Origin of the sequence: Nonomuraea sp. CA-218870, assembly GCF_050936535.1 — a bacterium.
GTDB lineage: Bacteria > Actinomycetota > Actinomycetes > Streptosporangiales > Streptosporangiaceae > Nonomuraea > Nonomuraea corallina.
In genome coordinates, this window is the sequence record NZ_JBNJMN010000003.1 from 287,516 (window position 1) to 335,877 (window position 48,362).

At 70.0% G+C, this 48,362-nt stretch carries 78 protein-coding genes, 1 tRNA gene and 1 pseudogene; 62 read left to right on the plus strand and 18 right to left on the minus strand.

Features of this window, described 5'->3' with window-relative positions; translation table 11 throughout:
- Positions 1-2 precede the first annotated feature (2 nt).
- Entirely contained in the window at positions 3-1,016 is a 1,014-nt protein-coding gene (locus ACQEUU_RS36280) for a S8 family peptidase (protein ID WP_433075126.1), read from the minus strand.
- Between the two features lie 178 nt (positions 1,017-1,194).
- Between ACQEUU_RS36280 and ACQEUU_RS36285 the strand changes: the two genes are divergently transcribed.
- Entirely contained in the window at positions 1,195-1,689 is a 495-nt protein-coding gene (locus ACQEUU_RS36285; RefSeq protein WP_270153207.1) for a DUF3145 domain-containing protein, read from the plus strand.
- Positions 1,690-1,752: 63 nt separating this feature from the next.
- Here the strand turns inward: ACQEUU_RS36285 and ACQEUU_RS36290 are convergent, their stop codons facing one another.
- From ACQEUU_RS36290 to ACQEUU_RS36330, 9 genes are all read right to left on the minus strand, one after another.
- Positions 1,753-3,177 carry an acyl-CoA carboxylase subunit beta gene (locus ACQEUU_RS36290; RefSeq protein WP_433075130.1) on the minus strand — a complete coding sequence of 475 codons (1,425 nt, stop codon included), beginning with the start codon at positions 3,175-3,177 and terminating at the stop codon, positions 1,753-1,755.
- Complete coding sequence (gene fabF / locus ACQEUU_RS36295) at positions 3,178-4,410, minus strand: beta-ketoacyl-ACP synthase II (protein ID WP_433075133.1); 1,233 nt, start codon at positions 4,408-4,410, stop codon at positions 3,178-3,180. It abuts the gene before it with no gap.
- Between the two features lie 40 nt (positions 4,411-4,450).
- The gene (locus ACQEUU_RS36300) at positions 4,451-4,690 is read right to left on the minus strand and encodes an acyl carrier protein (protein ID WP_148030187.1); all 240 of its coding nucleotides are present in this window, start codon (positions 4,688-4,690) and stop codon (positions 4,451-4,453) included.
- Positions 4,691-4,764: 74 nt separating this feature from the next.
- The gene (locus tag ACQEUU_RS36305; RefSeq protein ID WP_433075137.1) at positions 4,765-5,721 is read right to left on the minus strand and encodes a beta-ketoacyl-ACP synthase III; all 957 of its coding nucleotides are present in this window, start codon (positions 5,719-5,721) and stop codon (positions 4,765-4,767) included.
- A complete protein-coding gene (locus ACQEUU_RS36310) occupies positions 5,718-6,614 on the minus strand; it encodes an ACP S-malonyltransferase (protein ID WP_433075140.1) in 897 nt (298 codons plus the stop codon). The genes ACQEUU_RS36305 and ACQEUU_RS36310 overlap by 4 nt, the downstream gene beginning before the upstream one ends.
- A gap of 103 nt (positions 6,615-6,717) precedes the next feature.
- Positions 6,718-7,842: a PucR family transcriptional regulator gene (locus tag ACQEUU_RS36315; protein WP_270153245.1), complete on the minus strand. Its 1,125-nt coding sequence runs from the start codon at positions 7,840-7,842 to the stop codon at positions 6,718-6,720.
- A 70-nt stretch (positions 7,843-7,912) separates the two neighbouring features.
- On the minus strand, positions 7,913-8,344 hold the full coding sequence (locus ACQEUU_RS36320) for a DUF350 domain-containing protein (RefSeq protein ID WP_393400093.1): 432 nt from the start codon (positions 8,342-8,344) through the stop codon (positions 7,913-7,915).
- A complete protein-coding gene (locus ACQEUU_RS36325; RefSeq protein ID WP_433075144.1) occupies positions 8,341-9,489 on the minus strand; it encodes a glutathionylspermidine synthase family protein in 1,149 nt (382 codons plus the stop codon). The genes ACQEUU_RS36320 and ACQEUU_RS36325 overlap by 4 nt, the downstream gene beginning before the upstream one ends.
- Before the next feature lie 3 nt (positions 9,490-9,492).
- Positions 9,493-9,909, minus strand: coding sequence for a hypothetical protein (locus ACQEUU_RS36330; protein ID WP_433075146.1), 417 nt, complete (start codon positions 9,907-9,909; stop codon positions 9,493-9,495).
- Between the two features lie 101 nt (positions 9,910-10,010).
- On the opposite strand from ACQEUU_RS36330, the gene ACQEUU_RS36335 reads away from it, so the two are divergent.
- The 3 genes and pseudogenes from ACQEUU_RS36335 to ACQEUU_RS36345 form a co-directional block, all read left to right on the plus strand.
- Complete coding sequence (locus ACQEUU_RS36335) at positions 10,011-11,030, plus strand: PHP domain-containing protein (protein ID WP_433075149.1); 1,020 nt, start codon at positions 10,011-10,013, stop codon at positions 11,028-11,030.
- Between the two features lie 56 nt (positions 11,031-11,086).
- The gene (locus ACQEUU_RS36340; protein ID WP_433075152.1) at positions 11,087-11,815 is read left to right on the plus strand and encodes a helix-turn-helix transcriptional regulator; all 729 of its coding nucleotides are present in this window, start codon (positions 11,087-11,089) and stop codon (positions 11,813-11,815) included.
- A gap of 77 nt (positions 11,816-11,892) precedes the next feature.
- Positions 11,893-12,117 (plus strand): annotated as a pseudogene (locus ACQEUU_RS36345) (VOC family protein); the annotation flags it as partial.
- A gap of 250 nt (positions 12,118-12,367) precedes the next feature.
- On the opposite strand, the gene ACQEUU_RS36350 reads toward ACQEUU_RS36345, so the two are convergent.
- The 3 genes from ACQEUU_RS36350 to aceE all read right to left on the minus strand — a co-directional run bounded on the left by ACQEUU_RS36350 (position 12,368) and on the right by aceE (position 17,555).
- Complete coding sequence (locus tag ACQEUU_RS36350) at positions 12,368-13,108, minus strand: maleylpyruvate isomerase family mycothiol-dependent enzyme (RefSeq protein ID WP_433075155.1); 741 nt, start codon at positions 13,106-13,108, stop codon at positions 12,368-12,370.
- 10 nt (positions 13,109-13,118) lie between these two features.
- Entirely contained in the window at positions 13,119-14,633 is a 1,515-nt protein-coding gene (locus tag ACQEUU_RS36355; RefSeq protein ID WP_433075158.1) for an alpha/beta hydrolase, read from the minus strand.
- A gap of 174 nt (positions 14,634-14,807) precedes the next feature.
- Positions 14,808-17,555 carry a pyruvate dehydrogenase (acetyl-transferring), homodimeric type gene (aceE, locus tag ACQEUU_RS36360; protein ID WP_433075161.1) on the minus strand — a complete coding sequence of 916 codons (2,748 nt, stop codon included), beginning with the start codon at positions 17,553-17,555 and terminating at the stop codon, positions 14,808-14,810.
- Positions 17,556-17,983: 428 nt separating this feature from the next.
- On the opposite strand from aceE, the gene ACQEUU_RS36365 reads away from it, so the two are divergent.
- From ACQEUU_RS36365 to ACQEUU_RS36395, 7 genes are all read left to right on the plus strand, one after another.
- Positions 17,984-18,166 (plus strand): DUF1918 domain-containing protein, encoded by a 183-nt coding sequence (locus ACQEUU_RS36365; RefSeq protein ID WP_433075164.1) that lies wholly within the window; start codon positions 17,984-17,986, stop codon positions 18,164-18,166.
- A gap of 9 nt (positions 18,167-18,175) precedes the next feature.
- On the plus strand, positions 18,176-18,583 hold the full coding sequence (locus tag ACQEUU_RS36370) for a YjbQ family protein (protein WP_433075166.1): 408 nt from the start codon (positions 18,176-18,178) through the stop codon (positions 18,581-18,583).
- Between the two features lie 117 nt (positions 18,584-18,700).
- A complete protein-coding gene (locus ACQEUU_RS36375; RefSeq protein ID WP_270153194.1) occupies positions 18,701-19,129 on the plus strand; it encodes a DUF3052 domain-containing protein in 429 nt (142 codons plus the stop codon).
- A 38-nt stretch (positions 19,130-19,167) separates the two neighbouring features.
- Complete coding sequence (locus ACQEUU_RS36380; RefSeq protein ID WP_433075169.1) at positions 19,168-19,632, plus strand: peroxiredoxin; 465 nt, start codon at positions 19,168-19,170, stop codon at positions 19,630-19,632.
- Positions 19,633-19,645: 13 nt separating this feature from the next.
- Positions 19,646-19,954, plus strand: coding sequence for a hypothetical protein (locus ACQEUU_RS36385; protein ID WP_433075172.1), 309 nt, complete (start codon positions 19,646-19,648; stop codon positions 19,952-19,954).
- Between the two features lie 52 nt (positions 19,955-20,006).
- The gene (locus ACQEUU_RS36390; protein ID WP_433075175.1) at positions 20,007-20,957 is read left to right on the plus strand and encodes an ROK family protein; all 951 of its coding nucleotides are present in this window, start codon (positions 20,007-20,009) and stop codon (positions 20,955-20,957) included.
- 17 nt (positions 20,958-20,974) lie between these two features.
- Positions 20,975-21,046, plus strand: a tRNA-Val gene (locus tag ACQEUU_RS36395).
- Positions 21,047-21,062: 16 nt separating this feature from the next.
- Here the strand turns inward: ACQEUU_RS36395 and ACQEUU_RS36400 are convergent.
- Complete coding sequence (locus ACQEUU_RS36400) at positions 21,063-22,538, minus strand: tyrosine-type recombinase/integrase (RefSeq protein WP_433075177.1); 1,476 nt, start codon at positions 22,536-22,538, stop codon at positions 21,063-21,065.
- 539 nt (positions 22,539-23,077) lie between these two features.
- Between ACQEUU_RS36400 and ACQEUU_RS36405 the strand changes: the two genes are divergently transcribed.
- Positions 23,078-23,485 carry a hypothetical protein gene (locus tag ACQEUU_RS36405; protein ID WP_433075180.1) on the plus strand — a complete coding sequence of 136 codons (408 nt, stop codon included), beginning with the start codon at positions 23,078-23,080 and terminating at the stop codon, positions 23,483-23,485.
- Positions 23,486-23,512: 27 nt separating this feature from the next.
- Here the strand turns inward: ACQEUU_RS36405 and ACQEUU_RS36410 are convergent, their stop codons facing one another.
- A complete protein-coding gene (locus tag ACQEUU_RS36410; RefSeq protein WP_433075183.1) occupies positions 23,513-24,022 on the minus strand; it encodes a helix-turn-helix domain-containing protein in 510 nt (169 codons plus the stop codon).
- 178 nt (positions 24,023-24,200) lie between these two features.
- Between ACQEUU_RS36410 and ACQEUU_RS36415 the strand changes: the two genes are divergently transcribed.
- The 15 genes from ACQEUU_RS36415 to ACQEUU_RS36485 all read left to right on the plus strand — a co-directional run bounded on the left by ACQEUU_RS36415 (position 24,201) and on the right by ACQEUU_RS36485 (position 31,196).
- Positions 24,201-24,488 carry a helix-turn-helix domain-containing protein gene (locus tag ACQEUU_RS36415; protein WP_433075186.1) on the plus strand — a complete coding sequence of 96 codons (288 nt, stop codon included), beginning with the start codon at positions 24,201-24,203 and terminating at the stop codon, positions 24,486-24,488.
- On the plus strand, positions 24,485-24,820 hold the full coding sequence (locus ACQEUU_RS36420) for a hypothetical protein (RefSeq protein WP_433075189.1): 336 nt from the start codon (positions 24,485-24,487) through the stop codon (positions 24,818-24,820). The genes ACQEUU_RS36415 and ACQEUU_RS36420 overlap by 4 nt, the downstream gene beginning before the upstream one ends.
- 143 nt (positions 24,821-24,963) lie before the next feature.
- Positions 24,964-25,365: a GIY-YIG nuclease family protein gene (locus tag ACQEUU_RS36425; RefSeq protein WP_433075191.1), complete on the plus strand. Its 402-nt coding sequence runs from the start codon at positions 24,964-24,966 to the stop codon at positions 25,363-25,365.
- Positions 25,362-25,493 (plus strand): hypothetical protein, encoded by a 132-nt coding sequence (locus ACQEUU_RS36430; RefSeq protein WP_433075194.1) that lies wholly within the window; start codon positions 25,362-25,364, stop codon positions 25,491-25,493. The genes ACQEUU_RS36425 and ACQEUU_RS36430 overlap by 4 nt, the downstream gene beginning before the upstream one ends.
- An 89-nt stretch (positions 25,494-25,582) precedes the next feature.
- Entirely contained in the window at positions 25,583-25,852 is a 270-nt protein-coding gene (locus ACQEUU_RS36435; protein ID WP_433075197.1) for a hypothetical protein, read from the plus strand.
- Complete coding sequence (locus ACQEUU_RS36440) at positions 25,849-26,139, plus strand: hypothetical protein (protein WP_433075199.1); 291 nt, start codon at positions 25,849-25,851, stop codon at positions 26,137-26,139. The genes ACQEUU_RS36435 and ACQEUU_RS36440 overlap by 4 nt, the downstream gene beginning before the upstream one ends.
- On the plus strand, positions 26,136-26,393 hold the full coding sequence (locus ACQEUU_RS36445) for a hypothetical protein (RefSeq protein WP_433075201.1): 258 nt from the start codon (positions 26,136-26,138) through the stop codon (positions 26,391-26,393). The genes ACQEUU_RS36440 and ACQEUU_RS36445 overlap by 4 nt, the downstream gene beginning before the upstream one ends.
- Entirely contained in the window at positions 26,390-26,866 is a 477-nt protein-coding gene (locus ACQEUU_RS36450; RefSeq protein WP_433075203.1) for a hypothetical protein, read from the plus strand. The genes ACQEUU_RS36445 and ACQEUU_RS36450 overlap by 4 nt, the downstream gene beginning before the upstream one ends.
- On the plus strand, positions 26,863-27,141 hold the full coding sequence (locus ACQEUU_RS36455; protein ID WP_433075205.1) for a hypothetical protein: 279 nt from the start codon (positions 26,863-26,865) through the stop codon (positions 27,139-27,141). The genes ACQEUU_RS36450 and ACQEUU_RS36455 overlap by 4 nt, the downstream gene beginning before the upstream one ends.
- On the plus strand, positions 27,138-27,536 hold the full coding sequence (locus tag ACQEUU_RS36460) for a hypothetical protein (RefSeq protein ID WP_433075207.1): 399 nt from the start codon (positions 27,138-27,140) through the stop codon (positions 27,534-27,536). Before ACQEUU_RS36455 ends, ACQEUU_RS36460 begins: the two co-directional genes overlap by 4 nt.
- A complete protein-coding gene (locus tag ACQEUU_RS36465; protein WP_433075209.1) occupies positions 27,536-28,324 on the plus strand; it encodes a Rad52/Rad22 family DNA repair protein in 789 nt (262 codons plus the stop codon). Before ACQEUU_RS36460 ends, ACQEUU_RS36465 begins: the two co-directional genes overlap by 1 nt.
- Complete coding sequence (locus ACQEUU_RS36470) at positions 28,321-28,914, plus strand: hypothetical protein (protein ID WP_433075211.1); 594 nt, start codon at positions 28,321-28,323, stop codon at positions 28,912-28,914. The genes ACQEUU_RS36465 and ACQEUU_RS36470 overlap by 4 nt, the downstream gene beginning before the upstream one ends.
- Entirely contained in the window at positions 28,911-29,333 is a 423-nt protein-coding gene (locus ACQEUU_RS36475; RefSeq protein ID WP_433075213.1) for a hypothetical protein, read from the plus strand. Before ACQEUU_RS36470 ends, ACQEUU_RS36475 begins: the two co-directional genes overlap by 4 nt.
- An 11-nt stretch (positions 29,334-29,344) precedes the next feature.
- Positions 29,345-30,028 carry an HNH endonuclease gene (locus tag ACQEUU_RS36480; protein ID WP_433075216.1) on the plus strand — a complete coding sequence of 228 codons (684 nt, stop codon included), beginning with the start codon at positions 29,345-29,347 and terminating at the stop codon, positions 30,026-30,028.
- A 361-nt stretch (positions 30,029-30,389) separates the two neighbouring features.
- The gene (locus tag ACQEUU_RS36485) at positions 30,390-31,196 is read left to right on the plus strand and encodes a hypothetical protein (RefSeq protein ID WP_433075218.1); all 807 of its coding nucleotides are present in this window, start codon (positions 30,390-30,392) and stop codon (positions 31,194-31,196) included.
- A 211-nt stretch (positions 31,197-31,407) separates the two neighbouring features.
- On the opposite strand, the gene ACQEUU_RS36490 is transcribed toward ACQEUU_RS36485, so the two are convergent.
- Positions 31,408-31,701, minus strand: coding sequence for a helix-turn-helix domain-containing protein (locus ACQEUU_RS36490; protein WP_433075221.1), 294 nt, complete (start codon positions 31,699-31,701; stop codon positions 31,408-31,410).
- A 165-nt stretch (positions 31,702-31,866) separates the two neighbouring features.
- Here ACQEUU_RS36490 and ACQEUU_RS36495 point away from each other — a divergent pair, with 165 nt between their 5' ends.
- The 21 genes from ACQEUU_RS36495 (at position 31,867) to ACQEUU_RS36595 (ending at position 40,126) form a co-directional block, all read left to right on the plus strand.
- The gene (locus tag ACQEUU_RS36495) at positions 31,867-32,106 is read left to right on the plus strand and encodes a helix-turn-helix domain-containing protein (protein WP_433075223.1); all 240 of its coding nucleotides are present in this window, start codon (positions 31,867-31,869) and stop codon (positions 32,104-32,106) included.
- Positions 32,103-32,921 carry a phage antirepressor KilAC domain-containing protein gene (locus ACQEUU_RS36500; protein ID WP_433075226.1) on the plus strand — a complete coding sequence of 273 codons (819 nt, stop codon included), beginning with the start codon at positions 32,103-32,105 and terminating at the stop codon, positions 32,919-32,921. The genes ACQEUU_RS36495 and ACQEUU_RS36500 overlap by 4 nt, the downstream gene beginning before the upstream one ends.
- On the plus strand, positions 32,918-33,214 hold the full coding sequence (locus tag ACQEUU_RS36505) for a hypothetical protein (RefSeq protein WP_433075229.1): 297 nt from the start codon (positions 32,918-32,920) through the stop codon (positions 33,212-33,214). The genes ACQEUU_RS36500 and ACQEUU_RS36505 overlap by 4 nt, the downstream gene beginning before the upstream one ends.
- On the plus strand, positions 33,211-33,516 hold the full coding sequence (locus ACQEUU_RS36510; protein ID WP_433075232.1) for a hypothetical protein: 306 nt from the start codon (positions 33,211-33,213) through the stop codon (positions 33,514-33,516). Before ACQEUU_RS36505 ends, ACQEUU_RS36510 begins: the two co-directional genes overlap by 4 nt.
- 72 nt (positions 33,517-33,588) lie before the next feature.
- Entirely contained in the window at positions 33,589-33,963 is a 375-nt protein-coding gene (locus tag ACQEUU_RS36515) for a hypothetical protein (protein ID WP_433075234.1), read from the plus strand.
- Positions 33,960-34,181: a hypothetical protein gene (locus ACQEUU_RS36520; protein ID WP_433075237.1), complete on the plus strand. Its 222-nt coding sequence runs from the start codon at positions 33,960-33,962 to the stop codon at positions 34,179-34,181. Before ACQEUU_RS36515 ends, ACQEUU_RS36520 begins: the two co-directional genes overlap by 4 nt.
- Positions 34,178-34,750, plus strand: a complete 573-nt coding sequence (locus ACQEUU_RS36525; protein ID WP_433075240.1) for a hypothetical protein — start codon at positions 34,178-34,180, stop codon at positions 34,748-34,750. The genes ACQEUU_RS36520 and ACQEUU_RS36525 overlap by 4 nt, the downstream gene beginning before the upstream one ends.
- Positions 34,747-35,172 carry a hypothetical protein gene (locus tag ACQEUU_RS36530; protein WP_433075243.1) on the plus strand — a complete coding sequence of 142 codons (426 nt, stop codon included), beginning with the start codon at positions 34,747-34,749 and terminating at the stop codon, positions 35,170-35,172. Before ACQEUU_RS36525 ends, ACQEUU_RS36530 begins: the two co-directional genes overlap by 4 nt.
- Positions 35,169-35,552, plus strand: a complete 384-nt coding sequence (locus ACQEUU_RS36535; RefSeq protein ID WP_433075246.1) for a hypothetical protein — start codon at positions 35,169-35,171, stop codon at positions 35,550-35,552. Before ACQEUU_RS36530 ends, ACQEUU_RS36535 begins: the two co-directional genes overlap by 4 nt.
- Positions 35,545-35,757: a hypothetical protein gene (locus ACQEUU_RS36540; RefSeq protein ID WP_433075249.1), complete on the plus strand. Its 213-nt coding sequence runs from the start codon at positions 35,545-35,547 to the stop codon at positions 35,755-35,757. The genes ACQEUU_RS36535 and ACQEUU_RS36540 overlap by 8 nt, the downstream gene beginning before the upstream one ends.
- A complete protein-coding gene (locus tag ACQEUU_RS36545; protein ID WP_433075252.1) occupies positions 35,750-36,184 on the plus strand; it encodes a hypothetical protein in 435 nt (144 codons plus the stop codon). Before ACQEUU_RS36540 ends, ACQEUU_RS36545 begins: the two co-directional genes overlap by 8 nt.
- Positions 36,177-36,425 carry a hypothetical protein gene (locus ACQEUU_RS36550; protein WP_433075255.1) on the plus strand — a complete coding sequence of 83 codons (249 nt, stop codon included), beginning with the start codon at positions 36,177-36,179 and terminating at the stop codon, positions 36,423-36,425. Before ACQEUU_RS36545 ends, ACQEUU_RS36550 begins: the two co-directional genes overlap by 8 nt.
- On the plus strand, positions 36,422-36,574 hold the full coding sequence (locus ACQEUU_RS36555; RefSeq protein ID WP_433075258.1) for a hypothetical protein: 153 nt from the start codon (positions 36,422-36,424) through the stop codon (positions 36,572-36,574). Before ACQEUU_RS36550 ends, ACQEUU_RS36555 begins: the two co-directional genes overlap by 4 nt.
- Entirely contained in the window at positions 36,567-36,773 is a 207-nt protein-coding gene (locus tag ACQEUU_RS36560) for a hypothetical protein (protein WP_433075261.1), read from the plus strand. Before ACQEUU_RS36555 ends, ACQEUU_RS36560 begins: the two co-directional genes overlap by 8 nt.
- Before the next feature lie 134 nt (positions 36,774-36,907).
- A complete protein-coding gene (locus ACQEUU_RS36565; RefSeq protein WP_433075264.1) occupies positions 36,908-37,729 on the plus strand; it encodes a hypothetical protein in 822 nt (273 codons plus the stop codon).
- A 133-nt stretch (positions 37,730-37,862) separates the two neighbouring features.
- Entirely contained in the window at positions 37,863-38,210 is a 348-nt protein-coding gene (locus ACQEUU_RS36570; protein WP_433075267.1) for a hypothetical protein, read from the plus strand.
- Positions 38,203-38,427, plus strand: coding sequence for a hypothetical protein (locus ACQEUU_RS36575; protein ID WP_433075270.1), 225 nt, complete (start codon positions 38,203-38,205; stop codon positions 38,425-38,427). Before ACQEUU_RS36570 ends, ACQEUU_RS36575 begins: the two co-directional genes overlap by 8 nt.
- Entirely contained in the window at positions 38,420-38,740 is a 321-nt protein-coding gene (locus tag ACQEUU_RS36580; RefSeq protein ID WP_433075273.1) for a hypothetical protein, read from the plus strand. The genes ACQEUU_RS36575 and ACQEUU_RS36580 overlap by 8 nt, the downstream gene beginning before the upstream one ends.
- Positions 38,733-39,182 (plus strand): WhiB family transcriptional regulator, encoded by a 450-nt coding sequence (locus tag ACQEUU_RS36585; RefSeq protein ID WP_433075276.1) that lies wholly within the window; start codon positions 38,733-38,735, stop codon positions 39,180-39,182. The genes ACQEUU_RS36580 and ACQEUU_RS36585 overlap by 8 nt, the downstream gene beginning before the upstream one ends.
- Positions 39,183-39,452 (plus strand): hypothetical protein, encoded by a 270-nt coding sequence (locus ACQEUU_RS36590; RefSeq protein ID WP_433075279.1) that lies wholly within the window; start codon positions 39,183-39,185, stop codon positions 39,450-39,452. It begins immediately after the preceding gene.
- Positions 39,452-40,126 (plus strand): hypothetical protein, encoded by a 675-nt coding sequence (locus tag ACQEUU_RS36595; RefSeq protein ID WP_433075282.1) that lies wholly within the window; start codon positions 39,452-39,454, stop codon positions 40,124-40,126. The genes ACQEUU_RS36590 and ACQEUU_RS36595 overlap by 1 nt, the downstream gene beginning before the upstream one ends.
- A 26-nt stretch (positions 40,127-40,152) precedes the next feature.
- Here ACQEUU_RS36595 and ACQEUU_RS36600 read toward each other — a convergent pair whose 3' ends face one another.
- The gene (locus ACQEUU_RS36600; protein ID WP_433075285.1) at positions 40,153-40,380 is read right to left on the minus strand and encodes a hypothetical protein; all 228 of its coding nucleotides are present in this window, start codon (positions 40,378-40,380) and stop codon (positions 40,153-40,155) included.
- Positions 40,381-40,620: 240 nt separating this feature from the next.
- Here ACQEUU_RS36600 and ACQEUU_RS36605 point away from each other — a divergent pair, with 240 nt between their 5' ends.
- The 10 genes from ACQEUU_RS36605 (at position 40,621) to ACQEUU_RS36650 (ending at position 46,266) form a co-directional block, all read left to right on the plus strand.
- Complete coding sequence (locus ACQEUU_RS36605; RefSeq protein ID WP_433075288.1) at positions 40,621-41,445, plus strand: helix-turn-helix domain-containing protein; 825 nt, start codon at positions 40,621-40,623, stop codon at positions 41,443-41,445.
- Entirely contained in the window at positions 41,442-42,734 is a 1,293-nt protein-coding gene (locus ACQEUU_RS36610; RefSeq protein WP_433075291.1) for a DnaB-like helicase N-terminal domain-containing protein, read from the plus strand. Before ACQEUU_RS36605 ends, ACQEUU_RS36610 begins: the two co-directional genes overlap by 4 nt.
- Positions 42,731-43,015 carry a hypothetical protein gene (locus ACQEUU_RS36615; RefSeq protein ID WP_433075294.1) on the plus strand — a complete coding sequence of 95 codons (285 nt, stop codon included), beginning with the start codon at positions 42,731-42,733 and terminating at the stop codon, positions 43,013-43,015. The genes ACQEUU_RS36610 and ACQEUU_RS36615 overlap by 4 nt, the downstream gene beginning before the upstream one ends.
- Complete coding sequence (locus ACQEUU_RS36620; protein WP_433075297.1) at positions 43,012-43,590, plus strand: hypothetical protein; 579 nt, start codon at positions 43,012-43,014, stop codon at positions 43,588-43,590. The genes ACQEUU_RS36615 and ACQEUU_RS36620 overlap by 4 nt, the downstream gene beginning before the upstream one ends.
- Before the next feature lie 111 nt (positions 43,591-43,701).
- Positions 43,702-44,220 (plus strand): hypothetical protein, encoded by a 519-nt coding sequence (locus tag ACQEUU_RS36625; protein WP_433075300.1) that lies wholly within the window; start codon positions 43,702-43,704, stop codon positions 44,218-44,220.
- Positions 44,217-44,576, plus strand: a complete 360-nt coding sequence (locus tag ACQEUU_RS36630) for a hypothetical protein (RefSeq protein ID WP_433075303.1) — start codon at positions 44,217-44,219, stop codon at positions 44,574-44,576. The genes ACQEUU_RS36625 and ACQEUU_RS36630 overlap by 4 nt, the downstream gene beginning before the upstream one ends.
- Positions 44,569-44,784 carry a hypothetical protein gene (locus ACQEUU_RS36635; RefSeq protein WP_433075306.1) on the plus strand — a complete coding sequence of 72 codons (216 nt, stop codon included), beginning with the start codon at positions 44,569-44,571 and terminating at the stop codon, positions 44,782-44,784. Before ACQEUU_RS36630 ends, ACQEUU_RS36635 begins: the two co-directional genes overlap by 8 nt.
- Before the next feature lie 37 nt (positions 44,785-44,821).
- Entirely contained in the window at positions 44,822-45,031 is a 210-nt protein-coding gene (locus ACQEUU_RS36640) for a DUF397 domain-containing protein (RefSeq protein ID WP_433075309.1), read from the plus strand.
- Between the two features lie 132 nt (positions 45,032-45,163).
- Positions 45,164-45,946, plus strand: coding sequence for an RNA ligase family protein (locus ACQEUU_RS36645; protein ID WP_433075312.1), 783 nt, complete (start codon positions 45,164-45,166; stop codon positions 45,944-45,946).
- A gap of 62 nt (positions 45,947-46,008) precedes the next feature.
- Positions 46,009-46,266: a hypothetical protein gene (locus ACQEUU_RS36650; RefSeq protein WP_433075315.1), complete on the plus strand. Its 258-nt coding sequence runs from the start codon at positions 46,009-46,011 to the stop codon at positions 46,264-46,266.
- A 24-nt stretch (positions 46,267-46,290) separates the two neighbouring features.
- On the opposite strand, the gene ACQEUU_RS36655 is transcribed toward ACQEUU_RS36650, so the two are convergent.
- On the minus strand, positions 46,291-46,539 hold the full coding sequence (locus ACQEUU_RS36655; RefSeq protein ID WP_433075317.1) for a hypothetical protein: 249 nt from the start codon (positions 46,537-46,539) through the stop codon (positions 46,291-46,293).
- A gap of 89 nt (positions 46,540-46,628) precedes the next feature.
- On the opposite strand from ACQEUU_RS36655, the gene ACQEUU_RS36660 reads away from it, so the two are divergent.
- The 4 genes from ACQEUU_RS36660 to ACQEUU_RS36675 all read left to right on the plus strand — a co-directional run bounded on the left by ACQEUU_RS36660 (position 46,629) and on the right by ACQEUU_RS36675 (position 48,329).
- Positions 46,629-46,910: a hypothetical protein gene (locus tag ACQEUU_RS36660; protein WP_433075320.1), complete on the plus strand. Its 282-nt coding sequence runs from the start codon at positions 46,629-46,631 to the stop codon at positions 46,908-46,910.
- Between the two features lie 65 nt (positions 46,911-46,975).
- Positions 46,976-47,251 carry a hypothetical protein gene (locus ACQEUU_RS36665; protein WP_433075323.1) on the plus strand — a complete coding sequence of 92 codons (276 nt, stop codon included), beginning with the start codon at positions 46,976-46,978 and terminating at the stop codon, positions 47,249-47,251.
- 124 nt (positions 47,252-47,375) lie between these two features.
- Positions 47,376-47,576 carry a hypothetical protein gene (locus ACQEUU_RS36670; protein ID WP_433075325.1) on the plus strand — a complete coding sequence of 67 codons (201 nt, stop codon included), beginning with the start codon at positions 47,376-47,378 and terminating at the stop codon, positions 47,574-47,576.
- A gap of 156 nt (positions 47,577-47,732) precedes the next feature.
- Positions 47,733-48,329 (plus strand): hypothetical protein, encoded by a 597-nt coding sequence (locus tag ACQEUU_RS36675; RefSeq protein WP_433075328.1) that lies wholly within the window; start codon positions 47,733-47,735, stop codon positions 48,327-48,329.
- Positions 48,330-48,362 lie beyond the last annotated feature (33 nt).

Below are 48,362 nucleotides of genomic sequence, written 5' to 3' on the forward strand. Positions count from 1 at the left end.
CTCTACAGAATCGACGGAACGAGAACTCCCAGATCCGGAATTTGCCGGGTCTCCCTCAGGCGGAGAAGCTCCTCGGCCGCCTGCCTGGCCGGTCGGTCGGAGGCGGCCGCGGCGATCGTGCCTGCCACCAGGGCGGTGGCGAAGGACGTTCCGCTCCAGATCGCGTACCCGGCGAACTCGTCGCGCTCCAGGAAGCTGCTGGCCAGCCAGTCGCCGCGGGCGCAGGCGTCGACCCAGCCGCCGTACGCCGAATAGGGGGCGCGCCGGCGCTCGTCGGCGTCCACGGCGCCGACGGCGAGCACGCCGTTCAGCGCGGCGGGGTAGAACGGCCGGTCGGACGCCGTGTTGCCGGCGCACGCCACCGCCACCGTGTCGGGCAGCCCGGCCAGAGCGTCGGAGAGCAGGGGCGGCGGCCGGTCGTCGAAGGTGTGGCCGCCGAAGGACAGGTTGAGCACCTGTGGAGGACGGTCGCGCAGGCGGTTGAGCACCCGGACGACGGTCGCCTCGTCACCTACGCCCTCGCCGTCGAGCACCCGCACCACCCGGAGCGACACGCCCGGCGCCTGGCGGGCCAGCAGCCCGGCGATGAACGTGCCGTGGCCGGCCTGGGCGCCCTCCACGGCGTCGCGCGCGTCCTCGGGGACGTCCTCGAACCACTCGGCGCCGGCCCACCACTGATGCCCGGCCACCCCGGTGTCCAGCAGGCCCACCGTCACCTCCGACCGCGACCGTCCCTGCCGGTAGGGGACCGGGTCGCACGGGAACGGCCGCGAGGCGGGCCCGCCGAAGAACAGCGGCTGCCCGGTGAAGACGTGGTTGGGCGAGGCCCGGAACCCCTGCTCGCGCAGCTCGGCGGTCAGCTCGCACGGGTCGGCGCCGGGCGGGAGATGCACCACGCAGACCCCGTCGGCCTCGGACACGGCCCTGGTCCAGCGCGCCGCGGCCGACAGCGCGCCCCGGTCGGTCAGGACCTGGCCCGGCCGGATGAGGGCCTGGCCTGCAGGTTCGATGTCCATGAGCGGGTATTTATCCCCGTTGGAGCGGCTGTCACGCGTCACACGCGCACCAACTTGGTATGGCCCCCCTCTGGTGCCGGATTGCGACCGACGGTAGTCTCTCCCTAGTCACTTGTGATCACTCCCGCTGGACGAGGCCGTTGGGGAAGGCGCACCTCGTACCGAATCGGGAGGTCCGGTGTCTGCTCGTGGCGTGCTGTACGTCCACTCGGCCCAGCCCGCGCTGTGCCCGCACATCGAATGGGCGGTCGCGGGTGTCCTTGGCGTGCCCGTGGACCTGACGTGGACCCCGCAACCTGCCGCGCCCAATGTCGTGCGGGCGCAGGCGGAGTGGGAGGGACGTCCCGGCATCGCGGCCGCCATCGCCTCCTCCCTCATGGGGTGGCAGCGCCTGCGGTTCGAGGTCACCGAGGACGCCTCGCCGGGCGTCGACGGGTCCCGCCACGCGTACACGCCGACCCTCGGCCCGTACAGCGCCGTCATCGGGGCCTCCGGCGACATCATGATCTCCGAAGACCGGCTGCGCGCCGCCATGCTCATGGCCTCCCAGGGGCGGTGCGTGCTGGAGGAGGAGCTCGACAAGCTGCTCGGCAAGCCCTGGGACGAGGAGCTGGAGCCGTTCCGCTACGCCGGCGACGGCGCGCCGGTCCGCTGGCTGCACGCCGCCGTGTGACCCGCCCCCGAACACGCGGAAGGGCCCCGCACCATGCCTGGTGCGGGGCCCTTCCCGTCGCGTCTACAGCGGGATGTTGCCGTGCGCGCCCCTGGCCGGGGTGGCCTGGGCGAGCACCTTGGCGATCGCGCCGCGGGTCTCCTCGGGCTTGATCACCTCGTCGATGACGCCGATCTCCCGCGCGCGGGGGAGCCCGCCGGCGAGCTTCTCGTGCTCCTCGGCGAGCCGGTGCTCCAGCTCGACGCGCTCCTCCTCCGGCGCCGCCGCCAGCTCGCGCCGCTTGAGGATGCGCACCGCCGCCACCGGGCCCATGACCGCGATCTCGGCCGTCGGCCAGGCGAAGACCTTGGTGGCGCCCAGCGCCCGGGAGTTCATCGCGATGTACGCGCCGCCGTAGGCCTTGCGCGTGACCAGCGTGATCCTGGGCACTGACGCCTCGGCGAACGCGTGCAGCAGCTTGGCGCCCCGGCGCACCACGCCGTCGTGCTCCTGGCCGACGCCCGGGAGGTAGCCGGGCACGTCCACGACCACGACCAGCGGCACCCCGAAGGCGTCGCACATACGGACGAACCGCGCCGCCTTCTCGGCCGAGGTGGCGTCGAGGCAGCCGCCCAGCCGCATCGGGTTGTTGGCGATGACGCCCACGGTGCGCCCACCCAGCCGGCCGAGCGAGGTCACGATGTTGGGCGCCCACTTGGGGTGAAGCTCGATGCCGGGCTCGTCGAGCAGGTCGTTGACCAGCGGCTTGACGTCGTAGGCGCGGCGTGCGGACTCCGGCAGCAGGGCGGAGAAGTCGACCTCCGCCACGGCGGTGGGACGCACCCTGCCCTGGTGGCCGAGGAGCACCGCCAGCTGGCGGGCCTTGAGCAGCGCCTCGGTCTCGGTCTTGGTGATGACGTGGACGACGCCGCTGCGCTTGCTGTGGGGCTCGGTGCCGCCCAGCGCGGCGCTGTCGACGCTCTCGCCGGTGACGCTGCGCACCACGTCGGGACCGGTGACGAAGATGCGGCCGGAGTCGGCCAGGATCACCAGGTCGGTCAGCGCGGGCCCGTAGGCGGCGCCGCCGGCGGCCGGCCCGACCACGACCGAGATCTGCGGCACGACGCCGGACGCCTTGGTCATGGCCGCGAACACGCGCCCGACGGCGTGCAGCGACTCGGCGCCTTCGGCGAGTCGCGCACCGCCGGAGTGCCAGACCCCGAGGATCGGCACCCGTTCACGGACGGCCACGTCGTAGGCGTGCACGATGTGCTCGCAGCCCTCGCTGCCCATCGCGCCGCCCTGGAAGCGGGCGTCACTGCAGAAGGCGACGACGGGGACGCCCTCGACGCGGCCCATGGCGGCCAGCACGCCGCTCTTGTCCTGGGGGGTGATCAGCCGCAGCGAACCCTCGTCGAGGAGCGCGGCGAGTCGTACGGAGGGGTCTCGGGGATCGGCAGGCTCCTGGTCGGCGCCTTCGGTGGCCACACGGTTGTCGAGCACAGTCATTCAAGCCCCCTTGAAGACGACGGTCACGTTGTGGCCGCCGAAACCGAACGAGTTGTTGACGGCGGCGATGTCGCCTTCGGGCAGGGCGCGGTTCTCGCCGTGGACGAGATCCACCTCGATGCCGTCGTCGATGTCGTTGAGGTTGATGGTGGCGGGGACGATCCGCTCGTGGAGCGCCTTGACGGTGAAGACGGACTCGATGCCGCCCGCGCCGCCGAGGAGGTGGCCCGTCATGGACTTGGTCGAGGTGACCAGCGGGTGGGTGCCGATGGCCTTGGCCAGGGCCTGGACCTCGATCACGTCGCCCGCGGGGGTGGAGGTGGCGTGCGCGTTGACGTGCTTGACGTCCTGTCCCGTCAGGTCGCCGTCGGTGAGGGCCTGGGTCATCGCCATGATGACGCCGCGGCCTTCGGGCTCCGGCTGGGTGATGTGGTGGGAGTCGGCCGAGTAGCCGACGCCGGCGGCGTAGGCGTAGATCCGCGCGCCCCGCGCCCTGGCGAACTCCTCGCTCTCCAGGACCAGGATGCCGGCGCCCTCGCCGAGCACGAACCCGTCACGGTCGCGGTCCCACGGACGCGAGGCGCCCTCGGGGTCGTCGTTGCGGGTGGACATGGCACGGGCGGCGGCGAACGCCGCGATGTTGAGGCCGTGGATGGCGGCCTCGGTGCCGCCGGCGATCACCACGTCGGCCCGGCCGGCCCTGATCATGTCCATCGCGTAGCCGATGGCCTCGGCTCCGGAGGCGCACGCCGACACGGTGGCGTGCACCCCGGCCTGGGCGCCCCGGTCGAGGCCGATCCAGGCGGCGGGGCCGTTGGGCATGAGCATCGGCACCGTGAAGGGCGACAGCCGGTTCCAGCCGCGCTCCTTGTAGGTGTCGTAGGCCGACAGGGTGGTGTTGATGCCGCCGATGCCGCTGGACACCACCACGCCCAGCCGCTCCGGGGCCACCTCGGGGGCCCCGGCGTCCTGCCAGGCCTCGCGGGCGGCGACCATGGCGAACTGCTCGCTGCGGTCGAGCCTGCGGGCCTCGGGACGCGGCAGCACCTCGGCCGGGTCGACGGCGGCCGTCCCCGCGAACCTCACGGGGACGGTGTCGACCCAGTCGTCGGTGAGCGTGGCGACGCCCGACTGACCGGCGAGGAGCGCCGACCAGGAGGAAGTGACGTCTCCACCGACGGGCGTCGTCGCGCCGAGCCCGGTGACGACGACACGTACCCGGTTTGCACTCACGTTCCGCACTCCTTGTCGATCAGTTTGGTGTTGCCGGATGTCAGTTCTGGATGAACGTGAGGACGTCCTTGACCGTCTTCAGGTTCTTGAGCTGGTCGTCGGGAATCTCGACGCCGAACTCGTCCTGGGCGGCCACGGCGATCTCGACCATGGACAGGGAGTCGATGTCGAGATCGTCCACGAAGCTCTTCTCGGGCGTCACTTCGGAGGCCGGAATGCCGGTGATCTCGTTGATGATCTTGCCGAGGCCCTCGAGGATCTCCTGCTCGGTGGCAGCCATGTCGTTGGTTCTCCTTAGTTTCCTGGGTTCTGCACGGTCGAGCCGTGCAGGCTCTGAGAGATCGTACGGGGGGTCTAGGGAATCTCGATGACCTGGCCCGCGTAGGTGAGGCCGGCTCCGAAGCCGAGGACGAGCGCGAGCTCGCCCGAGCGGACCTCACCGCGCTCCAGCATGCGCGAGAGCGCGAGGGGGATGGAGGCGGCCGAGGTGTTGCCCGCGAGCACGATGTCGCGGGCGACGACGGCCTTCTCGGCGCCCAGCCTGCGGGCGATGGCCTCGATGATACGCAGGTTGGCCTGATGGGGGATGAAGGCGGCCAGCTCGGACGGGTCGACGCCCGCCCGCTCGCACGCCTGCTTGGCGACCGGGTGGAGGGCGGTGGTGGCCCACCGGAACACGGTCTGGCCCTCCTGGTGGAGGGAGCCGTGGCGGTCCGGGATCATGATGGCTTCGGACTTGTCGCCCGCGCTGCCCCAGACCACCGGGCCGATGCCCGGGGTGTCGGACGGGCCGACCACGGCCGCGCCCGCGCCGTCGGCGAAGATCACCGCGGTGGAGCGGTCGGTCCAGTCGAGCCACTGCGACAGCTTCTCGGCACCGATGACCAGCACGTTCCTCGCCGAGCCTGAGCGGATGGCGGAGTCGGCGGTGGAGAGCGCGTAGCAGAAACCGGCGCAGGCGGCGTTGACGTCGAAGGCGCCCGGCGAGGAGATGCCCAGGCGATGGGCGACGACTGCGGCCGCGTTGGGGATCTGGCTCTCCAGCGTGCAGGTGGCCACGATCACCAGGTCGATGTCGGAGGTGGCCAGGCCGCTCGCGGCCAGCGCCTTGCCGCCCGCCTGGGCGGCCATGTCCTCCAGGCTCTCCGCGTCGCCGGCGATCCGGCGCTCCTGGATGCCGACGCGGGACCGGATCCACTCGTCGCTGGTGTCCATGGTCTTGGACAGGTCGTCGTTGGTGACCACCCGGGACGGCTGGTAGTGGCCGAGCGCCAGCACCTTCGCCCCCGGGGCGGTGTCGGGGATCCTCACTTCATCAGCTCCCTGGCGGCGTCGAGGTCGGCGGGGGTCTTGAGCGCCACGGTCTCGACGCCGCGCAGCCCGCGCCTGGCCAGGCCGGTCAGCGTGCCGCCGGGCAGCAGCTCGATCATCCGGGTGACGCCGAGCTCGGCCATGGTGGCCATGCAGGCGTCCCAGCGGACGGGGTTGCTCACCTGGTCGACGAGCCGGCGCATGACCTCGGCCCCGTCGGTGACGGCCGCGCCGTCGGCGTTGGACAGCAGCGTGACCTTCGGGTCGGCGGGCTCGGCCCGCCGGGCGGCCTCACGCAGCTGCTCGACCGCGGGGATCATGTGGACGGTGTGGAAGGCGCCCGCGACCGACAGCGGGATCAGCCGGGCGCGCGCCGGAGGGTCGGCCTTGAGCGCGGCGAGCTGCTCGACGGTGCCGCCCGCGACGATCTGGCCGGCGCCGTTGATGTTGGCGGGCGTCAGGCCGTGCTCGTCGAGCGCGGCCAGCACGTCGGCCTCCACGCCGCCGAGCACGGCGGTCATGCCGGTCTCGGTGATCGCCGCGGCCTTGGCCATGGCCTGCCCGCGCTCGCTCACCAGGTCCAGCGCCTGCTCAGGGGTCAGCACCCCGGCCAGCGCCGCGGTGGCGAACTCGCCGACGCTGTGGCCGGCCAGCACGTCGGGCGTCGCGCCGAGCACCTCGGCGGAGGCCAGGGCGGCGGCCACGAGCAGCGGCTGCGCGATGGCGGTGTCGCGGATCTCGTCGGCTCCCGCGGTGGTGCCGCAGGCGATCAGGTCGATCCCGGCCACCTCGGACCAGGCGGCAAGCCGGTCCGCCACGCCGGGAAGCTTGAGCCACGGAGTGAGGAAGCCAGGTGTTTGGGCGCCTTGGCCGGGCGCGACGAGTACAAGCACGAAGTCCACCATGCCCTGTAGAAGTCCGACACGCTGATGAAGATCTGCACACACTTTGTCCATGGTGCTTTGTAGGAAGCCCACAGTTTGGGTTTCGGCCCCGTTACGTTAGGGCCCGCCAGGTTACGGCGCTCTCCGCGAGCCTGCCGAGGATGAGGCCGACCTGCAGCGTGAAGGCGGAACGGCCCTCGGTCGGCTGGTAGCCGGTCAGCTCGGTGATCTTCCGCAACCGGTAACGCACCGTGTTCGGGTGGACGAACAGCAGCCGCGCGGTCGCCTCCAGCGAGGTGCCCTGCTCCAGGTACGTGGCGAGCGTGTCGAGCAGCGGAGTGCCGGCCAGCGGCAGGTAGACGCTCTCCACGAGCTGCTCCCTGGCGTCGTCGTCGCCGTCGAGCGCCCGTTCGGCCAGCAGCTCCTCGGCGTGCACCGGACGGGGCGCGTCGGGCCAGCCGGAGCTGGCCTTGAGCCCGGCCAGCGCGGCCCTGGCCGAGTTGGCGGCGGCGTGCAGGTCGGGCACCTCGGGGCCGATGACGATCGGGCCCTGGCCGAACCGGGCCACGACCTGCCGGGCCGCGTCGTTCGGGCTGCCGGCCCCGCCCACGATCACGATCAGCCGGTCGGCCTGCACCCCGGCGAGCAGCTCCATGCCGATGCGCCGGCCCCGCTCCCGCAGCCCGTCGATCACCTCGCGCGGGTCGCCGTCGGGCGCGTGCCCGGCGATCACCACCACGGGTGAGGACGTCCAGCCGAGCGCGGCGGCCCACGAGTGGAGGCCGTCGTCGACCTCGCCGCGCACCAGCGCGTCCACGATCAGCGCCTCCAGCCGCGCGTCCCAGGCGCCTCTGGCCTCGGCCTCGCGGGCGTAGACGTGCGCGGCCGCGAACGCCACGTCGCGGGTGTAGCGGAGCATGGCCTGCTGCAGCTGGGTCTCGCCGCCGGGCGCGGCCAGCTGGTCGACCTGCGCCTCCACCACCTCCACCACGACCCTGACGATGTCGACGGTCTGCTGCAGCGAGATCGAGCGCTTCAGCTCGCGCGGGGCGGTGCCGAAGAACTCGATGCTGGGCGTGGGCCGGTCCTCGCCGGCGTGCTGGAACCACTCCACGAACGCGGCGATGCCGGCCTGCGCCACCAGCCCCACCCATGAGCGGTCCTCGGCGCTGAGCGCCCGGAACCAGGGCAGCTGGTCGTCCATGCGGGCCATGGCGGCGGTGCCGAGCGCGCCCATGGCGCGTTCGAGCTTTCGAGTGGTGTCCTCCCGCGTCCGGTCTGTCACGCTCCTAGAGTGCCAGGTCCCGTCAGATGACCGCGACGGCCGTGATCAGGCCGATCGCCACGTGGGTGACCGCCAGCAGCCGCGCGCCGGGCTGCAGCTCGGGCTCCTTGACCAGCTCCCGCACCGAGATGCCCGCCACCCGGTCGAACAGCAGCATCGCCAGCGTCTGCACCACGATGCCGACCAGTCCGAACACCGCGGTGCCCGCCAGCCCTTCGGCCAGCCGCCCGCCGGAGGACCAGATGGAGGCCGCGACGATGAGCCCCACGGCCGCCATCGCCGAGGAGGCCAGCAGCGTGGCGTTCGGGTTGCGCTGGGAGCGGATGACCTCGCTCAGCCGGCCGGGCGTGGCCAGGTCGATCACGTAGAAGCCGACGATCATCAGGATGACGCCGACGGCGGCGTAGGAGGCGATGGCGCCCGCGCCGCGGGCGAGGGTCTCCAGGAGAGTCATGTGAGCTCGATTCGGTGAGGGACGAAGGACGAGGTGTCGTCGGTGATCAGGCCGGTGGTCTCCCGGATGCCCAGGCCCGCCGCCTCGTCGGCGATCACCCAGGCGCCGAGCACGGGCCGCTGGCCGTCGAACTCGGGCAGCGCCTCGAAGCCCTGGAAGACGTAGCCCTCCTGCCCGTACGACCCGGGCGTCTCCTGGGTCAGGGCCGGGGTGACCACCCGCATCGAGGCGCCTTCGCGGCCGAGCAGCGGCTTGGCGATGTAGGACTCCAGGTCGCGCGGGCCGTCGAGATAGGCGGGCAGCAGGTTGGGATGGTCGGGGTAGAGCTCCCAGAGCACGGCCAGCAGCGCCTTGTTGGACAGCAGCGCCTTCCACAGCGGCTCGATCCAGGTGGAGTGGCGCACCGCGTGGCGGCCGAAGGGCTCGCCCAGCATCCACTCCCATGGATAGAGCTTGAAGATCGAGCGGATCATCTGCTCGTCCATGTCGACGAAGCGCCGGTTGAGCTCGTCCCAGCCGATGTCCTCCATGGCGACGGCGACCGTCAGCAGGCCCGCCTGTTCGGCGGTCTCCTGCAGGTAGGCCAGGGTCATGGCCTCCTCGCCCGTCTCGTCCATGTTGGTCCAGGCGAAGTGGGTGGGGCCGGGCGGCAGCGGCAGCGCGCGCCAGCGGTCGATGAGCCGCTCGTGGATGGAGTTCCACTGGTCGTCGCCGGGATGGGTGTCCTGCAGCCAGAACCACTGGATCACCGACGACTCCAGCAACGAGGTCGGCGTGTCGGCGTTGTACTCCAGCAGCTTGGCCGGGCCGGTGCCGTCGTAGCGCAGGTCGAACCGGGCGTACAGGTGGGCGTCGCGCCGCTCCCAGGACCGGGCGACCTCCTCGGCGGCCCACCCGGGTATGGCGAAGTCGGCGAAGCGCCCGGTCTCGACCACGTGGGCGGCGGCCCGCAGGCACATCGCGTGGAGCTCCTCGACCTGCTCCTCCAGCGACTCCACCTCCGCCATGGAGAAGACGTAGTGGACGGACTCGTCCCAGTATGGCCTGTTCAGGCCCTCGGGGTGGGCCGCCCGGTGGTAGGCCAGGCCCTGGCTCTCGATGGTCTTCTCCCAGCCCGCGCGGGGCGCGCCGCGCTCGCGCCGCACCGCTCAGCTCCCGCCGCCGCGGGAGCTGCCGAAGCCGCCCCGCTGGATCGTGCGGCCCTCGCGGCTGGTGATGGTGGCGTCGGACGGGCGGAGGGTGGTGCCGCCGCGCACGCGATTGCCGACCCGGGTGCCGCCGTAGTACCAGTGATAAGCTGCGCGGGACCCGCCGTAGAAGTAGGTGCCGCCGCGGTCGTCGTCGCAGAAGGACTCGTCGACCACGACGTAGGTGCCGTCGTCGGCCTGCCGGCTGGTGTCGACGCAGTCGGCGGTGACGTCCTCGGAGCCGGAGGTGGCCGCGCAGTAGCCGACCACCATGACCGACACCACACCGATGACGGTGAGGGTCACGACGTTGGACGACTTCTTCTTCCTGGGGGGCGCCTTGCCGGGTCGGGGGGCGTGGTGCGGCATCTGGGCCATCTAGCTCCTGCTCTCTTGCGATCGCACAGCCTAGCGGCGCGGGGGCGCACCGTTCAATCCCGGGTCGCTCCGCCTCGGCTGCTCTGGTAGGGGACTAACGTATGGAACCGGTCGAGGCGTTCCGGGAGATCGCCTTCCTGCTGGAACGCGCGGGCGAGCCCGCCTACCGGGTGCGCGCCTTCCGCCGCGCCGCCGCCGTCGTCATCGAGCTGCCGCGCGAGGAGCTGGAACGGCGCGCGCGGTCGGGCGGGCTGGCCGAGCTGCCCGGCATCGGCAAGGTCACCGCGCTGGTGATCAGCGAGGCGCTGGACGGGCAGGTCCCGACCTATCTGCGCAGGCTGCGCGCCACCGAGGGCGCCGACCTGGGGGAGGAGGCCGCCGCGCTGCGCGCCGCGCTCAAGGGCGACCTGCACAGCCACTCCGACTGGTCCGACGGAGGCTCGCCGATCGAGGAGATGGCGCTGGCGGCCCTGGCGCTCGGCCACGGCTACCTGGCGCTCACCGACCACTCGCCGCGCCTGACCGTCGCCCGCGGCCTGTCCGCCGCCCGCCTGCGCGAGCAGCTCGACGTGGTCGCCGAGCTCAACCTGCGGCTCGCCCCGTTCCGGATCCTCACCGGCATCGAGGTCGACATCGACGCCGGCGGCGGCCTCGACCAGGAGCCGGAGCTGCTCGACCGGCTCGACGTGGTGGTCGCCAGCGTGCACTCCAAGCTGCGGATGGACCGTACGGAGATGACCCGCAGGATGGTCACCGCGATCGCGAACCCGCGCGTCGACGTGCTCGGCCACTGCACCGGGCGGATCGTGCGGGCGGGCGGCGCGCGCGGCGCCCGCAGGCCGGAGTCGGAGTTCGACGCCGAGCTGGTCTTCGAGGCGTGCCGCCGGTTCGGCGTGGCCGTCGAGATCAACTCCAGGCCCGACCGGCTCGACCCGCCCAAGCGGCTGCTGCGTCAGGCGTACGAGCAGGGCTGCGCGTTCGCGGTCGACTCCGACGCGCACGCCCCGGGTCAGCTCGACTGGCAGCGCTTCGGCTGCGAGCGGGCCGCGCTGTGCGGCGTCGAGCCGGAGCGGATCGTGAACACCTGGCCCGCGGACGACCTCCTGGCCTGGGCCCGCTGACGCCCGAAACCCCTGTGGGCACGCGATTGTCGGTGCCGGAGCGTACCGTCACAAGTGTGAACCGCACCGACCGGCTCTACGCGCTCGTCGAGGACCTGCGCGCCATCTCGCCGCGCTGCCGTTCCGCGCGCGAGCTCGCCGCGCGGTTCGAGGTGAGCGTGCGCACGATCGAGCGCGACATCATCGCGCTGCAGGAGTCCGGGGTGCCGATCTACGCCGAGCAGGGCCGCAGGGGCGGCTACGCGATCGACAAGACGATGTCCCTGCCTCCGCTCAACTTCACCCCGGCCGAGGCGGTGGCCATCGCGGTGGCGCTCAGCCGGGCCGGCGACCAGCCGTTCGGCCGCCAGGCCCGCAGCGCGTTACGCAAGGTCGTGGCCGCCATGCCGGGCCGCGAGGGGGAGCTGGCCCGCGAGCTGGCCCGCCGCGTGATGCTCGTCGCCGAGCCGCCCGAGCCCGGCGGCCCGGCCCGCCCGCTCGGAGCCGAGGGCGTCTCGCGCGCCATCGAGGAGGCGCTGCTGCGCCGCCGCGTGCTGCGTCTCGGCTACGCCGACGCCAAGGGCGCGCTGACCTCCCGCGACGTCGAGCCCGGCGTCTTCCTGGGCGGCCGTGGCGGGTTCTGGTATCTCGTGGCCTGGTGCCGGCTCCGCGACGACGTGCGCGTCTTCCGCCTCGACCGCATCGTCGACGCCGAGGTCCGCGCCGAGCGCGCCCCGGACCGGCCGCTGGAGGGCTTCGCCGCCGACGTCCCCGAGATGATCGTCCGCGGTGCGATTCTCGATTAGGAGTTCGAAAACACCGACATAGGGTTGTCGCTTCGCCGCCACATTCTTGTCTCGTACGGAAACGCTGAGGAGACGGCATGACCGACAACACCGTGACCTGGTTCGAGGTCGCGACCGACGACCCCGACGGTGCCGAGCGCTTCTACGGCGGGCTGTTCGGCTGGACCTTCGCCCGTGAGGACAGCGACCAGATCGACTACCGCCTGATCGACGGCGCGGGCGGCGAGCCGGTCGGCGGCATCTTCAACACCAGGGGCGAGTTCCCCTCCCATGCCCTCTTCCACGTCCACGTGGCCGACGTCGAGGAGGCCTGCGGCCGGGCCGAGTCGCTCGGCGGCAAGGTGGTGCGATGGCGATCGCCGACGGCCCCGGCACCGACTTCGCCTACGTCCAGGACATCTCGGGCAACCTGTTCGGGCTCCACCACCGCCATTGATCGTCGCGGGCCGGGAGCACGCCTTCCCCGCGACCCCGGCCCGCGTCCGGCCGCCCTCCCGGCGGCCCCCGGCCCCGGACACGCCGCCGACCGCCGAGTGGCGGCGCGTCCGGGGCTCACAGCCCGGCGGCGGCGAGCCACCGCTCCAGCCGCGCCCGGTCGCCGAACACCGGCAGCCCGTCGCACGAACGCCTGCCGTACATCAGCAGCAGCAGGTCGCCGACCGGCGCCCGCACCGCCGCGTCGCCCTTGGCGTGCCCGCGCTCCCACGTCACCACGCCGCCGGGCCCCTGGGTGAACGTCCACTCGCCCGACAGGTCGGTCGCGTGCAGGTGGAACGTCGTGCCCGTCAGGTCCAGCTCCGCCAGCCGCCGGCTCACCCACCGGGCGCCCGTCAGGTTGCCGAGCAGCTCCTCGACGCCGTCGGCCGCCAGCGCGGGGTCCAGCTCCGGCTCCAGGCCCAGCGCCTGCTCGGCGTCCACCCGGTGCACGACCAGCTCGAACGTCATCCGCCTGGCCCACCAGCCCGCGGTGCCGCCGGGCCCCCACGTCCACAGCGGCGTGGCCGGGTCGGTGGCGCGCAGCGTCCGCACCAGCCCGGCCGCCCCCTCCGCCAGCCAGTCCGCGTCGCCGCTGCGGCCCTCGGCCGGCCCGTCGGGCACGTCGCGGGGCCACAGCGGGTCCTGGGCGCGGGTGGACACCAGGTGGGCCACCCACCGGTGCATGGTGCCCAGGTGCCTGATGAGGTCGCCCAGGGTCCAGCCGGGGCACGCCGGCACCGGGGTGTCCGCCGGCGCGGACGCCAGCCGGGCCACCCGCGCCGTCTCACTCTCGATCAAGGAGCAGTAGTCCGTCACGGACCAGAGCCTAGGCCGCCGGGCAGATGGCGCCCTTCGCCGGCTGCTTGCCCTCCAGGAGGTAGGCGTCGACCAGCTGGGTCACGCACCGGCTGCCCGACAGGTAGGCGCCGTGCCCCTCGCCCTCGTAGGTGACCAGCGTGGCGGTCTTGAGCTGCGCCGTCAGCCGGGGCGCCCACTCGTACGGGGTCGCCGGGTCGTTCTTGCCCCCGACCACCACGATGGGGGCCGAGCCGGTGGCGTCCACCCGCTTGGCCTCGTCGCCGCCCTGGGCCGGCCAGATGCTGCAGAGCCCGCCCGAGCCCTCGCTGCCGAACAGCGGCGAGATCGCCAGCGCGGCCTCCTCGGTGCGGCGCAGCGTCGCCTTGTCGGGCCGCTCGGCCGAGTCGGCGCAGGTGATGGCGGGGAAGCTGGTCATCTGGGTGGAGTAGGTGCCGTCCTCGTTCCGCCCGGTGTAGCTGTCGGCCAGGTAGAGCAGCGCGCCGCCCTGGCCCTTGAGCGCCTGCCCGAGCGCGGTCTCCAGGAACGGCCAGGTCATCTCCGAGTAGAGCGCCGAGGCCACGCCGGTGGCCGCCAGCCCTTGGGTCAGCTCCCGCGTGCCGACCTTGAGCGGCTTCGCGGCCAGGTCGTTGAGCAGCTTCTCCACGTTCGCGTTGGCGTCCTGCACGCTCGTGCCGATCTCGCACCGCTCCTTGACGCACGCCTTCAGGAAGCTCTCGTACACCTGCTGGAAGCCGCGGGTCTGGGCCAGCGTGCGCTCCTCGAAGCTGACCGTGGGGTCGAGCGGCGCGTCGAGCACCACGCGGCCGACGTTGCCCGGGAACTGGGTGGCGTAGACGGCGCCGAGCTGGGTGCCGTAGGACATGCCGACGTAGTTCAGCTTCTCGTCGCCCAGCGCGATCCGCATCCGGTCCATGTCGCGGGCGGCGTTGACGGTGCCGACGTACGGCAGGATCCTGCCCGCGTCGCGCTCGCACAGCCGGGCGAACTCGCGGTTGGCCGCCTCGATCTCGCGGCGGGTCTCCTCACCGGGCGGCAGCGTGTCCTGCGAGGTGAAGGCGTCCAGGTCGGCGCCGGTGCCGCAGCGCACCCCCGAGCTGCGCTCGACGCCGCGCGGGTCGAAGCTGATCAGGTCGTAGCGGGCGCGCAGCGTCGACAGCGCCTTGGCCGCCTGGTCGAGCGTGTCGACGCCGGAGGCGCCTGGGCCGCCGAAGTTGAACAGCAGGGAGCCGATCCGGTTGCGCTGGTCGACCGCCGGGATCTTGATCATGGCGAGTTTGATCTGCTCGCCGCCGGGCTCGGCGTAGTCGAGCGGCACCGACAGCGTCCCGCAGCGCACGTTCTGGTCCTGGCGGGCCGGCGGCTCGCCGTCGGGGCGCTTGATGTCGGTGCACGGGCCCCACGCGATCTGCCCGCCCCCGGTCGTCTCCGGTGAGCCGTCGCTGGCGGGTTGGGCGGTGCTGACACAGCCGGCGGTCATGGCGGCCGTGGTGGCCACGAGTGCGGCGGCGAGGACGCGGCGCATCACGAACAGTCTCCCCTTGTCGTCTCCGGGGGAAGTGCTGCCCACAATACGGGACCGCGCACGGGATTCGGCGGCGCGCCACCCTTCCGGGCCCGTGCCGCCTGCCCCGGAACCGGACGTGCCCCCGTGAAAGCCTTCACGGGGGCACGTCGCGCGGATGCGGTGCGGATGTGGTCAGACGCCCATCGACTGGGTGTCGTTGGTCTCGGGGCCGCCGGCCTCGGTCACGCCGTTCTTCAGGTGGTAGCGGGCGATCGCCTCGCGCAGCACCTCGCCGTCGAGCTCGCCCCGGCGGACCAGGGACGTGAGCACGGCCAGCGTGATGGAGGCGGCGTCCACGTGGAAGTGGCGGCGCAGCGCCGAACGGGTGTCTGACAGGCCGAACCCGTCGGTGCCCAGCGAGGACCAGTCACCCGGCACCCACTGCGCGATCTGGTCCTGCACGGCCTTCATGTAGTCGCTGACGCCCACGAACGGGCCCTGCGCCTCCGACAGCGCCCGCGTCACGTACGGCACGCGCCGCTCGGCGTCGGGGTTGAGCAGGTTGTGCTCGTCGCAGGTCAGCGCCTCGCGGCGCAGCTCGGTCCAGGAGGTGGCCGACCAGACGGCGGCCGACACGCCCCAGTCGTCGGCCAGCATCCGCTGGGCCTCCATCGCCCACGGCCCGGCCACGCCGGAGGCCAGGATGTTGGCCTTCGGCCCCTGTGTCCCCGGCCCGTCAGCGTACTTGTAGAGGCCCCGCAGCAGGCCGTCGACGTCGATGCCCTCGGGCTGGGCGGGCTGCAGGTAGGGCTCGTTGTAGACGGTCAGGTAGTAGAACAGGTCCTCGGGCTTGTCGCCGTACATGCGGCGCAGGCCGTCCCTGACGATGTGGGCCACCTCGAACGCCCACGACGGGTCGTAGATGACCGCCGCCGGGTTGGTGGAGGCGATGAGCGGCGTGTGGCCGTCCTCGTGCTGCAGGCCCTCGCCGTTGAGCGTGGTGCGGCCGGCCGTGGCGCCGATCAGGAAGCCGCGGCCCATCTGGTCGCCCAGGGCCCACATCTGGTCGCCGGTCCGCTGGAACCCGAACATCGAGTAGAAGATGTAGATCGGGATCATGTGCTCGCCGTGCGTGGCGTACGAGGTGCCGGCGGCGATCATCGAGGCCATCGACCCCGACTCGCTGATGCCCTCGTGCAGGATCTGCCCCTGCACGGCCTCCTTGTACGACAGGAGCAGCTCGCGGTCGACGGCCTCGTACATCTGGCCGTGCGGCGAGTAGATCTTCGCGGTCGGGAACATCGCGTCCAGGCCGAACGTGCGGGCCTCGTCCGGGATGATCGGCACGAACCGGTGGCCGATCTCCTTGTCGCGCATGAGGTCCTTCAGCAGCCGGACGAACGCCATCGTGGTGGCGACCTGCTGCTTGCCGGAGCCCTTGGTGAAGGTCTTGTAGGCCTCCTCGCCGGGCAGCTTGACGGTCTTGGCGCGGCTGACCCGCTTGGGCAGGACCCCGCCGAGCGCCGCGCGGCGCTCCTTCATGTACTGGATCTCGGGGTCGTCCTCGCCCGGGTGGAAGTACGGCGGCAGCTCGCCCTCCAGCGCCGAGTCCGGGATCGGCAGGTAGAGCCGGTCGCGGAACTCCTTCAGCTCGGCCTTGGTGAGCTTCTTCATCTGGTGAGTGGCGTTGCGCGCCTCGAAGTCCTTGCCGAGGGTCCAGCCCTTGATGGTCTGGGCCAGGATGACCGTCGGCTGGCCGACGTGCTCGCGGGCCGCCTTGAAGGCCGCGTAGACCTTGCGGTAGTCGTGGCCGCCGCGCGACAGCTTGCGGATGTCGTCGTCGCTGAGGTGCTCGGCCATCTTGCGCAGGCGCGGGTCGGTGCCGAAGAAGTGGTCGCGGATGTAGGCGCCCGACTCCACCGAGTAGGTCTGGAACTGGCCGTCGGGCGTGGTGTTCATCTGGTTGACCAGCACGCCGTCGACGTCGGCGGCCAGCAGCGGGTCCCAGTCGCGGCCCCAGACGACCTTGATGACGTTCCAGCCGGCGCCCCGGAAGTAGGCCTCCAGCTCCTGAATGATCTTGCCGTTGCCGCGTACCGGGCCGTCGAGGCGCTGCAGGTTGCAGTTGATCACGAAGGTGAGGTTGTCGAGCTCCTCGCGGGCGGCCACGCCGATCGCGCCCAGCGACTCGGGCTCGTCCATCTCGCCGTCGCCCAGGAACGCCCAGACGTGGCTGCGGCTGGTGTCCTTGATCTCGCGGTTGAGCAGGTAGCGGTTGAACCGCGCCTGGTAGATCGCGTTGATCGGGCCCAGACCCATGGAGACGGTCGGGAACTCCCAGAAGTCGGGCATGAGCCGCGGGTGCGGGTAGGAGGGCAGGCCGTGGAAGCCGTGCGAGAGCTCCTGCCGGAACGCGTCGAGCTGGCTCTCGTTGAGCCGGCCCTCCAGGAAGGCGCGGGCGTAGATGCCGGGCGCCGCGTGACCCTGGAAGAACACCTGGTCGCCCGACTCGCCGTGGTCCTTGCCGCGGAAGAAGTGGTTGAAGCCGACCTCGTAGAGCGACGCGGCGGAGGCGTAGGTGGCGATGTGGCCGCCGACGTTGGTGCGGGCGTTGGCCCGCGACACCATGATCGCGGCGTTCCAGCGGATGTAGGCGCGGATGCGCCGCTCGACGTGCTCGTCGCCGGGGAACCAGGGCTCGCGCTCCGGCGGGATGGTGTTGATGTAGTCGGTGCTGCGCAGCCCCGGCACGCCGACCTGGTGCTCGCGGGCCCGCTCCAGAATGCGGAGCATCAGATAGCGAGCTCTGGTGCGGCCCTCCGTCTTGACGACGTTGTCGAGGGACTCGAGCCACTCGTTGGTCTCACTGGGATCGACATCAGGCAACTGGCTGGGTAGGCCGTCACTGATGATCGAGAATCGCTGGCGTCCGGAAGCCACTGGGTCTCGCCTTCCGAGGATGACTGATGTCTGGTCTGGGTTGCTTTCCATCCTGGTCGCTCCCGGCGGAAAGTGCATCTCTACCGGTGAGTAACCAGGACATCCCTGCTGGCAGGGCCGCCATCGGTGGCCTAGACCACCGATGGTAGGACGAATCGTGGGCCAAGGTTACAACGGCCGGTCAATTTACCAAGACCGGAAAAGCCACGGAATTTTGCCTCACACGTCGAGTATCCCCCGGCATGGGGGCCGCGTCATCACCCGGGGTGGGTACGACCGGGTTCCGCCGGTCTCCGGCCCGGGGAGATTGCCAGGAAAGTCTCAGCTTCGCCCTGCGCGCCGAGCTCCGGCCACCCGTTACCCGCTCTTGGGCGGAAGCGGACGAATCCCCTCTTTTCGTAGGGCGTCTCCCGTACGAGTCTGGAGCTATGAATGCGACGGTAGGCGACCGCCTCCTGGTGCACGGGAACGCCGTTGGCGAAAGGGACCGGGGCGGCGTCATCATCGAGGTCCAGGGCTCCGACGGGGGGCCTCCCTACAGCGTGAGGTTCGACGACGGCCACACCGGGCTGGTGTTTCCCGGCCCTGACGCCGTCATCGTGCCTCACTAGGATTCCCATGTGAGATCCGAACTCATCTCCGTGACCACGGGTTCCCGGGAGACGGTGCACGACATCACCGGCGAATGCGCCGATTTCGTTCGCGCGCTGGGCGAAGACGGGCTGCTGCACGTCTTCGTCCCCCACGCGACGGCCGGCGTCGCCGTGCTGGAGCTGGGCTCGGGCAGCGACGACGATCTCCTCGCCGCGCTGCGCGAGCTGCTGCCGGGCGACGACCGCTGGCGCCACAGACACGGATCACCAGGCCACGGCCGGTCGCACGTCATGCCCGCGATCATTCCGCCGTACGCCACGATCCCCGTGCTGGGCGGCAGACTGGCGCTGGGCACCTGGCAATCGATCGCGCTCGTCGACCTGAATGTCGACAACCCGCAACGCCAGGTCCGGCTGTCGTTCCTGCCGGGTTGAGACTGACCGAGTACGGCCGTACCCGTGGCGACCGTTGACGACTGAGGGTCACAGCGTGTGGACTGTCCCGAAGCGATAAACCGCATATGCGGGGCCACTCAAGCAGGAGGGATAAACGTGAGCGCGACCGCGGGTCAGGCGCAGGGCGAGCGCGGCCTGGCCGAAAGGCTCGGCCTCAAACCGGGTCAGGTGGTGCAGGAGATCGGCTGGGACGAGGACGTCGACGAGAAGCTTCGCGAGTCCATCGAGGACCTGACCGGCAACGAACTGCTCGACGAGGACGTCGACGACGTCGTCGACGTGGTGCTGCTGTGGTGGCGCGACGGTGACGGTGATCTCTTCGACGCCCTGACCAACGCCATGCGAGGTCTCGCCGAGGGCGGCCAGATCTGGCTGCTGACTCCCAAGGCCGGGCGCGATGGCCATGTGGAGCCGAGCGACATCGGCGAGGACTCCGTCACCGCGGGTCTCTCGCAGACCAGCAGCATCTCCGCCGCCCCCGACTGGTCGGGAACCCGGCTCGTCACGCCCAAAGGCAGGCGGTAAGGAGCGAGAGCGCCAGCCCGTACGGCAGGATGAGGCGTGTGAACGGACATCCTGCCCAGGTCGGCGTCACCGCTCCGGAATTCGAGCTCCAGGACCAGCACGGCAGCCCGGTACGGTTGTCCCAGTTCAGGGGCAGGCCCGTCGTGCTGGTCTTCTACCCGCTGGCCTTCAGCGGGGTGTGTCACGGTGAGCTGTCCGCGCTGCGCGAGTTCTCCGCCGACGCGCAGGTGCTCACCGTCTCCGTCGACTCCCTCTTCACCCACCGCGCGTGGGCGGACCAGGAGGGCTACACGTTCCCGCTTCTCTCCGACTTCTGGCCACACGGACAGGTCGCGCGGGCGTACGGTGTCTTCGACGAGGCGAGGGGCGTCGCGCACCGGGGGACCTTCATCATCGACGGCGAGGGCGTGATCCGCTGGTCGGTGATCAATCCGATCGGTGAGGCACGCGACGTCGCCGACTATCTCCAGGCACTCGCCGACATCTCCCAGAAGCCGGCCTGAAACGGGAGGAACGATGCCCTGCTACCGCTGCGGGGCCCGGCAGACCGACCCCGTCCGCGGCGCGAGCCCGTGGAGGCGCGGGGTCCGCCGCGAGACCCAGGTGCTCGTCTGCCCGGACTGCCAACGGCTGCACGACCTCGATCTCGACACCTGCGCGGGATGCGGTTCGGCGGCGCTGATCCGCCGGCTCGGCGAGGTCGAATGCCGCGCCTGCGGGGCCGTGCGGATCGCCCAGGCCGACGGTCCCGTCGCCTCCTGCTCGCCGCCCGGACTGTCGGCCGAGGTGGCGGCCGCACTCGACCGCGTGCTCGGCCGTACCTGAATCACAGAGGACTTTTCCAGACAAACGCTGAGCTGCGCTATCGTCTCCTTCCGTGTCCAACACACCTGCGTACGTCGTCGCCCTCGACGTCGGCGGCACGTCCATGAAAGGCGGCGTGGTCGGCGAGAACGGCGCCGTCCTGCTCGCCGAGCGGCGCCACACGCCGCGCGCCGACGGCCCCGAGGCGGTCGTGACCGCCATCCGCGACTTCATCGCCCACCTGGCCGACACCGTCGACGGCCGCCCCGCCGGGGTCGGCCTGGCCGTCCCCGGGCTGGTGTCGGAGGACACCGCCGTCTACGCCGCCAACCTCGGCTGGCGCGGCGTCCCCGCCAAGGACTTCACCGACCTCGACGTGCCCGTCATCCTCGGCCACGACGTCCGCACCGGCGGCCTCGCCGAGAGCGTCCTCGGCGCCGGGCGCGACGCCGCCGACTTCCTGTTCCTGCCGATCGGCACCGGCATCGCCGGCGCCATGATCGTGAACGGCGCCCCGTACGAGGGAACCGCCGGCTGGAGCGGCGAGATCGGCCACATTCCCGTCTTCCCCGACGGCGAGGAGTGCGCCTGCGGCCAGTACGGCTGCCTGGAGACGTACGCCTCCGCCGCCTCCGTCGGCAGGCGCTACGGCCTGCGGGCCGGCCTGGAGAACGCCAGGGCCGAACAGGTCGTCACCTCCGACGACCCGATCGCCATCGAGGTGTGGGACGAGGCCGTGGAAGCCCTGTCGCTGGCCCTGGCCACCTACACGCTGCTGCTGGACCCGGCCATGATCGTGCTCGGCGGCGGCCTCTCCCAGGCGGGCCCCGCCCTCTTCGACCCCGTACGGACCCGCCTGACGAACCGGCTGACCTTCAGAGAGGCGCCACCGCTGCTGCCCGCCGGCCTGGGAGTCGACGCCGGCATGCTGGGTGCCGCCCTCCTGGGGTGGCGCGCGGCGGGCCGTCCCGAACTCGGGCCCGGCTGGGACATGGATGTGCGAGCGGCGCCGTTGGTGTCGTAAGGTGTAGTGCCGATCAGGGGCGGTTAGCTCAGCGGTAGAGCACTCGCCTTACAAGCGAGGGGTCACTGGTTCGAACCCAGTACCGCCCACCTGGTAAAACGGCCCTCACGGGGAGATCGCGGAGACGGTTGCGGGGACGAGACGGGGACGATCTTCAGAAAGGATCTTCCTCGCGGGCGCCAGAAGCTCATCCAGAAGCGGCACCGGAGAACGGCCGCCGCCGATCTTCGCCCGCTCCACGAGAGACGCCTCCCACAACCGCTGTAGCCCCTCCGTGGTCTGAGCCACCATCGCCGGGGACGTGTGCGAGTACTGGCCGACGATCCCCGGCAGCCGATGCCCCAGCCGCTCCTCGCTCGCCACCGCGGGCACGCCGAGCTCGTCCATCCAGACCTTGTGCCCGTGCCGCAACCCATGGATCTTCAAGCCGGGCTTGACCGGCAGCCACGACACCACGTGATGCCGCTCCTCGTCGTAGCGCCAGAACCCACGCCTCCGAGGAGGCTCGAACTCCTCGCCGGGGACGGCGGCAGGCCACGAGCGGCGCACCACGCCCGGCCACGGCACGCCCGCCAGGTCGGCCAGCACCGGATAGCCGGGTCGGTCCTTCGCGTCGCCGTGCCGCCCGTCCGCCGCAGGCCGCCACCGCCTGCGCCCGAAGTTGCTGCGCCGCTCGTGCGCTCCGTCCTCGCCGAGGAACACATACCGTCCGCCGCCGCACCCCGCGAGGCCCCGGCACGAGCAGTGGCCCGGCTCGGAGTGCTGCAGCTGCCGGGAGAGCAGGTCCGCCAGGAAAGGCGGCAGGTGGATGTCGCGGTAGCTGTTGTCCTTCGGCGGCTTCTTCACCCACGAGCCCTTCCGCTCGTACACCTGCTGGTCGATTCGGACCTTCGACAGGTGGAAGTGCTGCCGTTCCAGGCCGACACTCTCGCCCCAGCGCATCCCCGTGTAGGCGATCGTGACCGCGCGGATGAAGTCGTCCGGCCGGCCGGACAGCAGGGCGAGGCGTTCGGCGATCAGCAGCGCCTCCAAGGGTGACGCCCACACCTCTTCTATACGGCGGCGCGTGCGGCCCGTCTTCCGCCCGCGATTGCGCCGCCTCTCGGCGGGGTTGGCGGCGATGAGGCCGGCGTCCACGGCGTCGGCGAGGATCGTGTGCAGCAGGGTCCGGGCGGAGGCGGCGGAGGTCTCGCCGCACACGCCGTCACGGTGAAGGCCGAGCTCCCACGCGTTGATGTCGAGGGTGTTCAGGCGCCGCAGCGGCTCCTGGCCGAAGGCGGGCAGGATGTGCGTCTCGATGTGCCAGCTATAGCCGTCGCGGGTGGTGTCCTCGATGTCCTGTGCCGGATACCAGCGGTTGACCCAGTCGAGGAGGAGGATGTCGCCGGACTTGGGGTCCTTCCACAGGTCGCGGCGGATGTCGGCTTCGATCTCCTCGGCGAACTTCAGCGCCGCGGTCTTGGTGGTGAACCGCCTGCCGTCTGCCCCGTGCCGGAAGCTGCCCTTGCTGCCGTCCGCGAGGACGGGGCGGGCGCGATAGTAGGTGGTGTTTCCCAGCTTGTACGGTTCGGTGGACGCCATGCGGGGACCTCGGGGGGTTGCGGGGGTCGGTGGTTCGACAGCATAGGCGGGAGCGGCGTTGGGTGCCCGCGATCCCGCGAGTGCTGCGTGGGCCGCACGGCCGGTACCTGCTCCTGGGGGGACGCGGTTTCCGGCCGTGCGGCGACTTGGCGGCCCGTGCACAGGCGATATGCCTGATCGTAAGCGATCGCATGCGGGCCGTTAAGGGGCGCGTGAGGGTCGCACCACTACTTTGTGTAAGGGCTTGCTTGCGGAAGTGATGGACGTTGCGCAAGTTCACGTCACATCCGCACCAATTCGGACAATTGCGTGTCACGCACGGGGCATATCGGACACGAACACACCCGAAAGAGGTGACACAAAGTAGCCGAAAATAGATGTATCAGATCAGTAAAGAATCCGGTCATGCAAAGTCAGGTGATAAGGGTATTCCCCAATCGGCCATCCCTGCCTAGAGTGCAAGAACCTGTCTGCCTGGGGGGCATACCGGACCGGAATTGGCCGTCACCGAGACGACGGCTACACAGGGAGGTCAATATATGGGTCACCAAGCGCGGCAGCCCGCGTCCACACTGACCCGGGGGGCGTCCGAACCCAAGCACCACCCCGCCACTATCACGCTCACGGCCAGCGCGATCTTCGCCTGGCTGGCCGTAGGCCACACCCTCGCCACGGGAGCCGAAGACCGCTGGGTCATCGCAGCGGTCGGAGCCGCGTCCAGCCTGCTCCTCGCCGCCGCCGTCGTCTTCGGAACCACACGCCTGGAGGCAGCTACCCGCGCCCACTGCGAAGACATGCGCCAGCAGGTCATCGACCTCAACTGGCTGATGCAAGCGAAATACGCCGGCGAAACGCGGGCGAAAATAGAAGCCCGACGCGCCTATGGCGTGCTCGACATCGACCCGTCCGACTCCGGCCCGTTCACCGCGCTGCGCAAATTCGGCTGACCGAAACTTAAGGGCACCGCGAAACTGTCAGTTTCGCGGTGTCCTTTTTTGTTTCTCCGTGGCCTCGAAGATCTGCCGCCGCATCGTCGAATACGACGACAGCCAGTGGTCCTTGAAGTCCTCATCGAACGCCGTGGATGAGAGCAGCTCCTCCACCAGTGGATCCACCACGTCGTCGCTGAGTACCAGTTCGTCGGGGCGGCGCAGGCCGCGCGCCACCAGGACGTCGCCGAGGGTCTTGCGTACCGGCGTTGGAGGGTGTGGCTCCTCGGGCGGGAGCTGGCCGGCCGGCAGGGGGGTTGGGTCGCCTCCCCGGAGTATCGCGTCCACGCTTCCGCGTTCCCATCCGAGGGCATCCTCCAACTGGGTGAAGGTGCTTCCGCGGTATCGCTCTGCGGTGGCGGCTTCGATGTTCCGGACAGTCGCCACGGAGGGACCGCCGCGTACCGTCACCGCGTGCTGGGTGAGGCGGAGTTGCTCGCGGCGCTCCTTTACGTAGCGTCCCAGGCGCTGCCAGTCACCTGTCTTGGTGTCCACGACGGACAGCATGCCTGACAGCAGGAGACAGGTCTACCTTCCTAGCGCAGTTGTAGCGCTTGTAAAGGTGCACGTCGGCGCAGCTTTCTCCTTGACACCATCAGCAACAAGCGCCAACTTAGCGATTATTTAGCGCTAAGCCCTTGTGTGCTGTCATCCGCCGTCATAAGTTAGCGCCATGACAGCGCCAGATCCGAAAGGGCCGTACGTCCAGATCCGAGACCTTCGCAAGGCGTACGGACTCAGCATCCCCGGGCTTGTCGCCCGCATCCGCAAGTTCGGCGTGAGCGTCCACAAGGACCACATCAGCAACGTCGAACGCGGCGAGCGCCGCGCCAGCAACGAGTTGATGACCGCCTGGGCGAAGGCCCTCGGCGTCCACCCTCTCGACGTCTACCAGCCGCCCGCCGGCGACCAGGCCAGCGACAAGGACGAGGCTGGCGACGCGGAGACGGACGCGGCATGAACGCTCTCGTCTTCACTGCCGCCCAGGTCGCCGCCATGTTCCCGCCCGAGCTCAAGGTGACCGAGCACTGGGTGAACAAGACCGCACGCAGGCATGGCATCGGCACGCTGATCCGCCGCAAGCGCGTCTTCACGCAGGCGCAGGTGGATCGGCTGATCGAACTTCAGGCAGTCGAGGCGTCCACACCCAAGCCCGCCCGCAAGACTGCGGCCCCGGCGGCACGGCAGACGGCGCAGGCAAAGAAGCCCAAGCAGAAGCGCCCTGACGCGACCGTGACTCCCCTCCAGGCGAGGCCGGATCGCGCCCGCTCCTACGGGAGGTCAGCATCATGAGCCTGCCCCAAGCCGTCCCTCATTCCCTGGTCCTGCTCGCCCGTGACGGAGATCGCGCCCCGTACTGGAGCAAAGGCATGCTCGTACGCCCAGTCGCCTCCGAGACCGGGATCGCAGCCTCGCGTAGCCGCATGATCCCCCACATGGTCGCCCGCGCCGGCGTCGCCGGGGACGACGACAAGCCGATCCTCGTCGCGCGGTGGGTGTGCGGCGACGGCGCTCAGGACGCAGTGTTCCTGGCCTCGGCAGAGGAGTACGGCGGCGTGTGCGAGCGGTGCGCGTCCGTCGCGGCAGGCCCGTGCGTGTATCGCGCCTTCGACTCCGATGGGGCGCTGCTCTACGTCGGCAGCACCGACCATCGGCACACGCGCTTCAAGGGCCACGAGAAGAGGTCCGCATGGTGGCCCCTGATGGCCGAGATCAGGTGCGAGGACTTGCCCACGATCGACCAGGCGCGCGCTGCAGAGATGACGGCCATTCGCACCGAGCACCCGATGCACAACCGGATCGGCCGACGCTCGCGCAGGGTCGGTGAGGCGGCATGACCGAGATCCAGCGCCTCGCCGCCGCCTACGCCATCTGCGGCTTCTCCCAGCGCATCAGCGAGCTGCACAAGCTCGACCGCGAGGACTTTTTCGACGCGTTCGTCCCGCCGCAGCGCCGCCCCTCCTGACACGGGTGGGGCTCCAGCCGAGCCAACGACTGGAGCCCGCGAACACCCGCTCACGACCGACTGATTCAGACAAGAGAGCAGGAGTCCCTGTGGACAAGAGTACGACGCTCGCCCCCGAGGCGACGACCGAGCAGCCCGTTCTGGGCGTGATCGAGTACCGGGTCCGGTACACGTGCCGCGACGAAGGCGGCGACCAGCAGCGCACCGAGGACTGGGCGGACGGCATCCACGACGCCCACCTGATGCTGGCGGAGAGGCTCGCCTATCAGGAGCGGTGGGATCTGCCGGAGGACGCGCACATCGTGTTCCGGATCGGCGGTCAGGGTCCGTGGCTGCGGTGGGGCGGTGAGTCCCGATGAACACTCCCCCCGTCACGGCGTTCGCTGAGACCGCCGCGCTCTACTACCTCATCACCGAGGACCTGGACGAGGCTCGCCGCGTCATCGGCGACATGCTCCCCGGCGAGCGGCGAATGTACGCCGAGCAGCTTGAGCGGCTGCGGGCGATGGTCGGCGAGTCGTGCGAGGAGTGCGGGGAGCTGACCACGGCGGCCGAGAGCGTGATGGTTCGGCCCCTCGGACCGGATCGGCTCTACTTCTGCCGAGCGTGCGCGAACGTGCCCGCCAAGGGCGGTGAGTCCCGATGACCGGCCTCGACACCCTCGCCGCTGCCGCCCACCTGTTCGGGCTGGAGATCGGCGGCCCCCGCTGGAAGACCGGCCTCGTCGCTGTCCTGCTGACCGAGCGGTACGCGGTGCCGCCGCAGGAGGCGCTGGAGCGCGCCATGTACGGCTACGACCCGGAGGTTGAGGCGGCGAGCGACGAAGCGGACCGGCTGATCAAGCAGGCCGAGCGTGCCGCTCTCGCCCGCGACTACCAGACGACAGGAGACGCGGCATGAGCGACTACCGCTACACCGACCTGAACGGCTCTGGCCTCTACGCCGGCGCGTCTAGCAACCCCGGCGCTGACGTTTACCTCGACGCGGACGTGCACATCCTCGCCGCCGATCTGCCCGAGGTCGTCGCAGGGCTGTACCGGGCCGCCGGGCAGGAGCCGCCAATCCTGCTGCCCCGCTACGCGCCCGAGCCGCAGATGACGCGGGACGGCAAGGTGCAGGCGGGAATCCGGCCGTCCGGCGAGGACATGACGCCCGCCGACGCGCTCGACATGGCGTCCTGGTACGCGACCGCTGCCGGGATCGCCGCCGCCGAGGCGCTCTCTCAGCCGGACCCCGCACAGGTCGAGGACCTCGCCACGCTGATCTACGAAGCCGATGTCTTCACCGACAGCATCTCGGACGCGGGCAAGGGTGAGGCGCTCGCCCGCGCCATCCTCGCCGCCGGATACGCCCGGATGGAGGACAAGGCGTGAGCGACCTGCCCGACTACGACCAGACCCGCGTCTCGCTGGAAGCCCTCCACCACTACGGCTTCACCGTCACCATCCACTCCCCGAAAACCTCCCGCGCCGGTCTGTACGACGTGACCGCGTACGGGCTGCGGGACGAGCAGTACACCGGGAAGGCCGTCCATCTGACGGACGCGATCCAGAAGGTAGCCGCCCAGCTCGGGACGGACCGGCTGGCCCGGTTCATGTACGACCGCAACCTGGTCGCCCGGATCGTCGCCGCGGGCGGTGGCCTGTGACCGCGCCCGCCCTGCACACCGAGAACGGCGGCTACTTCCAGGTGGCCAAGATCCTGCCCCGTCCGGGCGGCGCCGTGGATCTGGTCGTCGCCTACCGCAAGCGGGGCATCTCGCCCCGCTACTCGGCCTACCGCCGCGAACTCGACGGCCTTTGGAAGTGCCTGCACGGGGCGTGGTCCGACCTGGACGAGGCCATCGCCGACACACCCCGCACCGATCGGTACGCGCTCCTCGGCTACGACCCGCTGCAGCGGTTCCTCAACCGGGCCGTCGCGGGAGCGTGCGGCATCCCCGTAGGCGAAGGGCCCGAGATCGGGCCGGACGCCGAGCGCGAGTTCCGGCACAGCCAAGCCGACTACGACGACACCCCCAACGACGAGGGAGACGAGCACTGATGGGCTTCACCAGAGCGCAGGTCGAACAGCTTCTACAGCCGATCAACACCGTGCGGGTCCTCCGCGACGGCAAGGGCCACTCGCACGTCTCCCAACAAGATGTGCTCGCCCACCTGATCAGGGTGTTCGGGTTCGGCAACTGGGACATCGACATCGTCCGCGTCGAGTGCGTCTTCGAGACCGAGCGCGTCAAGGACGACAAGCCGGCCAACCGGTGGGACGTCTGCTACCGGGCGATGGCGCGGCTGACGATCCGCGACCCAGAAGGCAACGAGATCTGCCACTACGAGGACGGCTCGACCGCCACGGCACAGAACCAGACTCGCGGCGATGGCCATGACCTCGCCTACAAGTCGGCGATCAGCCTGGCCAAGAAGCGGGCGGCGATCCACTTGGGCGACCAGTTCGGCTTGTCCCTCTACAACAAGGGCCAGACGTCGGCCCTGGTGCGCGGCACGTACGTCATGCCCGAGGGCGAGTCCGCCGGAAAGGACGTGCAAGAGGGCGTCGAGAGGCAGGTGTCGTTGGGCAACGACGAGATCGAGCGCGACCTGGACGCTTCCGTACCGGAGCCCGAGCGACCCGTTCCGACCGTCAAGGTCGACCCCAACTGGGTGGCCAACTTCGAGCGACGCATCGACGACGCGAGCGCCGACCAGATCAACGCCTTGAGGCAGGAGGTGCTCAACGGGTTCAAGCATCAGCGTCTGGACTCGGACACCGGCAACCGGCTGATGGAGGCCATCCAGCAGCGGCAGGCCGAGCTCGGCGGGCAGGAGGCGGCGTGAACGCCAAGACTCACGCCCTCAAGGTCGCCGCCGCCAAGGTGCTGTCCGAGATCGTCAATGACGGCTACGAGCAGCTCCGCAAGGACGCCGAGCCCGAGTTCGCCGAGCTGCGGATCGAGACGGACTGCAAGTCGCTGGCGGTGAAACTGCCGGACGGCACCGAGCTGGGCACCATCGCCATCTTCGACGGGCCGCCGCACACGCAGGTCAACATGAAGACGATCGCCGCGATCGTCGCCAACGACGACCCGGACATGTTCGTCGAGGAACTCGTCCCGGAGGCGCTGGAAGACGAGAACCTGCTGGCGTTCGTCCGCGACCAGATGCCGCACCTGCTGAAGAAAAAGATCCGCGACGACTACCTGAAGAAGCTGTACAAGCGGATCGACGCCAACGGCTACCTGAAGGACCGCGCCGGCACTCGCATCAAGGTGGCGGAGGTGACCCGCGGGGAGCCGACCGGGAAGTTCGCGTTCACCGCGGGTCCGGGGGCGCGGGAACTGGTGTGGGAGGCGTGGCAGCGGGACGAGCTGAAACCGCTGCTGGGTGACCTGCTGAAGCCCGCGATCGAGGCGGGTGAGCAGTCGTGAGCGAGCAGACAGAGTCAGGCTTCCGGATCCTCGACGAGGACGCCGCCCTCACCCCTCCCGAGGCGGAGCGGTACCTGAAGCAGGTCAGCAACGAGCTGGCCCGCGCCCAGGTGTCGCTGCGCCGCCTCAGGTACGAGGAGTTGCGGCTGAAGAAGCAGTACACCGAGGCGAGGACGGAGCTGCTGTTCTCGGAGGACTGCCCGCAGGCTGGCCGCGGCGAGGGTCAGGTGACGGTCGCCGAGCGGGATGCGTGGATCGATGCGCGTATCGCCTGCCATTGGCAGTACGAGTCGCTGCAGGTGCAGGTGAAGAACGCCGAGGACTACCTGCGGACGGTCGGCAAGCAGGTGTCAATCGCCCAGTCGCTGAACAACACAGCGAAAGAGCTGTACGGCTCGTTCAAGGGTGACGGCCGATGAAGAGGTCGCCGATGCCTCCACGCCGTGCCCCGCTGAAGCAGGGCAAGCCGCCCGAGCGGAGGACGCCCCTCAAGCAGGGGCAGCCTCCCGCCCGCCAGTCGCCCATCCAGCAGCGCAAGCCGCTGACGCCGGGCAAGAGCGCCGGGCAGCCGAACCCGCCGGCGCGTAAGTCGTCCCGGCCGAAGCCCGTCCCCGCCGAGGTGAAGGACCTGCTGAAGGCGCGCAGCAGCGGCGTGTGCGAGGTCGGCCTGACGTGCGGAGGATTCGCCGCTGGCACTGACCCGGCGCACCGGGAGGGCAAGAAGGCGGGCGGCACCCGTAAGCCGTGGTCGAACACGGCCAGCAATCTGCTCTGGTCGTGCCGCCCGTGTCATGACCTGATCGATCAGAAGCAGCCCGCCAACGCCGAAAAGCTCGGGCTGAAGGTGCGGGAGGGCGTGGCCCGGCCGTGGGAGGTCCCCGGTTTGCACGCCCATCTCGGGTGGGTGCTGCTGGACGACCGGGGCGGGTATCGGCCCGCCCCGGCGGGCTCCCACCAGAACGGGAAGCGACCCGTCCCCGTGGTGCCGGTCGCCGCGCTGGACGAGGCGGCGGCCCGGTACGGGCACGGCTCCTGCCCTCCTGGCGGGGTGCAGGCGGGACCTTACGTGTGCGGGTGCGGCGACATCCCGTTCTGGCTGGAGGCGGCGTCATGACCGTCACCCTGTTCTGCCTGACGTGCCAGCGCCGCCGCCCTCACGCCGTCGTCTCCGACTCCTCGGCCGCCTGTGAGACGTGCCGGACAGTGCGCCCGGTGGAGGGGGATCTCCTCCCCGCCGAGCCGCACCTGCCGCCCGTCGAGGACATCCAGCGCTGCGACTGGTGCCGCGCTTGGCTCCCCGCGGACCACGTGTGCCCGGCCGGCGCGGTCGGGTGCACCGAGCGCCCGCCCGATCAGACGCCGTGTGGCGCGTGCGGCTCCTGCCTCGACGCGATGACGGCGGATCTGAGGCGGCGAGAGCACCCCTTCACGGATGACCCGTACGGGTCGCCGACCGACCTCGATTGGGACCCCCGATGAAGCATCTCGTGCAGTACTCGACCGGCGCGGCATCCGCCGAGGTCGCTTGGCGAGTCGTGGAAGAGCACGGCCCGGAGAACGTGGTCCTGCTCACCGCTGACACCAAGAAGGAGCACGCCGACAACTGGCGGTTCGCCCGCCAGGTGCAGGAACGACTGGGCTGCGAATGGGTCGTCGTGGCGGATGGCCGAACCCCGATGCAGGTTGGCCGTGATGCGCGGGTGGTGCCGAACAATCGGATGGCCGTCTGCTCTCGCGTGCTCAAGCGCGAGCTGCTCGACAAGTACCGTGCCGAGCACTTCGACCCGGCCGACACGATCGTCTACCTCGGTTATGACTGGACCGAGCCGCACCGGGTGGAAGCTGCGCGCGAGCACTGGGCTCCGTGGACAGTGGACTGTCCACTCACCCGGCCGCCCTACCTGTTCAAGCAGCAGATCTTCGAGCTGTTCCGCGAGCGCGGCATCGAACCGCCGCTGCTCTACAAGCAGGGCTTCCAGCACGCCAACTGCTCTGGCGGATGCGTGCGCGGAGGCCAGGCGCAATGGTCACTCCTGCTCCAGGTGAACCGTGGCGAGTACCTGGATTGGGAGCGCGAGGAGAACGAGACCCGCGCCCTGCTCGGCAAGGACGTGTCGATCCTGCGTGACCGCACGGGCGGCGGTGTTCGGGCGTTGACGTTGACCGAGTTTCGCGAGCGGTTAGAGCGCCAGCCTGCACTCTTCGACGCCGACGACTGGGGCGCCTGCGGGTGCTTCATGGACGGCTCTCCGTCCGATCTCGACTACCCCCGAACCCCCTGAGAGGGGCAACCGATGCCTGTTTCCAAGACCGTCGTCCGCGTGGCCGCCGCCGTGCTGTTCGGGGTGGCCTCCGCCGTCCTGGTCGCCGCCGCTGTCGTCGCTGTCTTCGCCTAACCCCCAGCTTCCCGTCCTGTGCTCGACCACCGGGGGCGAGCACAGGACGGGACACCCCCCCTAGCCCTTCACAGACAGACAGGGAGGAGGACCGGTGTCAGTCTTTGACTCGCTTGCGGATCTCCGCCAGAAGGTCATCGATCGGGATCGACGACAGATCGGCCGCGACCTCCCGGACGCCGGCCTCTTCCGCCGTGACCACACCGGCCGCGATCAGCGCTTCAATGACGGGCCGACCATAGGCGCGGGCGAACGCTGCGGCGGTCTCAGGCTTGGGTGTCGAGATCTGCCATCGGGTGACGCTCGACGGCGTAAGGCCGACTCGCCGAGCGATCTCGCTCGGCGTGGCCGTCGCTCCGGCTACTCGCGACACGTAATCCCACCAACGCACAGAGCACAGCCTATGCGCACAAGCTACGTGACTCCAATGACTGTTGCTTGTGGTGCTTGTGAGGCCGAAGAAACGATTGCATGGCTTAGCCCGTACGCATAGACTGTGCGTGCGGGCTAAACGCTTTGAAGCCCAGAGTCAACGAGAAGTGGAAGGGAGGACACGTTGATTGCGACCCTGAAGCTCCGCCGCGACGAGCTGGCCAAGCACCGCGAACGGGCCGCGCTCCGCACTGACAGCGACCTCGCGAAAGCGATGAACGTCAACCCCGTCACGGTGTCGAAGTTCCTCAACGGTCACCGGCAGCCGAGCGCCGACCTCATCGCCAGCCTGCTCGCCGCCCTCAGCGAGGACGTGACGTTCCACGACCTGTTCGAGGTCGTGCGTGAGGAGACAGCGGCGTGAACGAACTGGCCCTCACCGAGTCGAGCGCTCTTCGACGGGAGTACGTGGATCGCACGGACGCCCTCGACAAGGTCAAGTTCCTGCGCATGATGCCGGACGACCTCCACGTCACCACCGAGATGGTTGCCGCCTACTTCGAGGTGGGGGTCAAGACCATTGAATCCCTCGCCCTCGACCACCGCGAAGAGCTTGAGGGCAACGAGCACCGCGTGATCAGCGGAGACGAACTGACCTCCTTCAAGAAGGTCTGTGGGATCCACTCCCGCGCGCGTTCCCTCGCCCTCTTCACGCGCCGCACGGTGCTCAACGTCGGCATGCTGCTGCGCGACTCCAAGGTGGCGAAAGACGTCCGCACCTACCTACTGAACGCCGAGCGGCAGCAGATCGCGATCCCCCAGGACTACCCGTCTGCGCTCCGTGCGCTCGCCGACGAGGTCGACGCCCGCAAGGTCGCCGAGCAGCAGCGGGACGCCCTGAAGCCGCTCGCCGAGGCGTACGCCGACCTGATGGAAGCGGACGGCACCTTCGACTGGGCCGCCGTCGCGCAGATCTTCTCCCGCATCACGGGCGGTCTGGGCCGCAACAACTTCCTGGACCTGCTGCGCTCCGACGACCTGAAGATCCTCAAGGCGAACAACACGCCCTACCAGGTCAAGCCCCTGGACCGCTACTTCAAGGTCATCCCGACCAAGGCGGGCAACGACTCGACGCCCACCACCCGCGTCACCCCCGAAGGTCTCGACTGGCTGCGCAAGCGCCTGGTCAAGCACTTCAACCACCAGTCCGCCCTCTTCGTCATCGGGGAGATCGCATGAGCACCTTCGAGCCCTTCAAGACCAAGACCCACGCGGGTGGCCCCCAGCGCCTCTACCGCTTCGAGAACGGCTACGGCGCATCCGTCGTGCAGAACATGTACAGCCGTGGCACGGAGATGGCCGTCATCAAGTGGAGCGGCAACGACTTCCGCCTGGTCTACGACACGCCGATCACGGACGACGTCATCAACTGGATGGACGAGGACGAGGTGGAGGAGACGCTCCGCCGCATCTCCTCGCTGACGGCTGACGGACAGGAGCCCTCCTCGATCCCCTCCGGAGGTGAGTCGTGAGCGCCGGACCCATCCAGGTGATCATGCCTGCCGAGATCCAGTCACGCATGGCGAACTGGCTCGCCACTGCAGGGATGCGCCTCTATCGCGTCCCGGTCAAGGACGACGTGCCCACCTACATGGTCGGCGTCGACATGTCGGAGTACAGCCAGCCCGGCCCTCACGGCGTGTGGCCGGTGCATGAGGTGGTCGAAGCGTACGGCGATGCCATCGCCTACCTCGAAGAGCAGAAGGCCGCCCCGAAGCCCAGCAGGAAGAAGCGGAGTCGTAAGGCGACTCCCGCCGCCCCCTCTTCCCCGTAACCCCCGCCTTGCCGCCCCCTCGTGGCGGGCGGCACGGCTCAAGCAGACCACTTCAGACCCAGGAGATCACCAATGGCTCACCCGTACACCACCGCCGCCGACAACCCGAACCTGCGCACCCTCACCGACGCCGGTATCGCCCACCTGAGGAAGCTGAACGAACGCGACCAGCAGGAACTCGAACTGCTGCGCGCCGAGCGGGCCCGCCACCAGGCCGAGATCAACAGCATCGACGATGTGATGGCCGACCTGTACGACTCGATCGGCCGGCGCGAGGCGAAGATGCGCGGGGATCACATCTCGCTGCTGCCGCCCGTGCCGCCGCCCGCCTCGGAGCCGTTCCCGGTGGCGAGCATGTTCGAGCCCGGCCTGACCCCGGAGCGGGAGGCGGCTGCGGAGCGGTTCAACGCCGCCCATGACGAGCTGACGAGGCAGGGCGACTCGTGACCCGCCGCCACCTGAAGAGGAAGCCGCCCGCGCCTTTCGCCCGTCACGAGGGCCGCCACCGCCGCCGCTGGCTGGACGAGCTGCGCAAGCGCAAGCCGGAGCCTGCCGCCGCGCCCGTGGATGACTTCTCCCGCCCCCGCACCGTCCCGCTCGGCATGTGGCCTCTCGCCGGGACCGACCCGTTCTTCACCGACAACCCCCTGAAGGAAGCCTCATGAGCATCCCCGAGACGACGACGAACCCGTACAAGCTCCGCGCCCTGGCGATCGACCGCGCCGTCAAGGCGTGGCAGGAGCAGGACAAGACGGAAGTTCCGCTCCCGGACGGCAGCCGTCTGGTGCCCTCCACGCTGGAGGACTGCCTGAACGGCGAAGGGTTGATCCTGCTGCCGCGTTCGACCGGCCACGGCAAGTGGCGGGTCCTCGTGGACGGCCAGCCCGCCCCTTACCCCGGCCAGGAAGGGCCGTCGCACCCGATGGGCGCCGAGGAGGCGGCCGACGTGTTCTTGACCGTCACGGCGGCCGACCACTACGGCGAGCGGCAGATCGTGGTCCGGCCGGCGACGAGCGACGAGATGGTGACGTCGGCCGTCATCGGCGACACCACGGTCCGGGAGGAGCCCGTGAAGATCGCGCCCACGGTGTTCGACATGGAGACCGACGAGATCACCGGCGCGACCCTCATCCGGATGCTCGACAAGGACGGGCGAGCGGTGCATGTCGGGCTCGACGACAACATGCGGAACCTGCTCGCGTCGATGCTCGACACCGAGGACGGTGTCGCGTGAAGACCTGGATCGAGCCCACCCCGGAGAACGTCGCCGACCTGCTGGCGTCGGCGGCCAAAAGTGGTGGCCGCTACCACCACGGCAACGACTGGGAGTTGACCGTGGCCGCCAACAGCGGCGCGGTCCGCCTCGACGTCACCCCGTGCGACCTGGACACAGGCAAGGCGCTGCCCGTGAGGCACTTCCGGGCGGTCGTCGTCGAGGGCGAGCGGGCCCCGATCGTGCTGGAGCGCCCCGAGGAGCTTGACATCCAGTGGGACGACGGCGGAGACCTGCTCACGCTCACCTCTGACGGCATCCTGTTCAACCCGCGCGGCGTGGATGAGTGGGACCTGGATCCGGAAGGCGCGCGGGAGCTTGCCGCACACCTGGCCGCGATGGCGGACGCCTACGAGGCCGCCCGGAACGGCGGTGCGGCATGACCGACATCTCCCCGGAGAGGATCGCCGCCCACCTGTACGGCAGCGAGGTCCGCGACGAGGTCCGGCGCATCGGCTGGGTGGACGTGGCCAGCGAGGGCAACGTCCTGCGGATCGAGTTCACGCCGAAGGGCAAGCCCGGCCACACCCAGCACTTCCGCGCGGTCGTGGTCCCGGCTGACGCTGGCCCGGTCGTCGTCGCCTCCCCGACCCTGCTGGCCGCCGCACGAGCCCTGTACCGGGTGCACGTGATCAGCGCAGCCCTCCCCGCCGAGGAGTCCGTCCAGCTCATCCACGAGCTGGGGGACGCGCTGGAGGCCCTGACGCCCGAGCAGGTGGCGGTACTCGCCGGAGACGAGCAGGACGGAGACGGCGATGTCTGAGCCGCTGAAGGTGACCGTCCACGACCCGAACACCGGCGAGACGGCAACGACTGAGATCCCGCCCGGCTCCTACCTGCTGCTGTGCGCGGAGCCATGCCACAGGACCGCACTGAACGCGTGGGCGTCCGGAACCCACCAGATCACCGTCAAGGGCGTCACCGACCCGATGGCGGGCGTGTACAGGACCGGGAGGGACGATGCCTGAGCCGCTTACCCCCGAGCAACCGATCGAGCTGCCCTCGCACGACGAGCTTGACGAGCTCGTGGACACGGACCCGATCCGGCTGCGAGACGTGGCCTTCGAACTGCGGGCCGAGGTCGAGCGGCTGCGCCGCGAACTCTCCGACCTTGAAGGGCAGAACGCCCTCACGGAATCCCACTTCAGCAGCCACGTGGCCGAGACGATCATCGAGCAGGACGCCCTCAAGAAGCGCGCTGAGAAGGCGGAGGCCGAACTCGCCGCGCTGCGAGAGAAGGCCGAGACCCGCCTCGCCGAGCTGGCCGAGGCGGAGCACGCCTACCGCAAGGTCGGCAACAAGGCGGGGGCGGCACGCCAGGACTACGCCGCCGGAGAGATCCGCGCCCTGTTCGGCATCGAGTGGAAGCCGGGCGGGGGTGAGCCCGGTGACTGACCAGACCGCCATCGCGCTCGTGTGCTGCGCCGCCATCCTCATTGTCGTCGCAGGCGGCGCCGCCCTGTGGATCTCCGAGCTGAAGGACACCATCCGCCGGCTGCGTGCCGATAAGGCCGACCTGATGGAGACCGCCACCTCCCTGCAGGCGGACAACTCCCGCCTGGCCGTCGAGCTCGACCAGGCCAAGCGGAGCGGCACCACCGCCCTGCTGCACGAGCGGATGGGGGACAGGCCGTGACGTTCTTCGAGCAGCTGACGTTCTGGATCCTGCTGATCAACGGCAAGTGGAACGGTCTGTTCCTGCCCGCCGTCGCGGTCGTGGCCATCGTCCTCGCCGTGTGCGCCCACCTGGCGGTGTGGGACCGGATACGAGGCCGGCGTGATTGACGTGATCGTGCGGGCGCTGGCCGTCGTCGGCGCCCTCGTCATGGCCGCCCTCGCCTGGTTCTCGGCGATGTGGGCGCTGTCGCGCCGCGCCGACCGGAAGGCGCGTGCGGCTCTCACGGAGGTGCCGCCGCTCGACAGTCCCGTCTGGGACCGCCTGATCGCCGCCCTGATCGAGGAAGAGCGGAGGGACGGGTCATGAACCTCCCTGCTGGCCCGCGCCGCCGTCTGGGGCGCTGTGAGCCTCGCCGAGATCCCTTTCCGAGTCCTGCGGGCCGCCGCTCTTGCGGTGTGCCCGCCCGACACCCACGACGTGTTCCCCGAGGAGCGTGACTGATGGCCCGAGACCACGGCTACGCCCGCTACAAGCTCGACGGCTGCCGCTGCTACACCTGCGGCTACGCCAACGCCACCTACCACGAGCGGCGGACACTCGCCATGCGCCGCGGACAGTGGCAGCCGTTCGTCGACGCCGAACCCGTCCGCCAGCACATCCGCGACCTTCAGGCGTGCGATCTCGGACTGCGCACGATCGCAGCCGCCGCCGGCATCGACCGGAAGCGGCTGCAGGCCATCCTGCACGGGCGCACCGAGCGCGGCACCCAGCCCCAGACGAAGATCCGGCCCGCGCTGGCCGCCGCCATCCTGGCCGTCGAGCCCTCCCTCGACATCCTGCCTGGCAGGACCATCATCGACGGGGCGGGCACCCGTCGCCGCCTCCAAGCGCTCGTCACGATCGGCTGGTCACAGGCGAAGCTCGCCGACCGGATCGGCTGGACGCGCAGCAACTTCAGCAACCTCATCGGCGACGGGCCGGTCACCGCAGCCTCGGCCCGCCTGGTGCGGGACCTGTACGACCAGCTGTGGGACCAGGCGCCCCCCGAAGACGACCACCACGACCGGATCGCCGCCAGTCGTGCCCGCCGTTACGCCGCGGACCGCGGCTGGTTGCCGCCGATGGCTTGGGATGACGACCTGATCGACGTGCCGGACTCGCAGCTCGACGCCGTGATCGCCGAGCGCGTCGCCGCGATGGACGACGACGAGGTGAACGCCTGCTGGAACGCCCACTACCGGGCCGGGGATCGTTCGCCGCTGATCGTGGCAGGCATGCGCGAAGCCCGGCGCAGGAGGCAAGCGCGGGCGGTGGCGTCGTGACCGGCCTCCCGTACTGCTGCACCCTCGCCGAGTTCGACGGCTTCACCCCGGAGGAGCACGCCCGGTGGTGCCGTGAGCCGAGACCCGGCACCGCCCCCCTTCCCGCCCCTGAGCCTGAGACAGGAGAGCGCCCGTGAGCGCCTACCCTCGCGCCGAGTGCCGCGTCTGCGGACGCGACTCGGCTCTGAACGCCGACGAGCAGGTGCGACCCCACAAGGGCCGCACAGGGACCGGCCTGCTCGTGTCGGGCCGCTGCCCCGGCTCTGGCCGCCCGCCGAAGGGCGAGCCTCCGTGTGATGAGGACTGCGGGCGCAAGGCGGGCCGGATGTGCTGGCCGGAGGTGTACGACCCGGCCCTGCCGCACGCCTCCGCCTACGTGTGCTACGACCCCGAGCATCAGGCCGAGGCCGCCGCCTGGGTGAAGTCCAAGACCGGGCACGAGGGCGTGTTCGTCGGACGTCAGGCGGTGGCCCGTGTCTAGCGCCTCGGAGTGGACGGAGATCCGCCTGATCGGCTCCGAGAAGGCCGTAGAGGGCGCGGTACGCATCCTGCGGGAGTGCGGCGCCGAGATCGGCGTCGACTCCGGCACGCAGAAGGCCAGGAAGGGCGGCGACGGGAAGGTTCGGCGCCACCTGACCGCCCGCCTGGCCGACGAGCCCGGCAGCGGTAACACGATGGGGCAGGCCGGCTGTGCCTGAGACGACCACTACCGACCCCGTCCTGCGCCTCCCCGAGGACCTTCCACGAGTGCAGGAGATCGTGGCCGACGAGTTCCGCCTCCACGAGGCCCACGCCCACTCCCGAGCCCGTGAGGCCGCCGCGGAGATGCTGCGGGATCGCGCCCGGCACCTGCGCGCCACCCACGGGCCGGACCCGCTCACAGACGCTCTCACCCGCCGCTGCCACACACAGGCAGGACTGATCCACGCCGCGCCCTCGGTGGTGGCGGCAGTCGCCCTGGAAGAGATCGCCCGCCAGCTCGACCCGAGAGAGGAGACCCCTGATGCGTGACTGGTCCTGGCAGGACTCCGCCGCGTGCCAAGGCCAAGACGTCCGCCTGTTCGTCGGCCGTGACGGAGAGCGCTCCACCGAGAAGAGCTATCGCGAGCAGGCGGTCAAGCAGGAGTTCTGCTCCTGGTGCCCGATCGTCAACGCCTGCCTCGATCACGCCATCTCCGTCGGCGAGCACGGCGTGTGGGGCGGCATGACCGACGAAGAACGCGCCAAGGAGCGTCGGCGGCGGATGCGCCGCGCCGCCCACACCGAGCAGCCCACCCCTGTTGCCGCCGACGACAAGCGCTGCCGGTGCTGCGACGAGGTCAAGCCCGCCACCGACTTCCATAAGGACCGCCGCAACAGTGACGGCCTGAACCCCTACTGCAAGCCCTGCACCAACACCCAGAAGCGCATCTTCCGCGACCGCAAGCGCCGCACCCGGAAGAAGGTGGCGTAGATGGCGGGCAGCAAAATCACCCCCGACCGGGACCGGGACGCCTCCCACCTGCTGCAGCAGACCCTCGTCGCCAACGACCGGGCCGTGGAGCGCAGCCGCCGCGACAAGCAGCCCACCGGATTGGAACTGCGCACCCTCACCGTGGGCGCCGCTTACGACGCCGACGCCGCCGAGCAGGACGCCGCCCGCCGCTTCGTCCAGCGGACCGCGGCCGAGCTCGGCGACGACGCGATAGCGGAACTGCTCGACATCCTCGGGTTGGGGGCGTGATGGCCCGCCGCAAGCCGCAGCACGGCGACTACGGCCGCTACACCGCGGGCTGCCGCTGCACCGCATGCACGGCCGCGTGCAGCCGCTACGTCAAGCGCCGGCTGCTGCTCATCGAGCGAGGCGAGTGGCAGCCGTGGCAGGACGCCGCCCCGGTGCGCGAGCATCTCCTGCGGCTGCGGGCGGCGGGCATGTCGTGGAAGGCGATAGCGGAGCAGACCGGCGTCGGCACCCCCAACCTGGTCAGGGCCACCAGACCGGACCGGGTGCGCGTGCGTGCCGCGTTCGCCCGCAAGGTCCTGGCGGCGCGGATCACCACCGACGACCTGCCCGACCGCAGGAGGGTCGACAGCACCGGCACCCGCCGGCGCCTCCAAGCCCTCATCTATGCCGGGTGGAGCGTCCAGCACGTCGCCGAGTGTGCGGGCTTGGGCCGGGCGACCGTCTTCGAGGTGCTGCGCCGGCCGAAGGTGCAGGCGTCCACGGCGCGGGCGATACGCGGCGCGTTCGAGCAACTCGCCCGCCAGTTGCCTCCCGAGGCGACCCGGTACGAGCGGGTGACGGCAGCCCGGAGCCGGCGCAACGCGATCGAGCGGGGCTGGGTTCCGGCGATGGCGTGGGACGACATCGACGACCCGGACGAGAAGCCCAAGGGTGTGCGTCGGGAGGCGTCATGACCTGCCGGCCCGGGTCGGTGAACCCGTCAGGAGTCGGAGGAGGCCGCTTCCTTGGCCTTCGTGATTCGGGCGCGGCGAATCCACTCGCGGTCGAACCCGATCTCGCGGGCGACCTCGCCGACAGGTTCATTGCGCTCGTCCACGGCCTTGAGAGCGGCGTCAGCGAGCGCCTTACGCGCCTTCTCTTCCGCAGCCATGGCCGCCCTGTAGGCACGGCCGAGCCGTCGCAGATGCCGTCGCAGCTCGTCGTCCATGCCCACATGGTGCCACAGGGCATGCGGCATTACCTGGTGGCCTATGTCCATGGCGACCAGTCTCGCACATTGCGCGCCTCAGCGCATGCCCCATAGTGTGCCTCAGGGTGAGGCATAATGAGAATCGAACACCTGAGTGACCAGGGGGACTGAAGTGGAACGACCCCGAAGACAGGTCCCGCTCCGCACCTGACCAAGAACTACTCACCAACTGGAGCAAGGCACGTGGCAATCGGGGTCATGGAGTGGGTCTGGACTCACTCGAAGGCGAAGAAGGGCTCCCGCCTGACGCTGCTCGCTATCGCGGACTGCGCCAGCGCTGACGGGTCCAACGCCTTCCCCAGCATGGCTGAGCTGATGCGCAAGACCGGGCTGTCGGAGCGGGGCGTACAGGCCGCGGTTTCCGACCTCGAACGGCTGGGAGAACTGGCCGTCGAACGGATCTCCGGCAAGGGCAACCGCTACCGCGTCGTGATGACCTCGGAAGTCAGCCGACCCCCCCAGAATCCGACCCCCGCAGAATCTGCACCCCCGCAGAATCTGCGGGGGGCAGAAGATGCACCCCCGCAGAATTCGCACCCCGCAGAATCTGCCCCGACCCCCGCAGAATCTGCGGGCGTAACCGTCACAGAACCGTCAGGTTGTTCTCTTCCTACGGAAGAGAACAAAGACGCGCGTACGCGTGATAGCACCTCCGGCGACTCCTCGAAGCCGAAACGCAAAAGAGCGACCAAGTCCGAGATGGACGAGCGGGAGCGGCAAGCGCAAGACCTCACGACGAAGTTCTTCGAGCGCTACGAGACCGCTCAGCAGTTCATCGCGATCCGGCAGGTGCTCCGCGGCGCGCTCGGCAACGGCATCAGCCGCGACAACCTAGCCCGCGCCATCGACCGTCTCGGACGCGAAGGCAAGCCCATCTCCGGCGCGAGCATCCAGTTCGTGCTCGGCCAATTCGCCGAAGAACAGCAGCGGCGCAACGGGCACCCGCGCGGCGCATCCCACGGTCAACGCGTCACCACACCCCCCAGGACCAGCCCCCGTAACCGATGGATGGAGCGAGAATGATCGACGACGAAAGCCAGCTCGAACCGCACGACATCCAAGCCGAGATGTCGGTCCTCGGTGCCATGCTGTGGTCGCAGGCCGCCACCGAGAAGTGCCTGGCTACCCTGTCGACGGGCGACTTCTACCGCGGCGGACACAAGGTCATCCACGAGGCGATCCTGGCGATCGTCCGCGACGGCAGGCCGGTCGACGCCACGACGGTGCTGGCCCACCTCATGGACAGCGGCCTGCTGGACAAGGCGGGAGGCGCCGCCTACCTGCACACCGTCATGGCCGCCTGCCCCACCCCGGCCAACGTCACCCACTACGCGCGGATCGTCCGCGGCCACGCCGTCCGCCGCCGCCTCATGACCGCCGGCAGGCGGATCGTGCAGCGCGCGATGGGCACGAATGGCGAGGACGCCCACGGCTTGACCGAGGCCGCTCTGCGAGAGCTCGAAGAGGTCCGCGACTTCGAGCTCGGCGAAGACGACATCGACACGCAGACGATCGGCCAGTTCCTCGCCGTTGAGGATGAGGCGTACGACTGGATCGTGCCCGGCCTGCTGGAGCGCGGCGACCGCATGATCCTTACTGGGACGGAAGGGCTCGGCAAGTCGACCCTGTTCAGGCAGCTCGCTGTCACGATTTCCGCGGGCATCCACCCGTTCAAGCACACGCCGATCCAGCCTCACCGAGTGCTGGTCCTTGACGTCGAGAACACCGCCACCCAGGTCCGGCGCAAACTGCGCCCGATGGTCGCCCAGGCGAACCTTCAAGGGCACCCCATCGAAGAGACGAACCTGTGGCTGGAGATCCGCCCGGAAGGTCTCGACCTCGCCAACGACCGGGACCTGTCGTGGCTGATGCGCCGTATCGCGCTCATCCAGCCCGACGTGGTGTTCCTCGGCCCGCTCTACCGGCTCGCCCCGCGGGCGCTCAACAGCGACGACGAGGTGGCGCCGATCCTCGCCGCCTTGAACATGATCCGCGCCCGCGGCGCCTGCGTCCTCCTCGAAGCTCACGCCGGCCACGCGCTCGGCGCGGGCGGTCGGCGCGACCTGCGCCCCCGCGGCTCGTCGGCACTGCTCGGCTGGCCCGAGTTCGGCTACGGCATCCGGCGCGCGGACCTGAAGGACGCGACCGCGAGCCGGGTGGTGGATGTCGAGTCGTGGCGCGGCGACCGTGACGAGCGTGACTGGCCGGAGCGGCTGACCGCGGGCGGGGCGTGGCCGTGGACGGAAGCGCTCATCGGTTTCGACGAGCAGAAGAACTGGACCCCGACCAGCGCATTGGAGAAGACGGCATGAGCATCTACCCGCCCGAGACCACGGCCGCGCTGCTGAAAATGCGGGAGGAGTGGCTCCGAGTCGTCGCCATCCCGAGTAAGCACGGCGGCTTCGACATCGCCGTGGTGATCGACGGCTCCTATGACGCCACCTACTACGACCCGACCGACGTGGCGAAGGGCTGGCTGAATCGAATCGGCGAAGCGCTGGCCAGGGACGGCCTGCCACTCGGCGTGCCGATCAACGCCTGCTCTGGCCGGGCCACGGTGTTCGGCGGCGACGAGGCGGAGGCGGCGTTGTGACTATCAAACCGATCGAGACTCATTACGCCGGCTGCCGCTTCAGGTCTCGCCTGGAGGCCCGATGGGCGGTGTTCTTCGACAAACTCGGTATCGCCTGGGAGTACGAACCTCAAGGGTTCATGATCGATGCCGTTCTGTACTTGCCTGACTTCTACCTCCCAGAACAGAAGCTCTGGATCGAAGTGAAGGGTGCCGACCCGGCCAAATCCGACCCAGAAGGCTATGAGCGGTGGTACGCCTTCGCCGAGAAGATCGTTCATTTCGGCGATCGGGCGGCCCTGTTCTCGGGCAGCATCCCCACAGCTCACAGCCTTGAGAGGCTCGTCGACAACCCCGGCAATCGGGGGCTGAAGATCGAAGTCTTCGGCGATGAGGGTTACGAGTGGTGTGTGTGTAGCTCTGGGCGCCACTTCGACATTCAGCACGGGGGGCGTAACGAGCGGATCGAATGCGGATGCCCTGGATTTGTCCAGGGGGGCCGCTGGCTGCCAGGGACGGATCGCTATGAGCCCGTGATCGAAGAGGCCTACCGCGCCGCCCGCTCTGCCCGTTTCGAGCATGGCGAGTCCGGATGACCTCGCCGGCTTCCCCTCCACCCCCTGACTCCCGACCCGAGGAGGACCCCGTGCCCGTCCCTGTCCTGTCCGACACCACCGAAGAGACCGACACCACCGAGGAGAAGATCCGTGACTGACACCAAGATCGCCACCGCTGTGGACGTGATCCGCCGCGCCATCGCCGACCCCGGCACGCACACCCCGCGCGGAGACAACTACAGCGAGCCGCTGCCGTCGTGGCAGGCGCGAGAGATCCTCGCCGCGCTGGAAGCGCACGGCCTGGCCGTCGTGAACCGCGCCGCCGCCGACGATGCCCACGCGGCGGAACGCGCCCAGTCCATGGCCGAACTGCGCGCCATGGTCGCCGAGGTGCGCGACATCCACACCGAGTTCAAGATCTACGAGGAGTGCAGGCACGCCGAGCACGACGACGGCACGCCCACGGTCGTGGTGAACGACCTGGGCGAGGTGTGCGCGTCCGGCTACCTGTACTCGATCTGCCGGGCGTGCTGCGCTCCGGGCGACTCCCAGACCGAGGACTGCGCCGACAACCACGACCACGCCGAGTGCTGGCCGTGCGTGACCCGGCAGGCCGTGGACGAGCCCGTGACCGGCTCCGGGCGTGGGGGCGAGGTGTTCGCCCGATGAGCACCGAAGACGTATGCGGAGCGGTTAGCGAGCACGGGGACGTGTGCGGGCTCCCACCCCACGACGCGGGCCTGTGCCGGTCCAAAGAGCCCCGCAAGCACGTGTCCTCCCCGGAGAAGGAGGGCAGGTCGTGGCGCTGGTACCGGAACGCCGCCGTCGCCTGGAACGCCGCCCACCCGGTCGGCACACCGGTCCTGGCGTGGCCTGGGACCCGAGACGACGAGCCGCTGGTGACTCGTACCCGCACCCCGGCGTGGACGCTCGGCCATGGTGCCGCCGTGGTGTCGGTCGAAGGCCGGACGGGTGGCATCGCCCTGACCCACATCGAGCCCGTCGAGGAGGTGCCCCGTGCCTGACCTGATCGGCTACGTGGTGATCGAGTACAACCAGGCTTCCCGCCTGCCGGGCCTGACCGACGCCCCGACCTTGCACACGAGCGAGGAGTCCGCAGCGGTCGAGATGCGGGGCCTCGCCGGTGAGGCCGCCGCGACGGGCCGCCGGGAGCGGTACGCGCTGGCCGAGGTCCACCTGATCGAACGGGAGGGCGACGGCGATGTGGCGTAGGTCGAGCTTCTGTAATGGGGCGTCCTCCTGCGTGGAGGTGAAGACCCTCCCGGACGGCAGCGTCCTGATGCGGGACGGCAAAGACCCTGACGGGCCGACGCTGCGATTCACGTACGGCGAGTGGTGCGCGTTCGTGGCGGGAGTGGTGGCCGGCGAATTCGACCTCGACGCGCTCTTCCCGGATGGGGCTGGAGAGCGCCCAGCGTCCACGGTGGCGGGAGAGAAGCCCGTCCGGCTCCCCGGCTAAGGGGCGGGCTCTCTGGACTCGTTAGCGGCTCTCTGGGCCTCTCGGGTCGCTCTGGAGTTCGGGGAACCCGCCTGTAACACCCCATGAAGATCCATCACCGACAGGAAAGGCAAACCAGTGTTCGACCTTCGCATGGCAGATCTACGCAAGATCAACTCGCTGACGAAGTACCCGTCCATCCCCACCCACCACGCTCTCGATCCGAAGAACGGCGGGCTCTTCGAAGAGCCCGCCGCCTACACCGGGACCGTGATCGGCACCGAGAAGGTCGACGGCACCAACGGGCGGATCATCCTCCTGCCGGACGGAGAATGGCTGATCGGCTCCCGCGAAGACCTGCTCACCGCTTCCGGCGACATCGTCCACAACCCGGCCCTCGGGATTGTGGACGCGCTCCGTCCCGTCGCCGAGAAGGCGGCCACGATCGGCGTAGGCGGATTCGGCGAGATGCTGGTGTTCTACCTGGAGGTGTACGGCTCCAAGCAGCTCCCGGCATGGAAGCACTACGGCGCCGGCGAGCCCGCCCACCGGCTGTTCGATGTGGCGTCCATCCCGGACGACATGTTCGCGTGGGACATCGACCGCATCGCCTCTTGGCGGCAGCATGGCGGACAGGACTTCGCCTCGGAGCGGGTCCTCAACGAACTCGCCGAGCGGATCGGCGTGGACGTGACGCCCCGCCTGTTCGAGATTGACGGCGCCGACCTGCCCGCCGACATCGAGGGCATGCGCCGCTTCATGGACGGCTACCGGTCCACGCTGGTTGCCACCTCGGGAGAGCCGGGCCTCAACGAGGGCATCGTCCTGCGCGCCCCCGACCGAAGTGTGATCTCCAAGGCCCGCTTCCAGGACTACGACCGCACCCTGAAGCGGCGCAGCCAGGCGGCGAAGCGGCCCGAGAAGGTGTCCCGGTGAGCGGTCCCATCGTGCCCGGCCCTACACGCCAAACAAGATCGATTCTCGAAGGAGTCTCCACCATGCACAAGATCGTCATCCTCCGCTGGGACGGCCGCATCACCACCGCCAGCGGCAGCGCCCTCCCTGACGCCGCCGCCCGGATCGTCGACCACGCCGTCAACGCCGACGACCACGCGGAGGGCGAGACCGAGACCGTGTGGATCGCCCACGGCGAGCTCGACGTCGAGCCCTACGAGGTGGCGCGCGAGGACGCCGACCACCTGATCAGGATGCTGTGGGACGCCGACAAGGAAGCCCACGGGGCGGGCCAGGAGTGAGCGGGGTGGTGCCGTCCGGGCGGGCTACTCGGCGGAGGGTTGGCCTTTCTTGAACGCCGGGATCTTGTGCTCCTCGCGGATGCGCCTGATGTATGCGCCCTTGAACGGCGAATCCTCTTCGGCCTCCGCTGGGCGTACGCCGCCGCGCAATCCCGTGACGATGGCCTCGATCAGCTCGTCTCGGGCTTGTTTGTGCGCCCGCTCGGTGCGCCGGTACTTGCGCGTGGCTGCGCGGATCTCCTCGCGCAGCGCCTCAGTTGCGTCGTCGTTCATACGCACCAATGTAGCGCAAACCCCTTGCGCTACACCAGAGATAGCGCTAGTGTGTAGCGCATAAGGAAAGCGCAACGCAGGGAGACGAAATGACCGCCACCGACACGATCACCGTCGAGGACCGGATCCGCTCCGCCTACCGGATCATGAGCGACTACACCCCCGGCACCTACGTCTCCCTGGTCAACATCCGCCTCTGGCTGCAGGACCTGCCCGTCGAGGAGCAGGACGCGGCGCTGCGCCGGCTGGAGCGCTGCCCGGACGTGGACCTGGTCCCGGAGTCGAACCAGAAGACCCTCACCCCGGCCCGGCGGGCGGCGGCGGTGGTGATCGGGATGCAGGACAAGCACCTGATCTGGATCGCCGCCTAGCAGTCCCCAGGGCCCCCGATAAGGGGCCCAGCCCCACCCCCCCTCTCGATGACCAGGAGTCACCGATGAACATCCCCGTACGTAGAGCGCGCCTCGCGTTGATCGCCCGCGCCGTCGCCTGGCTTGACGGCACGCCCAGAGATGAGGTTGCCCGTCAACTCGTCTCCGACCCGTCCATCAGGCTCCGCAACGAGTGGCGCACCGACCCTGCCGCACTGGCGGACCACCTGCGGGCGTGCGACATGGATTCGGAGCCCGCCGCCTTCTTTGGCGCGTTCAAGGCTGCCCAGAACGTCCTCCTGACCGCCGGTCTGCCGTACATGCCCGACGACGACACCTGACCCTCCCGGCCCCGGCCCACCACGCCGGGGCCACCCCTCTCCCCAGCCCGACCGGCAGTCACCCGGGTTCGAGACCCGGGACGGGCGCGAGCAACAACCCGACCCCCTGTGAACGGAGCACACGATGCCGAACACCTCCGACACCCAGCACCCCGAGCCTGTCGTGCCCCTGCCCGGCGAGGACTTCGCCGACTGGGCTGCGTCCCTGTCCGACGCCCAGCGTGGCCGTGTGACTTCCGCCGAGCGTGCGGAGCGGTTGATCGAGTCGGCGCGGCACCAGCGGCAGCGCGAGCGGGAGTTGGCCGACCGGTTCGGCTGGCGCTGACCCACCCCGACCTCCCGAACGGAGCACACGATGAGCCACCTGATCCCCCGCACGCCCCGCCAGTTCGTGGCCGCGTTCTTCGAGGGCCTTCGGGTCATCGCCGCCACGGTCCGACCCGCCTGACCCCCGCCGACCCCCGAACGGAGAACACCCGAGATGAAGGCCAAGGACATCAAGCCCGGCACGGTCTACGCCTACCGCCGCAGCCAGTACCAGGAGTTCAAGCCGATCGTCTTCCTCGCCCCGCTCGACTCCGAACACCTCTACACCAGCGCGGCGGACCGGGACGCGACCCGGTTCAAGCCCGTACCGAACGCTGGCAAGCCCAGCAAGGGTTCCTGGAGTATGCCCGCGACCGGGTACGCCGCCGTGTCCACGGCAACGCGGCGCATCGGTGAGGACGCCGCAGGCGCGGATGTCTTCGACGGCGTGACGCTGGACGACTTCCTCCTCGCCGAGTCGAGCACGGACTACGAGCGCGGCCTGGAGTTTGTCGTGGTGTTCAACCTTGGCCACGTCCACGGCCTGTACGCCGACATCATGGCCGCAGAGGAGGAGGAGCGAGCGCGCGATAAAGCCGCCCGCGATGAGATGGACCGCCGTAGGCGCGCCGCCCAGAAGCGCGCGACCGCTCTGGTATCGGCCCTGAAAAGCCACGGTGCGACCGCCCACTGGAACGACCCCGAGCAGCCCGCCTCGCTGGTGCTTTCGTTCGACGAGGTGGACAAGCTTCTCGCCCTGCTGAACCGCTGACCTTCCCTTCCCGGCCCGGTTCTCACCGGGCCG

Coding starts and splice junctions, on each gene's coding strand:
- ACQEUU_RS36385 (WP_433075172.1), top strand. CDS start 19,646: ATGCCCTGCTACCGCTGCGGGGCCCGGCAGACCGACCCCGTCCGCGGC.
- ACQEUU_RS36545 (WP_433075252.1), top strand. CDS start 35,750: ATGCCTGAGCCGCTTACCCCCGAGCAACCGATCGAGCTGCCCTCGCAC.
- ACQEUU_RS36405 (WP_433075180.1), top strand. CDS start 23,078: ATGGGTCACCAAGCGCGGCAGCCCGCGTCCACACTGACCCGGGGGGCG.
- ACQEUU_RS36280 (WP_433075126.1), bottom strand. CDS start 1,016: ATGGACATCGAACCTGCAGGCCAGGCCCTCATCCGGCCGGGCCAGGTC.
- ACQEUU_RS36585 (WP_433075276.1), top strand. CDS start 38,733: ATGCGTGACTGGTCCTGGCAGGACTCCGCCGCGTGCCAAGGCCAAGAC.
- ACQEUU_RS36420 (WP_433075189.1), top strand. CDS start 24,485: ATGAACGCTCTCGTCTTCACTGCCGCCCAGGTCGCCGCCATGTTCCCG.
- ACQEUU_RS36670 (WP_433075325.1), top strand. CDS start 47,376: ATGCCGAACACCTCCGACACCCAGCACCCCGAGCCTGTCGTGCCCCTG.
- ACQEUU_RS36515 (WP_433075234.1), top strand. CDS start 33,589: ATGGCTCACCCGTACACCACCGCCGCCGACAACCCGAACCTGCGCACC.
- ACQEUU_RS36540 (WP_433075249.1), top strand. CDS start 35,545: ATGTCTGAGCCGCTGAAGGTGACCGTCCACGACCCGAACACCGGCGAG.
- ACQEUU_RS36335 (WP_433075149.1), top strand. CDS start 10,011: ATGGAACCGGTCGAGGCGTTCCGGGAGATCGCCTTCCTGCTGGAACGC.
- ACQEUU_RS36355 (WP_433075158.1), bottom strand. CDS start 14,633: ATGCGCCGCGTCCTCGCCGCCGCACTCGTGGCCACCACGGCCGCCATG.
- ACQEUU_RS36665 (WP_433075323.1), top strand. CDS start 46,976: ATGAACATCCCCGTACGTAGAGCGCGCCTCGCGTTGATCGCCCGCGCC.
- ACQEUU_RS36535 (WP_433075246.1), top strand. CDS start 35,169: ATGACCGACATCTCCCCGGAGAGGATCGCCGCCCACCTGTACGGCAGC.
- ACQEUU_RS36400 (WP_433075177.1), bottom strand. CDS start 22,538: ATGGCGTCCACCGAACCGTACAAGCTGGGAAACACCACCTACTATCGC.
- ACQEUU_RS36365 (WP_433075164.1), top strand. CDS start 17,984: ATGAATGCGACGGTAGGCGACCGCCTCCTGGTGCACGGGAACGCCGTT.
- ACQEUU_RS36300 (WP_148030187.1), bottom strand. CDS start 4,690: ATGGCTGCCACCGAGCAGGAGATCCTCGAGGGCCTCGGCAAGATCATC.
- ACQEUU_RS36595 (WP_433075282.1), top strand. CDS start 39,452: ATGGCCCGCCGCAAGCCGCAGCACGGCGACTACGGCCGCTACACCGCG.
- ACQEUU_RS36565 (WP_433075264.1), top strand. CDS start 36,908: ATGGCCCGAGACCACGGCTACGCCCGCTACAAGCTCGACGGCTGCCGC.
- ACQEUU_RS36605 (WP_433075288.1), top strand. CDS start 40,621: ATGGAGTGGGTCTGGACTCACTCGAAGGCGAAGAAGGGCTCCCGCCTG.
- ACQEUU_RS36450 (WP_433075203.1), top strand. CDS start 26,390: ATGAGCGACTACCGCTACACCGACCTGAACGGCTCTGGCCTCTACGCC.
- ACQEUU_RS36675 (WP_433075328.1), top strand. CDS start 47,733: ATGAAGGCCAAGGACATCAAGCCCGGCACGGTCTACGCCTACCGCCGC.
- ACQEUU_RS36615 (WP_433075294.1), top strand. CDS start 42,731: ATGAGCATCTACCCGCCCGAGACCACGGCCGCGCTGCTGAAAATGCGG.
- ACQEUU_RS36600 (WP_433075285.1), bottom strand. CDS start 40,380: ATGGACGACGAGCTGCGACGGCATCTGCGACGGCTCGGCCGTGCCTAC.
- ACQEUU_RS36415 (WP_433075186.1), top strand. CDS start 24,201: ATGACAGCGCCAGATCCGAAAGGGCCGTACGTCCAGATCCGAGACCTT.
- ACQEUU_RS36590 (WP_433075279.1), top strand. CDS start 39,183: ATGGCGGGCAGCAAAATCACCCCCGACCGGGACCGGGACGCCTCCCAC.
- ACQEUU_RS36505 (WP_433075229.1), top strand. CDS start 32,918: ATGAGCACCTTCGAGCCCTTCAAGACCAAGACCCACGCGGGTGGCCCC.
- ACQEUU_RS36610 (WP_433075291.1), top strand. CDS start 41,442: ATGATCGACGACGAAAGCCAGCTCGAACCGCACGACATCCAAGCCGAG.
- ACQEUU_RS36425 (WP_433075191.1), top strand. CDS start 24,964: ATGGTCGCCCGCGCCGGCGTCGCCGGGGACGACGACAAGCCGATCCTC.
- ACQEUU_RS36465 (WP_433075209.1), top strand. CDS start 27,536: ATGGGCTTCACCAGAGCGCAGGTCGAACAGCTTCTACAGCCGATCAAC.
- ACQEUU_RS36445 (WP_433075201.1), top strand. CDS start 26,136: ATGACCGGCCTCGACACCCTCGCCGCTGCCGCCCACCTGTTCGGGCTG.
- ACQEUU_RS36660 (WP_433075320.1), top strand. CDS start 46,629: ATGACCGCCACCGACACGATCACCGTCGAGGACCGGATCCGCTCCGCC.
- ACQEUU_RS36320 (WP_393400093.1), bottom strand. CDS start 8,344: ATGACTCTCCTGGAGACCCTCGCCCGCGGCGCGGGCGCCATCGCCTCC.
- ACQEUU_RS36485 (WP_433075218.1), top strand. CDS start 30,390: ATGAAGCATCTCGTGCAGTACTCGACCGGCGCGGCATCCGCCGAGGTC.
- ACQEUU_RS36525 (WP_433075240.1), top strand. CDS start 34,178: ATGAGCATCCCCGAGACGACGACGAACCCGTACAAGCTCCGCGCCCTG.
- ACQEUU_RS36290 (WP_433075130.1), bottom strand. CDS start 3,177: ATGACTGTGCTCGACAACCGTGTGGCCACCGAAGGCGCCGACCAGGAG.
- ACQEUU_RS36480 (WP_433075216.1), top strand. CDS start 29,345: ATGCCTCCACGCCGTGCCCCGCTGAAGCAGGGCAAGCCGCCCGAGCGG.
- ACQEUU_RS36645 (WP_433075312.1), top strand. CDS start 45,164: ATGGCAGATCTACGCAAGATCAACTCGCTGACGAAGTACCCGTCCATC.
- ACQEUU_RS36330 (WP_433075146.1), bottom strand. CDS start 9,909: ATGGCCCAGATGCCGCACCACGCCCCCCGACCCGGCAAGGCGCCCCCC.
- ACQEUU_RS36315 (WP_270153245.1), bottom strand. CDS start 7,842: ATGGGCGCGCTCGGCACCGCCGCCATGGCCCGCATGGACGACCAGCTG.
- ACQEUU_RS36630 (WP_433075303.1), top strand. CDS start 44,217: ATGAGCACCGAAGACGTATGCGGAGCGGTTAGCGAGCACGGGGACGTG.
- ACQEUU_RS36650 (WP_433075315.1), top strand. CDS start 46,009: ATGCACAAGATCGTCATCCTCCGCTGGGACGGCCGCATCACCACCGCC.
- ACQEUU_RS36430 (WP_433075194.1), top strand. CDS start 25,362: ATGACCGAGATCCAGCGCCTCGCCGCCGCCTACGCCATCTGCGGCTTC.
- ACQEUU_RS36655 (WP_433075317.1), bottom strand. CDS start 46,539: ATGAACGACGACGCAACTGAGGCGCTGCGCGAGGAGATCCGCGCAGCC.
- ACQEUU_RS36440 (WP_433075199.1), top strand. CDS start 25,849: ATGAACACTCCCCCCGTCACGGCGTTCGCTGAGACCGCCGCGCTCTAC.